At 67.8% G+C, this 57,671-nt stretch carries 42 protein-coding genes and 1 tRNA gene (1 of these 43 running past the window's edge); 28 read left to right on the forward strand and 15 right to left on the reverse strand.

Annotation, left to right across the window (positions count from 1 at the left end):
* Positions 1-59 precede the first annotated feature (59 nt).
* Positions 60-947: an alpha/beta fold hydrolase gene (locus tag AC2YHA_RS18600; RefSeq protein ID WP_487402824.1), complete on the forward strand. Its 888-nt coding sequence runs from the start codon at positions 60-62 to the stop codon at positions 945-947.
* Between the two features lie 161 nt (positions 948-1,108).
* On the opposite strand, the gene AC2YHA_RS18605 is transcribed toward AC2YHA_RS18600, so the two are convergent.
* Positions 1,109-2,209 carry a DUF2332 domain-containing protein gene (locus tag AC2YHA_RS18605; RefSeq protein ID WP_487402825.1) on the reverse strand — a complete coding sequence of 367 codons (1,101 nt, stop codon included), beginning with the start codon at positions 2,207-2,209 and terminating at the stop codon, positions 1,109-1,111.
* A gap of 53 nt (positions 2,210-2,262) precedes the next feature.
* On the opposite strand from AC2YHA_RS18605, the gene hisG reads away from it, so the two are divergent.
* The 4 genes from hisG to AC2YHA_RS18625 all read left to right on the forward strand — a co-directional run bounded on the left by hisG (position 2,263) and on the right by AC2YHA_RS18625 (position 5,031).
* Complete coding sequence (gene hisG, locus AC2YHA_RS18610; protein ID WP_487402826.1) at positions 2,263-2,922, forward strand: ATP phosphoribosyltransferase; 660 nt, start codon at positions 2,263-2,265, stop codon at positions 2,920-2,922.
* On the forward strand, positions 2,919-4,211 hold the full coding sequence (gene hisD / locus AC2YHA_RS18615; protein ID WP_487402827.1) for a histidinol dehydrogenase: 1,293 nt from the start codon (positions 2,919-2,921) through the stop codon (positions 4,209-4,211). The genes hisG and hisD overlap by 4 nt, the downstream gene beginning before the upstream one ends.
* 170 nt (positions 4,212-4,381) lie before the next feature.
* Entirely contained in the window at positions 4,382-4,852 is a 471-nt protein-coding gene (gene nusB / locus AC2YHA_RS18620) for a transcription antitermination factor NusB (protein ID WP_233783623.1), read from the forward strand.
* Between the two features lie 2 nt (positions 4,853-4,854).
* Positions 4,855-5,031: a DUF4169 family protein gene (locus AC2YHA_RS18625; RefSeq protein ID WP_487402828.1), complete on the forward strand. Its 177-nt coding sequence runs from the start codon at positions 4,855-4,857 to the stop codon at positions 5,029-5,031.
* 143 nt (positions 5,032-5,174) lie between these two features.
* On the opposite strand, the gene AC2YHA_RS18630 is transcribed toward AC2YHA_RS18625, so the two are convergent.
* On the reverse strand, positions 5,175-5,765 hold the full coding sequence (locus AC2YHA_RS18630; protein WP_487402829.1) for a DUF308 domain-containing protein: 591 nt from the start codon (positions 5,763-5,765) through the stop codon (positions 5,175-5,177).
* 55 nt (positions 5,766-5,820) lie between these two features.
* On the opposite strand from AC2YHA_RS18630, the gene AC2YHA_RS18635 reads away from it, so the two are divergent.
* From AC2YHA_RS18635 to AC2YHA_RS18645, 3 genes are all read left to right on the forward strand, one after another.
* Positions 5,821-6,441, forward strand: a complete 621-nt coding sequence (locus AC2YHA_RS18635; RefSeq protein WP_487402830.1) for a TetR/AcrR family transcriptional regulator — start codon at positions 5,821-5,823, stop codon at positions 6,439-6,441.
* A 226-nt stretch (positions 6,442-6,667) separates the two neighbouring features.
* Positions 6,668-7,537 (forward strand): thiamine-phosphate kinase, encoded by an 870-nt coding sequence (thiL, locus tag AC2YHA_RS18640; RefSeq protein ID WP_487402831.1) that lies wholly within the window; start codon positions 6,668-6,670, stop codon positions 7,535-7,537.
* Between the two features lie 113 nt (positions 7,538-7,650).
* Positions 7,651-9,816: a sodium-translocating pyrophosphatase gene (locus AC2YHA_RS18645; protein ID WP_487402832.1), complete on the forward strand. Its 2,166-nt coding sequence runs from the start codon at positions 7,651-7,653 to the stop codon at positions 9,814-9,816.
* Between the two features lie 81 nt (positions 9,817-9,897).
* Here the strand turns inward: AC2YHA_RS18645 and AC2YHA_RS18650 are convergent, their stop codons facing one another.
* Positions 9,898-10,182 (reverse strand): hypothetical protein, encoded by a 285-nt coding sequence (locus AC2YHA_RS18650; RefSeq protein WP_487402833.1) that lies wholly within the window; start codon positions 10,180-10,182, stop codon positions 9,898-9,900.
* A 291-nt stretch (positions 10,183-10,473) separates the two neighbouring features.
* On the opposite strand from AC2YHA_RS18650, the gene infA reads away from it, so the two are divergent.
* The 5 genes from infA to AC2YHA_RS18675 all read left to right on the forward strand — a co-directional run bounded on the left by infA (position 10,474) and on the right by AC2YHA_RS18675 (position 12,549).
* Positions 10,474-10,722: a translation initiation factor IF-1 gene (gene infA, locus AC2YHA_RS18655; protein WP_097063066.1), complete on the forward strand. Its 249-nt coding sequence runs from the start codon at positions 10,474-10,476 to the stop codon at positions 10,720-10,722.
* 26 nt (positions 10,723-10,748) lie between these two features.
* Positions 10,749-11,330 (forward strand): Maf family protein, encoded by a 582-nt coding sequence (locus AC2YHA_RS18660; RefSeq protein WP_487402885.1) that lies wholly within the window; start codon positions 10,749-10,751, stop codon positions 11,328-11,330.
* On the forward strand, positions 11,323-12,279 hold the full coding sequence (locus tag AC2YHA_RS18665; RefSeq protein WP_487402834.1) for a ribonuclease: 957 nt from the start codon (positions 11,323-11,325) through the stop codon (positions 12,277-12,279). The genes AC2YHA_RS18660 and AC2YHA_RS18665 overlap by 8 nt, the downstream gene beginning before the upstream one ends.
* On the forward strand, positions 12,257-12,442 hold the full coding sequence (locus tag AC2YHA_RS18670; protein ID WP_487402835.1) for a DNA gyrase inhibitor YacG: 186 nt from the start codon (positions 12,257-12,259) through the stop codon (positions 12,440-12,442). Before AC2YHA_RS18665 ends, AC2YHA_RS18670 begins: the two co-directional genes overlap by 23 nt.
* 31 nt (positions 12,443-12,473) lie before the next feature.
* Positions 12,474-12,549 (forward strand) — tRNA-Phe (locus AC2YHA_RS18675).
* Positions 12,550-12,724: 175 nt separating this feature from the next.
* Here the strand turns inward: AC2YHA_RS18675 and AC2YHA_RS18680 are convergent.
* The 9 genes from AC2YHA_RS18680 to AC2YHA_RS18720 all read right to left on the reverse strand — a co-directional run bounded on the left by AC2YHA_RS18680 (position 12,725) and on the right by AC2YHA_RS18720 (position 25,952).
* The gene (locus tag AC2YHA_RS18680; RefSeq protein ID WP_487402836.1) at positions 12,725-13,723 is read right to left on the reverse strand and encodes a 4-hydroxyproline epimerase; all 999 of its coding nucleotides are present in this window, start codon (positions 13,721-13,723) and stop codon (positions 12,725-12,727) included.
* Positions 13,724-13,732: 9 nt separating this feature from the next.
* The gene (locus AC2YHA_RS18685; RefSeq protein WP_233783633.1) at positions 13,733-14,662 is read right to left on the reverse strand and encodes a dihydrodipicolinate synthase family protein; all 930 of its coding nucleotides are present in this window, start codon (positions 14,660-14,662) and stop codon (positions 13,733-13,735) included.
* A 90-nt stretch (positions 14,663-14,752) separates the two neighbouring features.
* A complete protein-coding gene (locus AC2YHA_RS18690) occupies positions 14,753-15,154 on the reverse strand; it encodes a hypothetical protein (protein WP_487402837.1) in 402 nt (133 codons plus the stop codon).
* Between the two features lie 144 nt (positions 15,155-15,298).
* Positions 15,299-18,049 carry a TonB-dependent receptor gene (locus tag AC2YHA_RS18695; RefSeq protein ID WP_487402838.1) on the reverse strand — a complete coding sequence of 917 codons (2,751 nt, stop codon included), beginning with the start codon at positions 18,047-18,049 and terminating at the stop codon, positions 15,299-15,301.
* Between the two features lie 249 nt (positions 18,050-18,298).
* The gene (locus AC2YHA_RS18700) at positions 18,299-19,855 is read right to left on the reverse strand and encodes a family 43 glycosylhydrolase (protein ID WP_487402839.1); all 1,557 of its coding nucleotides are present in this window, start codon (positions 19,853-19,855) and stop codon (positions 18,299-18,301) included.
* The gene (locus AC2YHA_RS18705; protein ID WP_487402840.1) at positions 19,845-21,611 is read right to left on the reverse strand and encodes a DUF885 domain-containing protein; all 1,767 of its coding nucleotides are present in this window, start codon (positions 21,609-21,611) and stop codon (positions 19,845-19,847) included. The genes AC2YHA_RS18700 and AC2YHA_RS18705 overlap by 11 nt, the downstream gene beginning before the upstream one ends.
* A 20-nt stretch (positions 21,612-21,631) precedes the next feature.
* The gene (locus tag AC2YHA_RS18710; protein WP_487402841.1) at positions 21,632-22,654 is read right to left on the reverse strand and encodes an Ldh family oxidoreductase; all 1,023 of its coding nucleotides are present in this window, start codon (positions 22,652-22,654) and stop codon (positions 21,632-21,634) included.
* On the reverse strand, positions 22,651-25,023 hold the full coding sequence (locus tag AC2YHA_RS18715; RefSeq protein WP_487402842.1) for a beta-L-arabinofuranosidase domain-containing protein: 2,373 nt from the start codon (positions 25,021-25,023) through the stop codon (positions 22,651-22,653). The genes AC2YHA_RS18710 and AC2YHA_RS18715 overlap by 4 nt, the downstream gene beginning before the upstream one ends.
* A 182-nt stretch (positions 25,024-25,205) precedes the next feature.
* The gene (locus AC2YHA_RS18720; RefSeq protein WP_319937510.1) at positions 25,206-25,952 is read right to left on the reverse strand and encodes a FadR/GntR family transcriptional regulator; all 747 of its coding nucleotides are present in this window, start codon (positions 25,950-25,952) and stop codon (positions 25,206-25,208) included.
* Between the two features lie 208 nt (positions 25,953-26,160).
* Here AC2YHA_RS18720 and AC2YHA_RS18725 point away from each other — a divergent pair, with 208 nt between their 5' ends.
* From AC2YHA_RS18725 to AC2YHA_RS18735, 3 genes are read left to right on the forward strand one after another with little or no spacing between them, the layout of a single operon-like run.
* A complete protein-coding gene (locus tag AC2YHA_RS18725) occupies positions 26,161-28,488 on the forward strand; it encodes a S9 family peptidase (protein ID WP_487402843.1) in 2,328 nt (775 codons plus the stop codon).
* Between the two features lie 17 nt (positions 28,489-28,505).
* The gene (locus AC2YHA_RS18730) at positions 28,506-31,253 is read left to right on the forward strand and encodes a DUF5695 domain-containing protein (protein WP_487402844.1); all 2,748 of its coding nucleotides are present in this window, start codon (positions 28,506-28,508) and stop codon (positions 31,251-31,253) included.
* 2 nt (positions 31,254-31,255) lie between these two features.
* Complete coding sequence (locus tag AC2YHA_RS18735; protein WP_487402845.1) at positions 31,256-32,770, forward strand: peptide MFS transporter; 1,515 nt, start codon at positions 31,256-31,258, stop codon at positions 32,768-32,770.
* Here the strand turns inward: AC2YHA_RS18735 and AC2YHA_RS18740 are convergent.
* Together AC2YHA_RS18740 and AC2YHA_RS18745 are read right to left on the reverse strand one after the other, a co-directional pair.
* Positions 32,730-33,917, reverse strand: coding sequence for a M24 family metallopeptidase (locus AC2YHA_RS18740; RefSeq protein WP_487402886.1), 1,188 nt, complete (start codon positions 33,915-33,917; stop codon positions 32,730-32,732). The two genes, AC2YHA_RS18735 and AC2YHA_RS18740, sit on opposite strands and share 41 nt — an antisense overlap.
* An 11-nt stretch (positions 33,918-33,928) precedes the next feature.
* The gene (locus tag AC2YHA_RS18745; protein WP_487402846.1) at positions 33,929-35,164 is read right to left on the reverse strand and encodes an NAD(P)/FAD-dependent oxidoreductase; all 1,236 of its coding nucleotides are present in this window, start codon (positions 35,162-35,164) and stop codon (positions 33,929-33,931) included.
* 162 nt (positions 35,165-35,326) lie between these two features.
* Here AC2YHA_RS18745 and AC2YHA_RS18750 point away from each other — a divergent pair, with 162 nt between their 5' ends.
* The 4 genes from AC2YHA_RS18750 (at position 35,327) to AC2YHA_RS18765 (ending at position 40,785) form a co-directional block, all read left to right on the forward strand.
* The gene (locus AC2YHA_RS18750) at positions 35,327-35,983 is read left to right on the forward strand and encodes a GntR family transcriptional regulator (RefSeq protein WP_233783641.1); all 657 of its coding nucleotides are present in this window, start codon (positions 35,327-35,329) and stop codon (positions 35,981-35,983) included.
* 24 nt (positions 35,984-36,007) lie between these two features.
* On the forward strand, positions 36,008-37,426 hold the full coding sequence (locus tag AC2YHA_RS18755; RefSeq protein ID WP_233783642.1) for an amino acid permease: 1,419 nt from the start codon (positions 36,008-36,010) through the stop codon (positions 37,424-37,426).
* A gap of 33 nt (positions 37,427-37,459) precedes the next feature.
* Complete coding sequence (locus tag AC2YHA_RS18760; protein WP_487402847.1) at positions 37,460-38,974, forward strand: glycoside hydrolase family 27 protein; 1,515 nt, start codon at positions 37,460-37,462, stop codon at positions 38,972-38,974.
* A gap of 182 nt (positions 38,975-39,156) precedes the next feature.
* Complete coding sequence (locus AC2YHA_RS18765) at positions 39,157-40,785, forward strand: hypothetical protein (RefSeq protein ID WP_487402848.1); 1,629 nt, start codon at positions 39,157-39,159, stop codon at positions 40,783-40,785.
* A gap of 68 nt (positions 40,786-40,853) precedes the next feature.
* Here the strand turns inward: AC2YHA_RS18765 and AC2YHA_RS18770 are convergent, their stop codons facing one another.
* Positions 40,854-43,721 (reverse strand): TonB-dependent receptor domain-containing protein, encoded by a 2,868-nt coding sequence (locus AC2YHA_RS18770; RefSeq protein WP_487402849.1) that lies wholly within the window; start codon positions 43,719-43,721, stop codon positions 40,854-40,856.
* Between the two features lie 484 nt (positions 43,722-44,205).
* On the opposite strand from AC2YHA_RS18770, the gene AC2YHA_RS18775 reads away from it, so the two are divergent.
* The 8 genes from AC2YHA_RS18775 to AC2YHA_RS18810 all read left to right on the forward strand — a co-directional run.
* Positions 44,206-47,064, forward strand: coding sequence for a TonB-dependent receptor (locus tag AC2YHA_RS18775; RefSeq protein WP_487402850.1), 2,859 nt, complete (start codon positions 44,206-44,208; stop codon positions 47,062-47,064).
* A 121-nt stretch (positions 47,065-47,185) separates the two neighbouring features.
* Positions 47,186-48,400 carry an MGH1-like glycoside hydrolase domain-containing protein gene (locus AC2YHA_RS18780; RefSeq protein WP_487402851.1) on the forward strand — a complete coding sequence of 405 codons (1,215 nt, stop codon included), beginning with the start codon at positions 47,186-47,188 and terminating at the stop codon, positions 48,398-48,400.
* Positions 48,397-49,836, forward strand: coding sequence for a nucleoside hydrolase-like domain-containing protein (locus AC2YHA_RS18785; protein ID WP_487402852.1), 1,440 nt, complete (start codon positions 48,397-48,399; stop codon positions 49,834-49,836). The genes AC2YHA_RS18780 and AC2YHA_RS18785 overlap by 4 nt, the downstream gene beginning before the upstream one ends.
* 328 nt (positions 49,837-50,164) lie before the next feature.
* Complete coding sequence (locus AC2YHA_RS18790) at positions 50,165-50,908, forward strand: prolipoprotein diacylglyceryl transferase (RefSeq protein WP_487402887.1); 744 nt, start codon at positions 50,165-50,167, stop codon at positions 50,906-50,908.
* Entirely contained in the window at positions 50,853-52,298 is a 1,446-nt protein-coding gene (locus AC2YHA_RS18795; RefSeq protein ID WP_487402853.1) for a radical SAM protein, read from the forward strand. Before AC2YHA_RS18790 ends, AC2YHA_RS18795 begins: the two co-directional genes overlap by 56 nt.
* Positions 52,295-52,522, forward strand: a complete 228-nt coding sequence (locus tag AC2YHA_RS18800; RefSeq protein ID WP_233783651.1) for a hypothetical protein — start codon at positions 52,295-52,297, stop codon at positions 52,520-52,522. Before AC2YHA_RS18795 ends, AC2YHA_RS18800 begins: the two co-directional genes overlap by 4 nt.
* A 163-nt stretch (positions 52,523-52,685) precedes the next feature.
* Positions 52,686-54,827 (forward strand): autotransporter assembly complex protein TamA, encoded by a 2,142-nt coding sequence (locus tag AC2YHA_RS18805; protein WP_487402888.1) that lies wholly within the window; start codon positions 52,686-52,688, stop codon positions 54,825-54,827.
* Positions 54,827-57,671, forward strand: the 5' portion of a protein-coding gene (locus tag AC2YHA_RS18810; RefSeq protein WP_487402854.1) for a translocation/assembly module TamB domain-containing protein. Its footprint extends 1,367 nt past the window's final position; only the first 2,845 of its 4,212 coding nucleotides appear in the window; its start codon is at positions 54,827-54,829; the stop codon falls past the right edge of the window. The genes AC2YHA_RS18805 and AC2YHA_RS18810 overlap by 1 nt, the downstream gene beginning before the upstream one ends.

The following is a 57,671-nucleotide window of genomic DNA, read 5'->3' on the forward strand; positions in this document are numbered from 1 at the left end:
GCTTCAGCGACAATGGATTCCCGCCTTCGCGGGAATGACGAATCGAGTGGGAGAGAGTGATGACCGACCAGCTGCAGCGCATCGCCCTTCTCACCGGCGTCGAACTGGACGTGCAGGTCGCGGGCGACCCGGCGAATCCCGCGATCATCCTGCTCCACGGCTTCCCCGAATCGCATCGCACCTGGCGCCACCAGGTGCCGGCGCTGGCGGCGGATCATTTCGTCCTTGTTCCCGACCAGCGCGGCTTCGCCCGCTCCTCCAAGCCCGCGGGCGTCGAGAACTATACGCCCGACAAGCCGGTCGCCGACCTGATCGCCCTCGCCGACCATTTCGGGATCGAGCGCTTCACGCTGGCCGGCCATGACTGGGGCGGCGCGATCGCGTGGATGGCGGCGCTACAGAATCCGGGGCGGATCGCGCGGCTGATCATCGTCAACGCGCCGCATCCCTTCCTCTTCCAGAAGCTGATGTTCGACGACCCGGCCCAGCGCGAGGCGAGCCAGTATATCCGCGCCTTCCGCAACCCCGAGTTCGAGAGGCATATCGACGCGATCGGCCTGTCGGCGTTCTTCGACGGCAGCTTCATGCGCCACACCGACTTCGAGAAGGTCAGGCAAGAGAAGCCGGTCTACCTCGCGCAATGGGCCCAGCCCGGCGCGATGACGGCGATGCTCAACTGGTATCGCGCCAGCGCGATCCAGGTGCCGGCGATGGACGAGACGCCCGAACGCCCCGCCTTCCTCGATGCGCCCTTTCCGCCGATCCGGCAGCCGACGCTGGTGATCTGGGGCACCGGCGATAAGGCGCTGCTGCCGTCGAACCTCGACGGGCTCGACGCGCTGGTGCCGAAGCTGACGCTGGTGCGGGTGGACGCGGGGCATTTCGTGCCGTGGGAGGAGCCGGAGGCGGTGACGAGCGCGATGCGGGAATGGTTGGCGCAGCCCTGAAGCGGATCGGCATTCCAATCCTCCCCCGCCAGGGGGAGGTGGCACGCGAAGCGTGACGGAGGGGGAGGAAGCGAACCGATAATGAGTCGCCGCCCTCCCCCTCCACCGCCTTCGGCGGTTCCCCTCCCCCTGGCTGGGGAGGATTTAAGTATCGATCGGTCTCAAACGATCACCCGCGCCGCCGCCTCGAGCTGAATCTCCGGCTCGCGCCCGTCGGGCTTGCCCGGCTTGACCCACGCCGCATGGGCATGGGCGGTCGCCACCACCTCCCATTCGGCCGAGCCGGGCCAGCCGCGCACGCTCACCACCTGTTCGGCGAGCGCGCGGTCGGGCTCCATCGCCACCCAAGCGAGCGGCGTCTCCGCCGTCGCGCGGGCGCCCGCCGCCGTCATCGCGGCGCGGATACGCTCGGCGCTCGTCTCCGGGAGGTATTGCCACACCACCGAATGCATCAGCACGCGGGTCACGCCCGGCGCCTGCGGCTCGGCGAGCCGCGCCTCGACCCAATCCGCCGCGTCGCCGGCATCGAGCCGCACGCCGCGCTCGCGCACCATCGCGATCGCCTTGGCCAGCCGCTCCAGCCGTTCCGGCTTCTCCGCCCAGACATAGGCGGCGAGCCGCGCCTCGACCGCCGGGTCGGTGACGTCGAGCGGCGCGATGTCGCAGCCGCGCGTGCCTACGATCTCGATCGGCGGCAGGTCGGGCGCGGGGCCACGCCATTCGGGTGCGATCGTCACGGGCGAATCGGCCGGGCCGAGCACCGCCCCGCCCAGGTCGAAGCGATAGCGGTCGATCAGCAGGTTGAGGCCGCCGCTCGATCCGATCTCCAGCACCTCCAGCCTCGGCTCCCAACGCCGCGCGACCTCGATCAGCCCGACGATCAGCGCGCCCGAGCGGCCCGGCTCGTTGGTCTGGGGCGGGCCGTCGAGCCAGGGCAGCAGCGCTTGGTCGTGGCGGGCGAGCACGCGGTTGATCACCGCCGCGATCTGCTCCTGACCCTGGACCTCGCCAGCGAACACCGCTGCCAGCTCCTCGTCCGCCCCGGCACGGACCAGCGCGTGCAGTCCCCCGATCAGCCGGAGCGGCAGCGCGTCGCGCGTCGGCTCGCCTGCCCAGTCCAGCACCCGCCGGGCGGTAAGGCTGCCGCGCGTCAGCCCTTCGGCGATCGCCTCGCACATCGCCGCGTAGATCGGCGCGCCCATGCGATCGCAATAATATGCCTGGATCCGGAACGCCCCGCGATTGTTGGTCTCGTTCGCCATCGCCCGCTCCTTCAGTTGCGCCACCTGTAGCTCATGACTAAGGCCGACGCACGATGGCCGATCCGATCATCATCGCCGTGCCCAAGGGGCGTATCCTGGAGGAAGCCGTGCCGCTGCTGCAGCGGGTCGGCATCGATCCCGAGGATGCCTTCGCCGACGAGGAGTCGCGCGCGCTCCGCTTCCGGACCAGCCGCGACGACATCGACCTCATCCGCGTGCGCGCGTTCGACGTCGCGACCTTCGTCGCGCACGGCGCCGCCTCGCTCGGCATCGTCGGCTCCGACGTGCTCGAGGAATTCGCCTATTCGGAAATCTACGCGCCGGTCGACTTGCGGATAGGCCATTGCCGCCTGTCGGTCGCCGAGCCCGCGGCACTCGCCGCCCGGGACGACCCGCGCGGCTGGAGCCATATCCGGATCGCCACCAAATATCCCAACACCACCCGCCGCCATTTCGAGGCGCGCGGCGTCGGCGCCGAGTGCATCAAATTGAACGGCGCGATGGAGCTGGCGCCGGTGCTGGGGCTCGCGCCGCGCATCGTCGACCTGGTCTCCTCGGGCCGCACGCTCAAGGAGAACGGCCTGGTCGAGGTCGAGACGATCGCCGAGGTCACCAGCCGCCTGATCGTCAACCGCGCCGCGTTCAAGACCCGCGCAGAGGTCGTGCCACTGGTCGACGCTTTCCGCCGCGCGGTGGAGCCGGCGGCGGCATGATCCAGCTGTCCACCTCCGACCCGGGCTTTGCGCGGGCGTTCGACGCGCTGGTCAATGCCCGGCGCGAGGCCGACGCCGACGTCGCGCGCGACGTCCGCACGATCGTCACCTCTGTGCGCGACGAGGGCGATGCGGCGGTCGCCGCCTATACCAAGCGCTTCGACGGTCACGACCTCCATGAGACCGGCTGGCGCATCGAGCGTGCCGACATGCTGGCCGCCTGGGAAGGTCTCGCGCCGGACCTACGCGCCGCGCTCGAGCTCGCCGCCGAGCGCATCGCCGCCTATCACGCCAAGCAGGTGCCGGCCGACCGCGACGAGATCGACGCCAACGGCGTCCGGCTCGGCGCGCGCTGGCGGGCGGTGGAGGCGGCCGGCGTCTACGTCCCCGGCGGCCGCGCGGCCTATCCCTCCTCGGTGCTGATGAACGCGCTTCCCGCCAAGGCGGCCGGGGTCGAGCGGCTCGTCATGGTGACGCCCACGCCGAAGGGCGAGATCAACCCGCTGGTCCTCGCCGCCGCGCATCTCGCCGGGGTCGACGAGGCGTGGCGGATCGGCGGCGCGCAGGCGATCGCCGCGCTTGCCTATGGCACCGGGCGGATCGCGCCGGTCGACGTCATCACCGGCCCCGGCAACGCCTGGGTCGCCGAGGCCAAGCGCCAGCTCTACGGCGTGGTCGGCATCGACATGGTGGCGGGTCCGTCCGAGATCGTCGTCGTCGCGGACGGCAAGAACGATCCCGAATGGATCGCGGCGGATCTGCTCAGCCAGGCCGAGCATGACCCCACCAGCCAGTCGATCCTGTTCACCGACGATGCCGCGCTCGCCGCTGCGGTGGCGGATGCGGTCGACCTCCAGATCGGCCAGCTCGCAACGCGCGAGGTCGCCCGCGCGAGCTGGGACGCCAACGGCGCGATCATCGTCACCGCGAGCCTGGAGGAGGCGCTGCCGCTGGTCGACCGCCTCGCCCCCGAGCATCTCGAGCTCGCCTGCGACGATCCCGAGGCGCTGTTCGACCGCGTCCGCCACGCCGGATCGGTGTTCCTCGGCCGCCATACGCCCGAAGCGGTGGGCGATTACGTCGCCGGCCCCAATCACGTCCTCCCGACCGGCCGCCGCGCCCGCTTCGCCTCGGGCCTGTCGGTGCTCGATTTCATGAAGCGTACCAGCTTCCTCGCGTGCGATCCGGCTTCGCTGGCCGAGATCGGACCGGCGGCGGTGACGCTTGCCGAAGCCGAAGGGTTGCCGGCGCACGCCAAGTCGGTGGCGATGCGGCTCGTGGCCCGATAGCCTCTCCGTCACCCCGGCCTTGTGCCGGGGTCCACCGGGAGGCAGGCTATGCTGTCGCGCCTCTTGTTCCGATATTTGCGGCCTGGTGGATGCCGGAACAAGTCCGGCATGACGGAAGGGCGAACGGCGGCCTTCGACAAACCCCTCTTCCGCAGTTTATGGGCCGCACGATGACGACTCACGCCAATTCCCGAACCCGCGCGCGCAGCCAGGCGCGTGCCGCCGCGCGGCTCGCCGCGGTCCAGGCTCTCTACCAGCGCGAGATGGAGGCGACTCCGCTCGCGCAGCTGCTCCATGAGTTCCACCATCACCGGCTCGGCGCCACGATCGAGGACGTCGAATATGCCGACGCCGACGTCGATTTCTTCGACGATGTCGTGAAGGGCGTCGACGCGCGCGGCGAGGAGATCGACCGCCTCATCACCGCCAAGCTCTCGTCGGGCTGGAGCATCGACCGGCTCGACAAGCCGATGCGCGGCATCCTGCGTGCCGGCACCTATGAGCTCCTCGCACGCAACGACGTGCCGACCGCGGCGGTGATCAGCGAGTATCTCGACGTCGCCGACGCCTTCTACGACAAGCGCGAGAAGGGCTTCGTCAACGGCCTGCTCGATGCGGTGGCGAAGGACGTGCGCGGCTGAGGATGGGTGAGGTCGTCAACCTGGGCCGCGTCCGCAAAGCGAAGCGCCGCGCGGATGCCGAGGCGCACGCCGCTGCCAACCGCGTCGCCTTCGGCCGCACCAAGAGCGAGAAGGCAGCCGCCCGGCGCGAGGCCGAGCGGCGCGAGCGCGATCTCGACGGCGCCAAACGGGAAGACTGACGCTGCGAGTGGCCGGCTGGAGTCGGATTCGGCCAGTTTTGAATCCGTTCCCCGGCGAAGGCCGGGGCCCAGTCTCGAACCGCTCGCAACTGGGCCCCGGCCTTCGCCGGGGAACGGCTGCTGCAAGCCAGATGGATCAAACTCTAGCGGCTGAGACGGCCGCGGCGGACGGTGAGCCAGAGCGCCGAAACGAGGAAATAGAAGGCGCCGAACGCGGCGTAGGGTGCCACATCAGTGATGCCCAGTGTGGCGCTTCCGAGCGACCTCTTGATGAAGAAGCCGCCGGCCAGCGCCGACTGCGCGCCGCTCAAGACCATTGCCCATTGGGCACCATAGGACCGCCAGCGCCGCACGCCCGTGGCGAGCTGCAGAAGGCCGGCGAGGATCGCCCATAGGCCGAACACACCGACGACCACCCTCATGTCTCCGATCGCTACCGCCACCGCGATCGTCGTTGCTGCGCTCACCAGCACGTTCAGCGCCTGGGTACGATTCCGCTTCAATCCGCCGTTCCGTGCGGCGTCGATCAGATTGGCGGCCGCATCCCAAGCCGGATAGGCGATCAGCAGGACGGCGGCTGCCGTCGGCATCGCGCTGCCGAGCGAGAAGGCCGCAGCGACCCAGCCCGCCGCGACGAGAGCCCGTATCCAGTAATAGTTCCGCAGCCCGGCAGCACCCGCTGCAGGTGCGCTCGCTGTCAGGGAAACGGCATTGTGCTCGACGACTCGATTCATGAAAATTCTCCATCTACCTATCAGTAGGTAGGCGGTAGGACGATTGCCGTGCGCATTGCAAGCGATTACCTACCTATCGGAAGGTAGAAACATGGAACCAGCGCGATCCACGGCCGAGCAGATCGTCGATGAAGGTCGACGCCTCATCATGACGCGGGGATACAACGGCTTCAGCTATGCCGACGTCGCCGCCGCGATCGGCATCCGGAAGGCGAGCATCCACCACCACTTCGCGGCCAAGAGCGACCTGGCGAAGGCTGTCGTGGAACAGTCGCGCGCGGTGATCCGCGCACAGGTCGAGCAGTTGGCGAATGTTGAACCCGAAGCCGCCGCGCAGCTTCGTGCCTATGTGACCTATTGGGAGCGCTGCATCGCCGATGACTCGGCGCCGTTCTGCGTGGCCGCGATGCTCGCCGCCGAGCTGCCGAGCCTACCGGACGATCTCGTCGTCGTCGTCAGGGCGCATTTCGCCGAGCTGACGGGATGGTTGACGCGCATTCTGGCCCTGGGCGTCCGGCAGGGGAGCGTGTCGCTCATCCGGCCGCCTGCGGAGGAAGCGGATGCCTTCATGTCGGCTGTCTATGGGGCGATGCTGTCGGCCCGCGCGTTCGGCGATCCCGAACGGTTCGCGGTGATCACCGAGACGCTGCTGTCGCGCATTGTCCCACTTCACTAGGGCGGCCCCATTCAATCCTCCCCGCCAGGGGGAGGTGTCAGCTGTAGGCTGACGGAGGGGGAGGACGGCGACTCATTATCGACCGGCTTCCGCCCCCTCCGTCACGCTTCGCGTGCCACCTCCCCCTGGCGGGGGAGGATTGAATGTCGATCCATACCAGTAGAACCTGATTGCAGCGGATCACTCACGGCAGACGCCCCCGCCGAACCGGGCTATGTCGTTCGTCATGACCGAAGCCGAGTTCCTCGCCGCGCTGCGCACGCTCCCGCTCCATACCGGCGCGCTGGGTCTGGCTGACGATGCCGCACGCCTCGGCGAACTGGTCATCACCACCGACCTGATCGCCGAGGGCGTCCATTTCCTTCCCGCCGATCCGCCCGGCGACGTCGCCTGGAAGCTGGTGGCGGTGAACCTCTCCGATCTTGCCGCGAAAGGCGCCGTGCCGGAGGGCATCCTGCTCGGCTATCCCCTCGGCGACGAGGCTTGGGATCGCACCTTCCTCGCCGGTCTGGGCGCAGCGCTCGCCGCCTTCGCCTGCCCGCTGCTGGGCGGCGACACGGTGAAGGTCGCCGGCCCGCGCACCCTGGCACTGACCGCGATCGGCCGGGCCGCCGTTTCTCCGACCCGATCCGGAGCGCGGCCGGGCGATATGCTCTGGGTAACCGGCACGATCGGTGACGCCGGAATCGGTCTCGCCATTGCGCGGGGGACTGCAGGGCCGCCCGAGTTGCTCCAACGGTATCGGCGGCCCATTCCTCGCCTCGCCGAGGGCCCAGCGCTCGCGCCGCTCGTCACGGCGATGATGGACGTGTCGGACGGGCTGCTGATCGACGCTGCCCGCATGGCGGCTGCCAGCGGTTGCGCGGTCACGATCGATCTCGCGCACGTTCCGCTGTCGCCGCACCATCCCGGCGACCGCCTCGCCGCCGCCACCGCCGGCGACGATTACGAGCTGCTGTTCGCCCTCCCCGCCGGCACCGAGCCGCCCGTGCCCGCCACCCGTATCGGCGCCTTTGCCGCCGGACAGGGCCTCAGCCTCACCGATCGAGGCAGGCCGATCCCCCTCCCCTCACGCCTTGGGTACGAGCACCTCTGACGGCGCGCTTGCGCTCAGTCGGCCCGCGCCTATACCTTTCTCCTAACGCGCATCCGGCGTCAGACCGGGCAACCCAACGCGCGGCCTTTAGGAAGAGAAGGGGACGTTCGCTTATGACGATCGTTTACGGCGCTATCCTGTGCGGCTTGATTGCCGTGCTCTATGGCCTTTTCACCAGTAGCCAGGTCCTGCGCGCGCCCGCGGGCGACGCCAAGATGCAGGACATCGCCTCCGCCATCCAGGAGGGGGCCAAGGCCTATCTCGGCCGGCAGTACACCACCATCGCCATCGTCGGCGCGATCGTCGCGGTCGTCCTGTTCTTCACCCTCGGCATCCTGTCGACCGTCGCCTTCCTGATCGGCGCCGTGCTGTCGGGCGTCGCCGGCTATGTCGGCATGAACATCTCGGTGCGCGCCAACGTGCGCACCGCCGAGGCGGCGCGCGGCAGCCTGCAGGGCGGCCTCACCCTCGCCTTCCGCTCGGGCGCGATCACCGGGATGCTGGTGGCGGGGCTCGGCCTGCTCGCGATCGCCGGGCTGTTCTGGTACCTGATCGGGCCCGCTGGCCATGCGCCCAACGACCGGCCGATCATCGACGCGCTCACCGCGCTCGCGTTCGGCGCCTCGCTGATCTCGATCTTCGCGCGTCTCGGCGGCGGCATCTTCACCAAGGCGGCCGACGTCGGCGCCGACCTGGTCGGCAAGGTCGAGGCCGGCATTCCCGAGGACGATCCCCGCAACCCCGCCGTGATCGCGGACAACGTCGGCGACAATGTCGGTGACTGCGCGGGCATGGCCGCCGACCTGTTCGAGACTTATGTCGTGACCCTCGGCCTGACCATGGTGTCGATCGCGCTACTGGTGAAGGCGGGCTCGGCCGAGCTGCTCGCGCTGATGAGCCTGCCGCTGATCGTCGGCGGCGTGTGCATCATCACCTCGATCATCGGCACCTATGCGGTCCGGCTCGGCAACGGCTCGATCATGGGGGCGCTCTACAAGGGCTTCTGGACGACGGTGATCCTGGCGGTGCCGGCGATCTACCTCGTCACCAGCTATACGCTCGGCGACATGCATGCCGTTATCGGCGGCGCCGGCTTCCTCGATCCCGCCAGCGAGGGGCTCACCACCGAGGCGGCGCTCGGGCTGGAAGCAGCCGGTCCGAGCTTCACCGGCATGGACCTGTTCTGGTGCATGATGATCGGCCTCGGCGTCACCGGCCTGCTCGTCTGGATCACCGAATATTACACCGGCACCAACTATCGCCCGGTCAAGTCGATCGCCAAGGCGTCGGTCACCGGCCACGGCACCAACGTCATCCAGGGCCTCGCCGTCAGCCTCGAATCGACCGCGCTGCCGACGCTGGTGATCGTCGTCGCGGTGGTCGCGACCTATCAGCTCGCCGGCATCATCGGTGTCGCCTTCGCCGCGACCTCGCTGCTGGCGCTCGCCGGCATGGTGGTGGCGCTCGACGCCTATGGCCCGGTCACCGACAACGCCGGCGGCATCGCCGAGATGGCCGGCCTGCCCGACGAGGTGCGCCACAAGACCGACGCGCTCGACGCGGTCGGCAACACCACCAAGGCGGTGACCAAGGGCTATGCGATCGGCTCCGCCGCGCTGGCGGCGCTGGTGCTGTTCGGCGCCTATACGACCGACCTCAAGGAGTTCTTCCCGGACATCACGGTGGACTTCTCGCTGTCGAACCCGTTCGTCATCGTCGGACTGCTGCTCGGGGCGCTGCTGCCCTATCTGTTCGGCGCCTTCGGCATGACCGCGGTCGGCCGCGCCGCCGGATCGGTAGTGGAGGACGTGCGCGAGCAGTTCCGCTCGAACGCCGGCATCATGGAGGGCACCAGCCGTCCCAACTATGCCCGTACCGTCGACATCGTCACCCGCGCCGCGATCAAGGAGATGATCGTGCCGTCGCTGCTGCCGGTGCTGAGCCCGATCCTGGTCTATTTCCTGATCACCGCGGTCGCCGGCCAGGGCCAGGGCTTCGCGGCGCTCGGTGCAATGCTGCTCGGCGTGATCGTGTCCGGCCTGTTCGTCGCCATCTCGATGACCTCGGGCGGCGGCGCGTGGGACAATGCCAAGAAGTACATCGAGGACGGCAATTATGGCGGCAAGGGCTCCGACGCGCACAAGGCGGCGGTGACCGGCGACACGGTGGGTGATCCCTACAAGGACACCGCGGGCCCGGCGGTCAATCCGATGATCAAGATCACCAACATCGTCGCGCTGCTGCTGCTCGCGGCGCTGGCGGCCCACGCCGCGGGCTGATCCGCTCCGGCGATGCGAAAGCCCGCCCGGAGCGATCCGGGCGGGCCTTTTCATTGGGACGATTGAAGGCCGACGGCGACGTCAGTTCGCCGCGACCTTCGCTGCATCCGCACGCGCCGAGAACTTCACGCCCTCGGCCGCCCAGGCCTCGCGGGTCTTGCAGGTGCGCGGCTTCATGATCGAGCCGGTCGTGACCTCCTTCGCGATCAGGCAGATCTTGTCGCCCTGGGTCTTCACGTCGAATTTGGAGGATACCGACTCCTCCTTGTCGCGCGCCATCGCCGGCGCGGCCGCCGCGGCGATGCAGAGGGTGGCGGCGATCCCGGCGGCGAAGGCAGCGCCGAACGGACGAAGTGAAACGGACATGGAAACCTCCTCGAACTGAACGCTCGGGCTCGTCGCCCGCGTCCAACGAGGTGCATCCCCCGTGCCAAGTGCCTCCACTTACACAAATTCAATCACTTAACCGAATGAGCCAAGCAATTTCGGCCAAGCCTTGGCGCCGATCGCCGGTTTCTCGCATCCGGACCTGAACGGAAACGGACGCATGCTGTCCGGACGCGGACAGTCCACCTTGCCGCCAAGTCCTTTCACCGCTTTCCTTTTTGCCGTTCAGGGAGTAAGGGGCGCCACCCGTTTGCACCCAAGAGGTTTTGTTTGGCCAAGGAAGAACTGCTCGAAATGCGCGGCCAGGTGGTCGAGCTTCTGCCCAATGCGATGTTCCGCGTGCGGCTGGAGAATGATCACGAGATCCTCGGCCACACCGCCGGCAAGATGCGCAAGAACCGCATCCGCGTGCTCGTCGGCGACGAAGTGCTGGTCGAGCTCACTCCCTATGACCTGACCAAGGGCCGCATCACCTATCGCTTCATGCCCGGCCGCGGCGGGCCCGGGCCCCAGAGCTGACTAGGGTCGCAGAGCTGACCCGCATCCTGAGCGAACCGCCCGCACTCGTTCTCGCCTCCACTTCGCCGCGCCGGCTCGAGCTGCTCGCGCGGCTCGGCATCGCGCCGGCCCGGCTCGCCGCGCCCGACATCGACGAGACGCCGCTCAAGGGCGAGCTGCCCAAACGCTATGTCCTGCGCCTCGCCGAGGCCAAGGCCCGCGCGGTCGAACGCACGCCGGACGAGATCGTCCTCGCCGGCGACACCACCGTCGCCGTCGGCCGGCGCATCCTGGAGAAGCCGCGCGACGAAGCGGACCTCCGCCGGATGCTCGGCCTGCTCTCCGGCCGGCGCCACGCCTGTTTCTCGGCTGTCTGTGTGATCGACCGTGAGGACCGCGCGCGGCTGCGCGTCTCGCAGACCGTCGTCGCCTTCAAGCGCCTCAGCGACGCCGAGATCGACTGGTACGTCGCCAGCGGCGAAGGCATGGGCAAGGCGGGCGGCTATGCCATCCAGGGCCGCGCCGAGGCGTTCGTGCGCTTCCTGTCCGGCAGCCATTCGGGCGTGGTCGGCCTGCCCGTCTATGAGACGCGCGCGCTGCTCAGTGCCGCGGGCTATCCGCTTGGCTGAGTGGCTGGTCGAGGCCGGCATCGGCGAAACCCGCGCCGTGCTGGTCGAGGGCGATCGCATCCTGGAAGCACGGATCATTCCCGACGGCGAGCTGATCGCCGGGACGGTGGTGGAGGCGCGCCTCGTCGCCCGTATCCCTGAGCGGGGTCAGGGCATCGTCGCCTGGGACGGGCATGAGGCGCTGGTGTCGCCCCTCCCCGCCGGCGTCACCGAGGGGGCGCTCACCCGCGTCGAGATCGTCCGGCCGGCCATCCCCGAGCCCGGCAAGCCCAAGCGCGCCCGCGCCCGCCCCAGCGATGCCGAGCCCGCACCGGCACCGTCGCTCGACGGGCGCGCGCTGCGGCACACGGACCCCGACCTGCTCGAGGCGGCCGGATGGTCGGAGCTGCTCGAGGAGGCCGCCACGGGCGTGGTCGCGTTTCCCGGCGGCGAGCTCCGCATCGCGCTGACACCGGCGATGACGCTGATCGACGTCGATGGCACGCTCGCGCCGGCGCTGCTTGCGGTCGCCGGCGCGCGAGCCGCGGCCGAAGCGATCCGCCGCCTCGACATCACCGGCTCGATCGGCATCGACCTTCCGGGCGGGGCCGACAGGGCCGTGCGCCACGCCGCAGCGGAGGCGATCGACGCCGCACTGCCGCAGCCGTTCGAGCGCACCGCCGTCAACGGCTTCGGCTTCGTCCAGATCGTCCGACCGCGCCGGCGCCGTTCGCTTCCCGAAATCTACGCGATGGAGCCGGCGCTCGCCCATGCCCGTGCGTTCCTCCGCCGCGCCGAGCGCACATCCGGCGCCGGCGCGCGGACGCTCACGGCGCACCCGGCGGTGATCGCCGCGATCACTCCCGGCTGGCGGGAGGAGCTGGCCCGCCGCCTCGGCACCGAAATCGTCTTGCGCGAGGACGCGTCGCTCACCATGTCCGGCGGGCATGTCCAGGCCCAATTCGCATGATCTCTGCCCGCTGTGCGGCAAGCCGACCGATCCCGGGCTCGCGCCCTTCTGCAGCCAGGGCTGCCGCGACCGCGACCTGCTGAACTGGCTCGGCGAAGGCTATCGCCTGCCCGGCCCGCCCGCCGATCCGGCAGGGCTAGACAGCCCCGAAAGCCGCGACTAAAGGCGACGCTCCTTCGCGGCACGCCGTGAATGCCCAGGTAGCTCAGTTGGTAGAGCATGCGACTGAAAATCGCAGTGTCGGTGGTTCGATCCCGCCCCTGGGCACCATATTTCTGCGATTGGACTGCCCGTTCGTCCCGAGCGAAGTCGAGGGACAGTCGGCGACGTGAAGCGTCCCTCGACTTCGCTCGGGACGAACGGTGAAAATGGTGATTCAGCCAGGCACGGAAGCGGCCACCCGCGCGACTTTACGCGCGGGCGGGGCACTCCCGCATCCGCGACTTCATTTTACCTGGAAGCCGGCCCAGAACGGGTCCGCGCGGTCGATCCAGATCGTGTTGAAGCCGGTGGCGATGGCCGAGCCTTCGATCGAAGGGATAATCGCGGGCTGATCGCCCAGCGTCACCGCCTGCTCGACGCGACCGACGAAGCGGCTGCCGATATAGCTTTCATGGACGAACCGGTCGCCCACCGCGAGCCGCCCCGACGCCGCCAGATGCGCCAGCCGTGCCGAGGTGCCGGTGCCGCAGGGGCTGCGGTCGATCGCCTTGTCGCCGTAGAAGACGGCGTTGCGGCCGTCGGCGCCCTCGCCCTTCGGCCGGTCGGCCCAGAGGATATGGCTGACCCCGCGGATCGTCGGGTCGAGCGGATGGACCGGCTCGAACGTCTCGCGGATGGCGGCGCGGATGCGGCCGCTCAAGTCGACGAGCCTTGACGCGCCCATGTCGTCGAGCCCGGTATAGGCGCCCTGCGGCTCGATGATCGCGTAATAGTTGCCGCCATAGGCGACGTCGATCGACAGCGGGCCGATCCCCTCCACGTCCACCACGATGCCCCGCGCCGCGACATAGGCCGGGACGTTGGTGATCCGCACCGATGTCACCTTCTCGCCGACGGTTTCATAGGCGATGTCGATGACGCCGGCGGGTACCTCGATGCGGAGCTTTCCCGGCGTCGCCGGCTGGATGAGCCCATGCTCGAGCCCGAAGGTGACGATGCCGATCGTGCCGTGGCCGCACATCGGCAAGCAACCGCTGGTCTCGATGAACAGGATGCCGATGTCGTTTTCGGCCTGGGTCGGCGGATAGAGGAACCCGCCCGACATCATGTCGTGCCCGCGCGGCTCGAAGCACAGGCCGGTGCGGATCCAGTCGAAGCGGGCCAGGAAATCCTGCCGCCGTTTCGACATCGAGCCGCCCTTCAGCAGCGGCGCCCCGCCCGCCACCAGGCGGACGGGGTTGCCGGCGGTGTGGCCGTCGATGCAGAAGAAGGTGTGGCGCATCGTCGTGCGTCAGGCCGCCGCTTCCGCCGCCACGGCCGCGGCGGACAGGTCCGGCCGCGTCGCCGCCGCCTTCTCGACCATGGCGATCACCTGCGCGCGGCGCTCGCCCTGCAGCACCAGGCGCGGCGGCAGCACGCGCTCGGACCCGCGGCCCATCACCTGCTCGGCCAGCTTGATCGACTGGACCAGGTCGTGCTCGGCATCGAGATGCAGCAGCGGCATGAACCAGCGGTAGATTTCCAGCGCCTTGGCATGGTCGCCGCGCTCGAAGGCGGCGACGAGCTCGACTGATTCCTTCGGGAAGGCGTTGGTGAGGCCCGACACCCAGCCCTGCGCGCCGAGGTACAGGCTCTCCAGCGCGACGTCGTCGAGGCCGGCGAACAGCGTGTAGCGGTCGCCGAACGCGTTGCGGAAATCGGTGAAGCGGCGGGTGTCCGGCGCCGATTCCTTGACCGCGACGATGTTCTTCACGTCGATCAGCGCGGTCAGCACTTCGGCACCGATCACCGTGCGATAGGCCGGCGGGTTGCTGTAGAGCATGATCGGCAGGCCGGTCTGATCGGCCACGCCCTTGAAATGCGCGACCAGCTCGTGCGGCTTGGGCACATAGACCATCGGCGGCAGCAGCATCAGGCCGTCGGCGCCAGCCTTCTCGGCCGCCTGCGCGTAGCGGACGGCGCGGCGCGTGTCATACTCCGACACGCCGGTGATCACGGGAACGCGCCCCGCCACCACCTCGACGATCGCGGACAGTACCGACACCTTTTCGGCATATTCCAGGGAATTGTTCTCGCCGACCGTGCCCAGCGCGATCACCCCGGTCACGCCGTCGCGGATCAGATCGTCGACGACGCGCTGCGTGTCGGCGAGATCGATCGACAGATCCTCGCGCAGCTGCGTGGTGACTGCCGGAAATACGCCCTTCCAACCAATTGCCATGATGTTCTACCTGCGTTCTTGTTTATCAAATATCGTATACGATATTACCGACGCATGCACAAGGGGGCTTCCGCACCGCAGCAATGATTTTTACCGCACAGGATGTGGTGGAATCGGATCGTCCAGGTCACCGGCGAAGGGCCGCAGGTGATCGATCACGCAGCGCGGACCGGGAATCTGGGTCGGCGTCGTCCGCGATTGGACCTTGTCCCCTTCGCAATAGCCGGCCCCGGTGGTCTCGATCGCGACGATCGAGAAGCGGTTGAGGCCAGGACACTCACCGCCCTTGAACACCGCGATATAGGATTGCCGGCGGTCGGGCTGGCCGCGGAAGTAGAGGCGGCCGTCGTCCCGCACGACCGGCGCCGCGACCAAGCCCTGGGGCACACAGCGCCTGGCTCGCGCCGCGTCCTCCCGTGCCGCAGCCGGGCCGACGGCAAGCAGCAGCGATAGGATCAGGGCCGTATTCCTCAGTATGGATTCCCGGGACATGGATTACCTCCCAAAGAAAATGATCGGTCCCCAAGATCGCCGATATGGATGGTAGGACGATATGCGTAGCCTTCAAACGAAAAGAGCCACGGCGTCTTGCGCCATGGCTCCTTTCATCATGCCGTCGCCGTGCCGGCGATCGCATCAGAACCGGAAACGGACACTGCCTTGCACCGTCCGCGCCAGGGTACGGACACCCAGCGGCAGCAGATTCTGCTGACCGAAATAGCGGTAGACATCGTTGCCGAGCAGGTTCGTCCCTTCGAGGGAAAAGGTCATGAACTTGACGGGAGTGTAGTTGATCGCCGCGTCGAGCCGATAGGTATCGTCGTTGTACCAGGAATATTCCGGATTGTCGGTCCACACCCACAGGCGATAAGGGGAACGATAATTGAACGCGACGCGGGTACTGAACTTCGGTGTATCATAATAAAGAGCAGCGTTAGCCGTCCACTTCGATGTGTCGACCGAATCGAACGCGCCCGGAAAATCCTCGGGATAAGGATATTCGACACGGGCCCGGATGATGCGGGTGACATTCAGGCTGGCACCGAAGTTCTTCCAGAACCCCGGCAAGAAATCGAAGAAGCTTTGAACCGCGGCCTCCGCACCGATGAATTCGCCGTCGCCGGCGTTACGCTGTTGGGCGACGGTGCCGCTGCGGCCGGGCAGGCCATAAGCGGCAAGATCGTCCACGATTTCAGCGCTATAATAGGTCCAGTTGGTGACCTTCTTGTAATATCCCGCCAGCGACGCTGATCCGGCGCGACCGAAATAATGTTCCAGGCTGCCGTCGATCGCCCATTCCTTCTGCGCCTTCAGGTCGGGATTGCCGGCATCGACGCGCGGGTTCGCGGCATTGGGATCGACGAAATAGAAGGGACGAAGATCGTAGAAGCTCGGCCGCGAGACATTGGTGGTGTAGGACAGGCGGAGCTGGGTCTTGGAATCGAAGTGCAGCGTGCTCGTGACGCTGGGCAGATAATCCATGAAATTGCCGCGGCCGGTCGCCTGCTCGATGATCAGCGCATTTTCCGGCGCCGGGGAGATGCGATAGTTGAAACTGTTCGACACGCCCCAGGTATTGACCGCGCGCAGACCGATGACGCCGTCGATCGGGAAGCCGACATCCAGTCCGTAGTTGAGCTGCGCGTAGGCGGCGAAGGTGTTTTCGGTCGACCGGAACGTCTGCCCCTGGTCGCTCGGCGGCAGTTCACTCGCGAAACGCTCCGCGTTCCCCGGATCGGTCGCCTGGATATATTCGCGGACCGCGGCGATGTTGGCGAGCAGCACCGGGCCGGGAATGCGATACCATTGCGGCGATCCGTCGAGGTCCGGACCGATCATCGCCGCCTGATCGCCCCCCGGCAGAGCCGTGAGCGGAGCGGCCATGCCATTGACGCGCGGAAAACCGTCGCGATAGCCGTAGTAACGATCGACCTTGCGCCGGTTGTAACGGACACCGGCCTGCAGCGAACGCAGGAAGCTGTTATCGCTCAGCGTCAGCGTCAGGTCGGCCTGGGTCGCGAACTCCTTGTTCTTGGAGTCGCCGGCATTGTCCTGGAAGCGATCGACGCCGTAGACCGACACTTGGTTGAGATCGACGCCGTTGAGGGTGATCGACGGGATCGGCCGAGAATAATTGTTCGAGACGAAGTCGATCGTCGCCGAGGCCAGATTCTGCGGGCGCAGGATCTGCTGGACGAAATAATAGCTGTCGTTGCTCCAGTTATATTGCGCCCCGAAGTGGAGCTGCGCCCGGTCGCCCTTCCAGTTCGCCTCGAAGTTCGTGGTGTAGAGGTTGGATTCGAGCGAGTTGTAGGTGCCTTCGATATAGGCCCGGACGCCGTTGGGATCGGCGATGGTCAGCTTGCTGATCGTCTGCCCGTCGGGCATCAGCTCGATGCCGCTGAACCGCGTGTTCCATTCGCGATTGAGCGTCCACATCTTGTCGATCGAACGCTTCTCCCGTGAACCGAGGTAGCCACCTTCCAACACGAACTCCAGCTTGTCCGAAGGTTTCCACTGGAGGACGACGTTGACCGAGGGGCGCGTGACATGCCCGCTCTCCAGCCCATATTGGGTGCGATAGGGGATGACGATGTTCCGCAGGTTGGCGGGAAGATTGTATAGGGGACTGTTCGGATCCGCCTCGCAGCAGACGGTATCCGGCGATTCGCTCTCGACGTAGTTTTCCCGGTAGAAGGTCTTGGTCCACGATCCGTTGACCAGGAAGCCCAGTTCGCCGATCCCGGTCTCGAAGCGGTCTCCGACAAGAAGGCTGCCGTAGGGACTGACCTTTTTCGCGAATTCGTCATAGGCGCCACGTGCGCTGCCCGCGATCGTCCATCCCTTCTTGAGGTCCAGCGGGCGCCGCAGCTCGACATTGACGGTTCCGGCAACGCCGCCTTCCACCTGATCGGCCGTGCGCGTCTTGTAGACCTCGACGGATTTCAGCAGCTCGGCGGGAATATCGGCGAGGTTGAGCGAGCGCTCCGTCCCCAGGTTGGTGTTGTTGCCGTTGATCGTCGTCTGCACCTGGCTGAGGCCGCGGATGGTGACGCTCTGCCCCTGCCCGCGCTCGCGATCGATCTGCACGCCGGTCACGCGTGAGAGCGCCTCGGGTACATTGTTGTCCGGCAACTTGCCGGCGTCTTCCGCGACGACGGAATCGACGATCTGCTTGGCGTTCTTCTTCTTGGTCGAAGCCGCCTCGACGCTGCCGCGGACGCCGATCACGAGGATGTCCGACGCGTTCCCTTCCTGGTCGGACGGCAGCGTAGCAGTCTGGTCTGATGAATCGGAGGCCACTTGCGCCAATGCCATCGACGAGATCGAGGCGAGCGCGAAGACCGGCAGCGCGGTCGACATCCTGAGCAGCGTAAGTGACTTCATCCCCAAACCCCCCTTTTGTTTTCCGGGTCAAACGCCCTACTTTATATCGTATACAAACTATATTATTCTGAGGGAGTCAACACGGTTGTCACGGAGGGGAAACAAGTGGAGGTGGCGGCTCCGCCCGGTTCGGACAAAGCGGACACGTGCTCCTGCGAAGGCAGGAGCGTTGGATCGCGGGCACATCGCTCGCGGCCTGGCTCCTGCCTTCGCAGGAGCACTCTGCTTCTATCTGAAGGGGGGTAGAAGCTAGCCGCAGGATGCGGGCGGCTGCTTCCCTTGCTCTCGTATCATCGGCTCGCGAGCGGCGGGCGCCAGCACTTCCCATTCCTGGACCGCGAGGGCGGCGTTGGTCTTGCCGTCGCTCGAAGCGGTCATGACCGCGCGCAGGCAGCGCGTCCTGAGCGGAGGGAAAGTCACCGTCTGGAACGCGCCCGGCGTGGTGCCATAGGCGCCGACCCCCCGCACCGGCTTCCAGCCGCGGTCCCAATATTCGAGGTGCCAGTGCGCCGGCGGCGCCACTCCGATCCCCGATCCCGCCGGCTGGTCGTTCCAGAACCAGATGCGCGACCCGTCGATCGTCACCGGCCGGTTCCAGCGATATTCGATCCACTGGCTGCGGGGATTGTTCGCGGTCCAGCTGCCCCACATGTCGGGCGGCAGCGGCGCGGCCTTGGTGATGCCGTCGTTCAGCGCCTTGATCCAGAACTGCACCGGCACCGGATCGTTGGACGCCGTCGCAAAGGCGGCGCGGGCGATGTTGCGGGTGACGCCAAGCGGCGGCCGCGGGCGCAGCGTGGGCACCACCAGGCGGATCGCGGCGGGCGTCACGCTGTCGTCCCACTCCATCCGGTCGAGCGCGACGCTGCGCCGGAAATGGCCGCCGCCCTTCGCGTCGGCGGTGTGGTAGGCGAGATACCACTGGCCCTTGTATTCCACCGCCCCGGCATGGGAGGTGGTCGAGGACACCGGCTTCAGCACGACGCCGCGATAGGTCCACGGCCCCATCGGCGACGGCGCGGTGCCGTAGGCGATGCAGGCGTGATAGAGTGCCGGCGTGCAGTCGGACGCCGGTCCCGCGCGGTTGCTGGCGTAGAGCATGTAGTAGACGCCCTTGCGCTTCATGACCCACGGCGCCTCGAAGAAACCGGTCAGGCCCTCGATGACCTGCTCGGGGCCCTTGGGGGTGATCATGTCGCGTTCGAGCTCGATGCCGCGCAGCCGGCCGAAGGTGCCCCAGTAGAGATAGACCCGGCCATCGTCGTCGATCAACACGGTGGGATCGATATTCTGGATGTCGTTGCGCACGGGTACGCGCTGCGAGACGATCGGGCCGGAGGGATGCGCGTCGCGCCACGGCCCGGCAGGGTTGTCGGCGACGGCGACGCCGATCGCGAAACGGTCCGGCGCGTCGCTGTCCTTCTCCAGCACCGGCGCGTAGAGATAATAGCGCCGGTCCGGCCCCTGCACGATCTGCCCGGCATAGGCACGGCCGGTCTCCGCCCAGGCGAACACCTGCTCCGGCCGCGCGACGGCGGGATAGTGCAGCCACTTGCCCGACGCCGGGTCGTCGGTCCTGAGCAGCTGCCATTCGTTCATGATGAAGTCGTTGACGTCCGGCGGCGCCTCGTCGCGTCCGGCGAGAATCCACAGCGCGCCGTCCGCGACGAACGGCGCGGGATCGGTCGAATAATAGTCGCCGTCGGCCAGGATCGGGTTGCCCGGCACGACGATCGCGCGCGGCTCCTGCGCCGCACCGGCGGCCGCCATCCCCGCGAGCAGAAGCGGCGCCAGCCTATTCCTCATCGGGATAGGGGCCCTTTCCGCCGTCGGCGATCAGCCGGTCGACGCGCTGGTCGATCACCGGCAGCGGCACCCCGCCCAGCTCGAGCACGGCATCATGGAAGGCGCGGATGTTGAACTTGGGCCCCAGCGCCTTCTCCGCCTTGCGGCGCGCGTCGAGGAAGGCGAGCTCGCCCATGTAATAGGAGAGCGCCTGCCCCGGCCAGGCGATGTAGCGGTCGACCTCGGTCTCGATCTCGTGGTCGGCGAGCGCGGTGTTGTCGTGGAGATACCGCTGCGCCTGCTCGCGCGTCCAGCCCATCGCGTGGATGCCGGTGTCCACCACCAGCCGCGACGCCCGCCATGCCTGGTAGCTCAGCATGCCGAAACGGTCGTAGGGCGTCTCGTACATGCCCATGTCCTCGCCCAGCGCCTCGCAATAGAGCGCCCAGCCCTCGCCATAAGCCGACACGTAAGTGTCGCGGCGGAACGCCGGCAGGTCCTTGTTCTCGGCGGCCAGCGGCATCTGCATCGCGTGGCCCGGCGCGCTCTCGTGCAGCGTCAGCGCGACCTGGGAATAGAGCGGCCGCGCCGGCAGGTTGTAGGTGTTGACGAGGTAGATGCCCGGCCCGCCGCGCCCGCCAGTGTAGAAGGGCGCGATGTCGTCGGGCACCGGCCGGATCGCGAAGCGGCTGCGCGGCAGGCGGCCGAAGAACTGCGACGCCTTGCCGTCGAAAGTCTTGGCGATCCACGCCGCACGGTAGAGCAGCTCCTGCGGCGTCTTGGCATAGAAGCGCGGATCGGTGCGCAGGAAGGTGAGGAACGCCGGCAGGTCGCCCTTGAAATCGACCTGTTTCATGACCTCGGCCATCCGGCTGCGGATGCGCGCCATTTCGGCCAGGCCGATCCGATGGATCTCCTCCGGGCTCTTGTCGAGCGTCACGAACTCGCGGATCTTCGAGCGGTAGTAGGCTTGGCCGTCGGGCAGGTCGTAGGCGGCAAGCGTCGTGCGCGCGCCGGGGATATATTCGGTCCTGAGGAACGCCAGCAGCTTCGCATGGGCGGGCGCCACCGCCTGGGTGATCGCCTCGCGCGCCTCGCCGCGTAGCGCCGCCTGGGTTGCGGCAGGGATGGTCGGCGGCAGCGTCTTGAACGGCGCGTAGAAGGGGGATTCCTCCGCACTCTTCGCGTTCGCCACCAGCGCGACGCCGGCATCGCGGCCCTTCAGCGTCACCTGCGGCACGGTGAAGCCGCGCTTGAGGCCCGCGCGCATGTTGGCGATCTGCTGGTCGAAATAGCGGGGAATCTCGCGCAGCATCGCGATGTAGCGCCGGGCGTCCTCCTCGGTGCGGAAGGTGTCGCGTGCGCCTTCGGCCAGTTCCCCCCAGAAGCTGGAGTCGGCGTTCAGCGGCTTCTCGTACTCGCGGTAGCGCTGGGCGGCGAGCAGGGCGTCGATCTGTGCCTTGTAGACCGCGAAGTTGACGCGGTTGGCCGGGGAGAGCCGGTCCACGTCGACCCCTGCGAGCTGCTTCTCCACCGCCTCCCAGCGCGCGAGTCGGGCGGCCTGCGCCTCCGGGCCGACGTCGGGGAGCGACGGTTGCTTGTCCTTGGGGCCGTCCTCGCTCGGCCCGGATTGCTTGAGGCGCCAGTCATATTCGGCGGTGTAGATCGCCTTGAACGTCTCGTCGGCGGATTGCGCGGCCGGTTTCTGGGCAGGCGCCGGAGCGGTCCAGATTGCGATTGCTACACCGGCAAGCAGCCAGCGACCCGATATCGTCACGCTCCGTCCCTTTCCTCAATCTAAGCCTTCAGCAACGCCGATATGTCCCGGTGAAGCTGCGCCGGAATCCGCACACCCTCCGTCTCCGACCGGACCCGCGCGGCATAGCGGCGCGCCGACGGCAGGCGCGCGCCCTGCCCCTCGATCGCCTCGAACATCGCCTCGGCGCGGCGCAGGTGGCCCTCCAGGCCCGCGCCCAGGAAACCCGAGGGATCGATCGCGATCACCAGTTCGCCGCCGATCGGCGATCCCATCCGCCCCTGGTCGGCAGCGATCGATTCCGCGCTGGTCATGTCACCGATCAGCGGCCCGGCGATCAGCTCGACCATCGCCGCCAGCGCCGATCCCTTGTGCCCGCCGAAGGTCCGCATCGCGCCGTTCAGCACCGCGACGGGATCGGTCGACGGATTGCCGGCCGCGTCATAGCCCCAGTCGGGCGGGATCGGCTTGCCGGCGCGGCGATGGAGCTCGATCTCGCCGCGCGCGACCGCGCTGGTGGCGAAGTCGAACACGAACGGCGGCTTGCCCGGCCGCGGCCAGCCGAAGGCGATCGGATTGGTGCCGAACACCGGTTTCGTCCCGCCCTCCGGCGCGACCCAGGCGTGGCTGGGGGTGAAGGCGAGCGCGGCGAGGCCCTCCCCCGCCAGCGCCTCGACCTCCGGCCACAACGCGGCGAAATGGACGACGTTGTTGAGCGCCAGCGCGGCGATGCCGAACCGCCGCGCCTTCTCGACCAGCAGCGGCTTGCCCTGCTCGAACGGCAGCTGGGCGAAGCCGCCGCCGCCGTCGACGCGGACCAGCGCCACGGCTGGCTCCGACAGCACCGGGACCGCATCCGGCACGACAACACCCTTCGCGATCGAGTTGGCCGCAACCAGCAGGCGGTAGAGCCCGTGCGATGCGCAGCCGTCGCGTTCGCCGGCGGCCATGGTGCGCGCGACGGCGGCCGCATGGCCGGGCGCGAGGCCCTGCCGCTCCAGCACCGATCGCGCCAGCGCCTCCGCCTCGCCGAGCGTCAGCGTGACATCGCCGTCTCCGCTCACACCGCCGACCCCGCCTTGGCGGTGAACAGGCGCACGCCGAACACCGGGCCGACTGTGCTGCGATCGTGCGGCACGAACTTCACGCGGACGCTGCTCTTGCCCTTGGTCAGCGCCTCGGGGATCGGATATTCGACGTCGAAGAACTTGCCGGGCCGATCGTTGGCCAGCGCCTGGGTGGCGAGCTTCACGCCGTCGACCAGGATGTCGAAGCTGCGCTGGCGCTCGTCGCCCCAATAGGTCGCCTGGAGGAGCAGCGGACCCGGCTTCACTTTCATGGCGAACTCGAAATAGCCGCCGGAGCGGGCATCGCGGCCGTTCCGCCCGCGGTAGGAGACCGGATAGGAGATCTCCGACGTCAGCCCATGGTCGCGCTCGGGCTGCATCTCGCCGAGGTGCATGATGTCCACCGATCGGGCGGCGATGTCCTTCTGCCGCGCCTGCTCGGCCAGGAAAGCCGCCTCCTCGGTCTTCCACGCCGCTTCGGAGAAGCGCTTGAAGTAGACCGCGCTGCGCCGCTCGTACTGGCTGTAGAACGGCACGAAGGCGAGGTCCTCCGGCCGGATGATGCCCCGCGTCCGGTAGCGCGGCCGGCTCGACACGATCGGGGTGAAGGCGGCGAGCGGGTTCTCGCCCACCATCGCCGGCTCGACGCCGGTCCAGTCCTTCTCGATGGGGCCGAGATCGGCCGCCATCACGAGCGGCCCGCGCAGCACCGCCACGGTGTCGTCGGCGCCCGGCGCGGATTCGAGGCGCAGCTCGAGCGGCAGGCGGAGCGTGACCACGTCCCCCTTCTTCCAGCGGCGCGTGATGACGGCATAGCCGTTCGCCGGGGTGGCGTGGACGCTCTCCCCGTTGACGGCGATCGTCGCGCGGCCGCCGGCCCAGCCGGGGATGCGCAGCGCCAGCGCGAACCGTCCCTGGCGCACCGCGTTCAGCGTCAGGCGGACGTCGGGCTCGAACGGATATTCGGTCTCCAGCGACAGCGCGACGCCCTTTGCCTTCCACTGGGCGTCGGCGGGGATGTAGAGGTTCACGAACAGCGTGTCGCCGCCATCCCAGAAGATCGAATCGCCGTGCTTGGCATGGCTTTCCATCCCCGACCCGACGCAGCACCAGAAAGCGTCCTCGTCGGGCTGCGAATAGCCGCGCGCGGCGCCGCTCATCAGCGGGGTCATGTAGGTGAAGCCGGCGTTGGCCGGGTTCTGCGCCGACATCACATGATTGAGGTGCGCACGCTCGTAATAGTCGAACAGCGCGCCGTCAGGCTGCCAGGAATAGAGGTGCCGCGTCAGTTTGAGCATGTTGTAGGTGTTGCAATGCTCGCAGGTCTGCTCGGTCAGATGCAGCGCTGTCGAATCCGGCTCGAAGAAATATTCGCGGTCGGCGTTGCCGCCGATCACGTAGCTGTGATGCTGCGTCACCCGCTCCCAGAAGAAGCGCGCGGCACGGGCGGGCGCTTCGTTACCGGTCAGTTCGTGGATGCGCGCCAGGCCGATCAGTTTGGGGACCTGCGTGTTGGCGTGGAAGTTGGCGAGCTTGTCCTCGCCGGCGGCCAGCGGATCGAGCACCTTGCGGTCGTAGAGGCGCTCGGCGACCTTCAGCCAGCGCGGGTCGCCGGTGCGGGCGTGGAGCTCGGCATAGCTTTCGTTGAGACCGCCGTATTCGCAGCCGAGCAGCTGCTGCATCTGCGCATCGTCGAGTGCGGCGAACACTGTCTCGAAATAGCTGCCGAGGCCGGTCACCACCTCCAGCGCCTTGGCATTGCCCCAGGCGCCGTGGACGTCGAGCAGGCCGGCGAAGATCTTGTGGACCGTATAGAGCGGCGACCAGGAGCCGTTGAGGTCGAAGCCGCCCGACTTGATCTCGCCGCGCATCACCTCGGGGAAGATTTCCTCGCCGTCGACGATCTTGCCGTCCTTGGTCTTGCGGCCCAGCGCGCCGACATAGCCGTCGCTGCGCTTCGCCTGGCACAGCGCCAGCTCGTCGACGATATAGTCGGCGCGGCGGCGGCATTCGGCGTCGCCGGTCTGCTGCCAGGCGAGCACCAGCGCGGTCATGTAATGGCCGAGCGTGTGCCCGGCGATCGTGTCGGACTCCCAGCCGCCGTAGATCGGCGCCTTGGGCTCCAGCCCCGCATATTTGCGGAAATTGTGTAGCAGCCGGTCGGGGTTCAGCGAATGGAGATAGGCGGTGTTGACCTCGACCGCGGTCGCATAGTCCGAGGGGCGCAGGCGCACGTCGGTCAGCGGCAGCGGCTTCGCGCGCGGCGGAATCCCTGGCGCCAGCATCGCCGCCACGGCGGACGTGGAGACATTGCAGACAGCCAGCGCGGCAACGCCCGCCATCCACTCGCGGCGACTGGCTTTCATCGCGTCAATAACTCCTATCGAATATCGTATACCATACGATAGGCCGGCTGTCCCGGCTGTCAATCCCGAACTCACTGTCCCTCTCTCATTGGGAGAGGGAAGGAGCCGCGAAGCGGCGGGAGGGTGAGGGTGACTGTGGTGAGTGAGGTCACCCTCACCCTCCCAAGGGGAGAGGGATAGCCTTACCTCCGCAACACCACCTGCATGTCGGCGAGCGCAAGCTCGATCAGGACGCGCATCGCCTTCTGCGCTTGGCGCGCATTGCGGGCGGCGATCTCCTCGAACAGCTTGCGGTGTTCCGGCATCGGATCGCGAGGCGTCTGCTGCACGCGCTGCTTGATCGTCGTGGTCCAGGCGATCGCCGCCATGATCGAGCTGGACAGCGCATGGATCATTTCGTTGTGGGTCGCTTCCATCAACAACCCATGAAACCGCTGATCGGCCGCGCGCCCCTTCTCGGTCGCAAGCGTCTGGTGCTCCATCGTGTCGAGGGCGTTGGCCATGTCGACGAGCTGGTCGTCGCTCCGGCGCAGCGCCGCCATCTCCGCCGCTTGCGGCTCCACCACCATGCGCAGCTCGAACAGGTCGCGCAGGAACTCCTCCGAGGGCCCGGACTGGATCTGCCATCCCAGGACGTCGGGGTCGAGCAGGCTCCACCGGCGCCGTTCGCTGACCCGGGTGCCCGCCTTCGGCCGGCTGGTCACCAGCCCCTTGGCGGTCAGGATCTGGAAGGCTTCGCGCAGGACCGATCGCGAGACCCCGAGTTGTTCCGCATGTTCGACCTCCGCCGGATAGACATGGCCGACCGGGACGGTGCCGTCGACGATCTGGGTCGCGAGCAGCTGCGCCACCGCTTGGTGGAGTCGCCCCTTTGCCAGGGGCGCCTGCTCGCCGGTCAGGGCACCATTTCGTCCGATCATCCGCTTCATCCAGCTACCTTTTCTCGACCATCCCTTATCACAGGGCACCGGAGCGGGCCTGGATAAAAGACGGATCATATATCGTATATTATCATTGACGCACCATGTCGCGCGCGTCATGAGATGCCGTCCTCATCGCATGACAGGGTGGCCGGCAACCGTGGGCAATCGCCAGTTTTCCGCAAAGACATCGGTCGGCCTGCTGGCCCTTGCCTGGATGGCGACCCTCCATTCGCCAGCTTTTGCCGAGGGCCGTCCCGCAGACCGCCCGGTGGTCGCGGCGATGCCGCCGGCGCCCAGTATCGCCGAACGCTATGCCCAGGCGGACAGCTTCATGGGCAATCGGCTGGCCGAGCTGATCGACAACGCCGATGTCGCACCGCGTTTCGTCGGCGACGGCATCGGGCTGCTGATCCGCACGGGCAACCCGCGGAGCCAGAGCTACGACTATATCGATCTTGCCACCGCCGCGCGCCGGCAAGTCGCGACCACGGCGCAGCTCCTCGCGGCTCTCACGAAGGCAGGCAGGCCGGCAAGTGCCGACGATGCCAAGATCGGCGACGTCGATTTCGATCCGGCGGCGGGCGTCGTCCGGTTTCGCGCGCTCGGCGACCGCTGGCGGCTCGGCGCGGACGGGCGTGCCGAAAGGGCCGAGGACGAGAAGCAAGACGATCATGTCCTGCCTTCTCCCAACGGCAAGGTGCGGATCGTCGCCCGCGACTTCAATCTGATCGCGGTCGACGCCAAGACCGGCCGCGAGGTCCCGCTGACCACCGACGGCACGCGCGAGCAGCCCTATGGCCGCTCGATCCCGGAGCTCTCCGACATCCTGCGCGATGGGACCGAGGAGCCGGCGATGCCGGTGTCGGCAGAGTGGTCGCCCGACGGCCGCTACCTGTTGACCTGGCGGCTCGACACACGCGGGGTGAAGAAACTGTCGATCACGCAGCAGAACCCGCCCGGCAGCTTCTATCCGCGCAGCTTCTCCTACATCTACCCGCTCGCCGGCGCCGAGACGCTGCCGCAGGCGACGCGCGTCGTCATCGACGTCGAGCGAGCGATGCGCAAGCGCAAGGCGAAGGTCGTCCCGCTCGCCATTCCCAGCGAATCCCTCCTCTATCCCGCGCCGCCCGACATGGGCTGGGAGAACGGCAAGCCGCGCATCCTCTGGACCGAGCGCGGCTATGGTCAGCAGGCGGTCTACCTCGCCGATCCCGAGACCGGCGCAGCGCATATCGTCGCACACGAGGCGATGAAACCGCTCGTCACGGTTACCTCCAGCATGATCATGCCGGCGCCGGAGCTTGGCGGCGAACTCGCCATCTCGGAACGGTCCGGCTGGGCTCAGCTCTACCTCGTCCGCCCGGACGCGCCCGACGGCGGCGTGCCGCTGACCCGCGGCGAATGGGAGGTGCTGTCGGTCGACCATGTCGCCAAGGACGGCTCCTCGCTGATCGTCACCGGCGTCGGCCGCGAGGCGGCGCGCAATCCCTATTGGCGCGCGCTCTATCGCGTGCCGCTCGACGGCAGCGCTCCCATCGAGCTGACGCCCGAGCCGCTCGACCACGACGCCCAGGTCTCGCCCGACGGCAAATGGATCGTCGACCAGATGTCGAGCCCGACCTCGGCCAACCGCGCGGTGCTGCGCGATGGCACGACCGGACGGATCGTGATGGAGCTGGCCAAGGGCGACGACAGCCGCCTGCGCGCCGCCGGCTATACGCCGCCCGAGCCGTTCAAGGGTCTCGCTGCCGACGGCCGCACGCCGATCTACGGCATGATCTACCGCCCGGCGCGCTTCGATCCGAACCGCCGCTATCCGATCATCGACAATGTCTACACCGGGCCGACCACCACCAACGTGCCCGCCACCTGGGGGCAGGCGCTGACGGTCAGCGGCAACAGCGTGGCGCAGATCGGCGCGGTGGTCGTCATGATCGACGGCACCGGCACGTCGCGGCGCGGCCAGGCCTTTCGCCTGCCGGCGTACCGGAACCTCGGCGAGGTCGGGCTCGACGACCATATCGCGCTCATCCGCCAGATGGCGGCGCGCTATCCCTATATGGATGCGAGCCGCGTCGGCGTGTACGGCGGATCGGCGGGCGGCTACGACACCGCGCGCTTCCTGCTCAGGCGCCCGGCCTTCTTCAAGGTCGGCGTCGCCTCCTCGGGCAACCATGACCTGCGGCTCGACAAGAGCTGGTGGCCGGAAGTCTCGATGGGCTATGCCGACGAGGCGACGTGGGAGCGCAATTCCAACATGTCCGTCGCCGGCAACCTGATGGGCAAGCTGCTGCTGATCCACGGCGACATCGACGACAACGTACCGGTTACGGAGAGCTTCCGCCTCGCCAAGGCGCTGATGGACGCCGGCCGCGACGTCGACATGGTGGTGCTGCCCAACACCACCCACCGCGTCTACCAGCCCTTCTTCTGGAAGAAGCTGCGCGACTATTTCACGCTGAACCTGCTCGGCGAGGCGCCGCCGCCGCTCGGCGCGCCACAGCAGACCGCCTCCGCCGACGCCGCTCCGGCCGCGAAATGACTTCCGCGAGGATCAGGATGAAGCCCTTCTTGCACGCCCTCCCGCTCGTCGCGCTGATCGCCGCGGCGGTGCCCGCGACGACCCCGTTGTTCGCCCAGGCCGAGAAGGCACCGGCGAAGAAGGTCTTCCCGCCGATCGCGAAGACCGCATTCCGCACGCCGTCGTTCGACCTGGCGCTGCGCACCGACACCCAGACGCTGGCGCAGCTTTCGCCGCGCGGGGAGGCCGCATTCGATTTCGTACCTGCCGGCCGCGAAGCCGAGCGCGCCGGCGACGGTTATGTTCACATCGGCGACATCCATATCCGCCTGAAAAGCGGGGGCGGCGCGTGGCAGGACTATTCCTCCGCCCATGCGCGCAAGGCCATCGCCAGGCTGGCCGCACGCGGTGAGGTACTCGCCGCCGCCGACATCACCGCGTCCATGGGAGCCGGCATCCCGCTGCGCGTCGAACGTCGGTGGGTGAACGACCGGGGCGTTCTTGCTCTGCGCTTCACGCTCACCAACGCCAGCAACGCACCGGTGGAGGTCGGCGGGCTCGGCCTGCCGATGGTGTTCGACAACATCATCCTCGACCGCGACCTCGACCAGGCGCACGCGCAGGCGAGCTTCGTCGACCCCTATATCGGCCGCGACGCCGGCTATCTGCAGGTCACCCGCCTCAACGGCCATGGCCCGGCGCTGCTGGTGCTGCCCGAGAAGGGCACGCCGCTCGAAGCCTATCGCCCGATCCTGGAGGCCAAAGCCGCGCCGCCGGGCGACATCTTCACCGACCGCAGCCCGCGCGGCCAGGTGTCGGAGGGCTTCTACGACTGGACGATCGCCAGCAAGGGCTTCGCCGAGAAGGAATGGGCCAAGGCCGGCCAGCAGTGGAACGAGCCGACCAGCTTCACCCTGGCGCCGGGCGAGCGCCGCACCATCGGCCTGCGCTTCGTGACGTCACCCAGCATCCGCGCGATCGAGGACACGCTGGTCGCCAACAAGCGCCCGGTCGCGATCGGCATCCCCGGCTATGTCGTGCCGACCGACCAGCAGGCCAGCCTGTTCCTGAAGGCACCGAGCGCAGTCGCGACGATCGAGTCCTTCCCCGCCGGCGCCCTGACTGCGACACCTGCGGAGAGCGGATCGGATTGGGCCCGCTACACCGTCCGCGCCAGCGGCTGGGGCCAGGCGCGGCTGACCGTCACCTATGCCGACGGCGAGAAGCAGACTGTCAGCTACTACATTACCAAGCCGCTGGAGCAGGTGATGGCCGACATCGGCCGCTTCACCGCGACGAAACAATGGTTCGAGGGCAAGGGCGATCCCTTCCACCGCTCACCCGCGATCCTCACCTACGATCGTGAGGCCGACAAGATCCTAACGCAGGATTCGCGCGCCTGGGTCGCGGGCATGAGCGATGAAGGCGGCGCCGGCAGCTGGGTCGCCGCCGCGATCAAGCAGCTCGACAATCCCGATCCCGAAGAGGTCGCCAAGCTCGAGCGGCTGGTCAACGAAACCGTACTCGGCCAACTCCAGGTCGCCGAAGGTCCGCATGCCGGCGGAGTCAGGAAGAGCCTGTTCTACTACGATCCCAAGGAATTCCCGGACTATTACGATCCAAGCATCAACTGGAAGGGCTGGACCGCCTGGCCGAAGAAGGAAGCCGAGGACCTCGGCCGCTCCTACAATTATCCCCATGTCGCGATCGGCCATTGGGTGCTCTATCGCCTGGCGCGCGACAACCGAGGGCTGGTGAAGCAGCACGACTGGCGCTTCTACCTCGACTGGGCGTACCGCACGTCGGTCGCGATGATGCGCGATGCGCCCTACTACGCCCAGTTCGGCCAGATGGAGGGCGACGTCTTCCTCGACATCCTCAAGGATCTGAAGCGCGAGGGGATGACCGCCGAGGCGGCGGAGATGGAGCGGCTGATGAAGGGCCGCGCCGACCATTGGCGCGCGCTCAAATATCCCTTCGGCAGCGAGATGGCGTGGGATTCGACCGGCCAGCCGGAGGTCTACGCCTGGATGCGCCATTTCGGATACCAGCCGCAGGCCGACGTCACCCGCGAGGTGATCCTCGGCTACGACCCGACGATCCCGAGCTGGGGCTACAACGGCAATGCCCGCCGCTACTGGGACTTCCTCTACGGCGGCAAGGTCTCGCGCATCGAGCGGCAGATCCACCATTACGGCTCCGCGCTCAACGCGGTCCCGCTGTTCGACGCCTATCGCCAGAACCCGGCCGACCTCCACCTGCTGCGCGTCGCCTACGGCGGCATGATGGGCGGCATCACCAACATCGACCAACAGGGTTTCGGATCGGCCGCTTTCCACGCCTGGCCCGACATGATGCGCTGGGATGCGATCACCGGTGACTATGGCATGGGCTTCTATGGCCATGCCATCGCATCGGCGACCTATGTGGTGAAGGACCCGGCCTTCGGCTGGCTCGGCTTCGGCGGCGACCTGACGAGCGAGGGCGCGATCGTCCGCATCGTGCCGAAGGATGGCGCGCGCCGGCGGCTGTTCATCGCCCCCGCCGGGCTGTGGATCACGCTGGAGGCCGGACGCATCGCCGATGCTGCCTACGACAGCGCTTCGGGCAAGGTGACGCTGACCCTCGATCCCGCGACGGCGATCGCGCCGGCCGCGCGGCTGCTGTTCGAGACCACCACGGCGAGCGGGCGTCCCTATGCGCTCGACGGCGGCACCGCCGATCGCGGCGGCTATGCGATCCCGCTCGGCGCCGCGGCGACCACCGTTACCCTGGCGCCGCGCTGAGCGTGGCGGACGCGCCGGACACATTGTGGGGCCATCCCAAGGGCCTCTACGTCCTGTTCTTCACGGAGATGTGGGAGCGCTTTTCCTTCTACGGGATGCGGGCGCTGCTCATCTTCTACCTGACCAAGCATTTCCTGTTCTCCGGCGAGCAGTCGGGCCTGTTCTACGGCGCCTATATCGCGCTCGTCTTTCTCTCTCCCATGATCGGCGGCTATCTCGCCGACCGCTGGCTGGGGCAGCGCAAGGCGGTGATGTTCGGCGGCATCGTGATCGCCGCCGGCCATATCGTGCTGGGGGCCGAGGATATCCTGAACGGCTCGCCGTCGGCGCTGCCCGCATTCTGGCTGGGGCTCGCCCTCATCGTCGTCGGCACCGGGTTTCTGAAGGCCAATATCTCGGCGCTGGTGGGGCAGCTCTATGCCCAGCACGACCCGCGGCGGGATTCGGCCTACACCTTGTTCTACATGGGCATCAACATCGGCGGCGCCGTCGGCCCCATCGTCTGCGGCCTCCTCGGCGAGATACTCGGCTGGAGCTACGGCTTCGGCGCTGCCGCGATCGGCATGATCCTCGGCCTGATCGTCTTCGCCCGCGGCAAGCGTTACCTGCTCGGCCGCGGCGAGCCGCCCGATCCGGCGCATCTCGCCCGGCCGATCCTCGGCGTCAGCCGGGAGTGGCTGATCTATGCGAGCGCGCTGCCGCTGACGCTGCTGAGCTGGGCGCTGCTGGTGTCGCCACGGGCGACGGGCGTGCTGCTGGCGGCCGGCGGCGGCCTGATCGGGCTCGCCCTCGTCTATATCGCGGTCGCGCGGCTGGAGGGCGAGGAGCGGCGCAAGCTGCTCTATGCATTGCTGCTGCTCGTCATCCAGCCGGTCTTCTGGGGCCTCTACGAGCAGAGCGGATCGTCGCTCAGCCTCTTCATCGACAATCATGTGGACCGGGTCATCCTCGGCTTCGTGGTGCCGGCGTCGGTGTTCCAGTCGCTGCCGCCGCTGGGCGTCTGCCTGCTCGCCGTCCCCTTCGCCGCGCTGTGGCTGCGCCTGGCCAGGTTCGGCAGGACGCCGGCGCCGCTCAGCAATTTCGGCTTCGCGATCATCATGGTCGGTGCCGGCTTCGTGGTGATGGCCGCCGCGCAGCTGCTCGTCCCCGGCGATCAGAAGGTGCCGCTGCTGTTCATCCTGCTGCTCTTCCTCTGCCACGCCACCGGCGAGATGTGCCTGTCGCCGGTCGGGCTGTCCGCCATGTCGAGCTTCGCGCCGAGGCACATGCTGAGCTTCCTGATGGGCGCCTGGTTCCTGGCGACGGCGGCGGGCAATTTCAGCGCCGGGGTGATCGCGTCGGTGATCGAGGCGATGGGCGGACGGCACGGCGGCGCCGACCGGGCGGTCGTGCTCGACGCCTATCTCAGGATCGGGCTGGTCGCCGTGGCGATCGGCGGCACCGTGCTTGTCGCCAGCATTCTCGTCGGGCGGGTCCTCAAGGGAACGGCCGATCGATCGCCGCTTGCGGCTGGGTGAACCACTGCGCACCAGTTTCGGTGACGTGGAAATGATCCTCCAGCCGGATGCCGAACCGCCCCGGCACCACGATCATCGGCTCGTTGGAGAAGCACATGCCCGGCTGCAGCACCGTCCGGTCGCCGCGCACCAGATAGGCGGGCTCGTGGATCGACAGGCCGATGCCGTGGCCGGTGCGGTGCGGCAAGCCGGGCAGCCGATAGTCCGGCCCCAGCCCCGCCCGCACCAGCACCGCGCGCGCCGCGGCGTCCACGCTCTCGCACGGCTCGCCCGGCCGCACCGCGTCGAACGCCGCCTGCTGCGCCTCCTTCTCGATCGCCCAGATGTCGCGCGCCTCCTGCGACACGGCGCCGAAGGCATAGGTGCGGGTGATGTCGGAGTGATAGCCCTCGATCGTGCAGCCGGTGTCGACCAGCACCAGTTGCCCCTCCTCCAACGCGCGGTCGCCGGGCAGGCCGTGGGGATAGGCGGTCGCCTCGCCGAACTGGACGATGCAGAAGCTCGATCCGCCGGCGCCCAGCCGCCGGTGCGCCTCGTCGATGAAGCGCGTCACCTCGCTTGCGCGGATGCCCGGCCGCAGGATGCGCGCGGTGGCCGCCTGGACCGCCAGCGTCATCGACTTGGCCTGCTGCATCAGCGCCAGCTCCGCCGCGGATTTCACCATGCGGCAGCCGCTGATGACCGACGTCGCGTCGAGCAACCGTGCGGGTGTGGCGCCCCGCAGCCGCTCGGCGAAATGGAACGGCAGCTCCGGGTCGAGGGCGAGCGTCCCGACACCTGCCTCCGCCAATGCATCCGCGACCAGGCGGATCGGATTCTCATCCTCCTGCCAGGACCGGATGTCGGCGGCGATGGCGAGGTCGGCTTCGAGTGTCCCGATCTCGAAATGCGGACAGACGATGATCGGCCGCCGCCCCGGCAGCAGCAGCGTCGCGACCAGCCGTTCGCTCTGCCCCCAGGGCACGCCCGTGAAATAGCGCAGCGAGGCGCCGGCGTTCACCAGCAGCGCGTCGGCGCCGGCATCGGCGGTCAGCGCCGCCGCACGCGCGATCCGCGCGTCCCGCTCCGCTGCCGCGATGGGCGCGGCACGGTCAGCCCAGGGGCGCAGGCGCTCCAGTTCGGTCTCCGCGGTCGATCCACCAATGATTGTCCGTCTCCTCAGGCAAAGCGCTTTATGTCGAACGCGCCGATCGGCAACGCCGGCTGCTCCCCCGCCACCAGCGCCGTCATCAGCCGCGCGGTGACCGGCGCCAGCGTCAGTCCCAGATGCTGGTGGCCGAAGGCATAGTAGAGATTGGGCGCGAGCGCCGACCGGCCGATCGCCGGCAGATAGTCGGGCAGCGTGGGCCGGCATCCCATCCAGCGCCGGAACGGCCCCGCGATCGGCAGGCCGAGCTCGGCGACGTGGCGTTCCAGCCGGTCCCATTTGCGCGGGTCAGCCGGCGCGTCGATGCGGCTCAGCTCGACGAAGCCGGCCGCCTGCACGCAATCCCGGTATCGCGTGACGATCATCGACCGCTCCTCGAACACCACCGGGGGCATCGCTTCCGGCCATGGCCCGGCGTCGGCCCGGACATGATAGCCGCGCTCGGCGATCATCGGCACCTTGTGGCCGATCGCCTCCATCAGGCCGCGCGAGCGGACCCCGGCGCAGACGACGATCCGGTCGACGTCCAGGCAGGACAGCTCGGCCCGATCGCCCGCCCGCACGATCGAAGTTCTTTCGCGCGCGATCTTCCCCCCTCGTGCGGCGAAGGCGGCTTCGAGCGCCGCGCGAAGCTGATCCAGGTCAGCAATCTGGCCGCTGCCCGAAAAGCGGATCGCGCCCGCGATCGGCCTCGCGCACAGACCCGAGAGCCTCGCGATCTCCGCCTCGCTCGCCGGCTGCACAGTCGCCGTGCCGATATCTGCCGCGCGCCAGGAAGCCTCGCCCGTCCGGGCCGCCGCGCCGTCATGCCACAGCACATAATGGCCGTCCCGCTTCAGCAATCCGAGCGCGCCGATGTCCGCCGCCATGGCTTCCCAGTCGGACATCGCCGGTTCCAGCAGCGAGCGCAGGGCGTCGCATCCGCTGCGAAACCGCGACGGCGTCGCAGCAGCGAGCAGGCGCAGACCGAACGGCAGCCAGGCGGCGGCCGACCTCGCCGGAAAGCTCAACGGACCGCTGCGCAGGAACAGCTTGCCCGGCAGCGCCCGGATCATCGCAGGCGACGCCAGCGGCGCCACCTGCTCCACCGCGATATGGCCGGCGTTGCCCCATGACGCGGCGCTCGCTCGGCTATCGTCATCGACGATCACCACCGAATGCCCCGCATCGAGCAGCCGGATGCCCGTGCACAGGCCGACCACGCCGCCGCCGATTATTCCCGTATGCCCCACAAAACCCCGTTGCATCGATCTTCTGATATCGTATACGTTATATGTGTTCACTGCCCCAGCACAAGGCATTCACCTCTTCGTGAGCAAGCTTGCTGTCCGAAATCCCATTATCTACCGTATATCGTATGTAAGCGATCGTCATGATCGCGCTGCCTCATCCGGTACGGAGATGAACAGGTGACCATCGTTGTCCGCACGCTCGCCGAACGTGTTTTCGAGGTGATCCGGGAACGGATCGTCGCCGGGAAGCTGCCCGTCAAGGAACCCGTGCGGCAGGACGCGCTCGCGGCGGAGCTGGGCGTCAGCAAGATCCCGCTGCGCGAGGCGCTCGCCCGGCTGGAGCACGAAGGATTGCTCACCAGCCAGGCCAATCGCGGCTGGTTCGTGCGCGCCATGTCATCCGACGAGGCGGAGGAGATCTACCAGTTGCGCCTCGCGATCGAGCCGACGGCGGCCGCCTTCGCCTGCAGCCAGGCGACCGACGACGACCGGCAAGCCGCGGTCAAGGCGTTCGAGGCGCTCGACGCCGCCGCCCATGACAATCTGAACGACGTTGCCATGCGCAACCGCGAGTTCCACGTCTCGCTGGTGCGGCCGGGCGGGCGCATATTGACGACGCAGCTGGTCGAGCGGCTGGAGGTGCTCGCCGAGCGCTATGTGCTGGCGCATCTCGAGCCGGCCGGGCGCGGCGACCGTGCCCATCTGGAGCATCGCGGCCTGCTCGACGCCTGGGTGGCGGGCGACGCGAAGCTGCTCCACAAGCTGCTGACGCAACACATCGCCAATACGCTCGAAGACCTGCGCGCGCATTTCGCCGCCAGCCACACGCAATAGCCATAAGACAGATCAGGGGGCCAGATGCTCGGACCGCGAAAACCCATCGAGACGCTGATCAACCGCGCATCCGGGCATAGCCTCGCCAAGACCCTCAGCTGGCCGCATCTGATCGCGCTGGGCGTCGGCGCCATCGTCGGCACCGGCATCTACACGCTGACCGGCGTCGGCGCCGAGCGCGCCGGCCCCGCCGTCATCCTGGCGTTCGCCATCGCCGGCGCGGTCTGCGCCTGCGCCGCGCTCGCCTATGCCGAGATGGCGACGCTGATCCCGGCCGCGGGCAGCGCCTATACCTTCAGCTACGCCGCGATGGGCGAGACGATCGCCTGGATCGTCGGCTGGAGCCTGATCCTCGAATATTCCCTCGCCTGCTCCACCGTCGCGGTCGGGTGGTCGGGCTATCTGGTCGGCTGGATCCAGTCGGCGGGCATCCACCTGCCGCAGATGCTGCTGGTCGGCCCTCACGGCGGCGGCATCGTCAATCTGCCCGCGGTGCTTGTTGCGCTCGCCGTCATGGGCCTGCTGATCGCCGGCACGCGCGAGAGCGCCACGCTCAACATCGTCCTCGTCATCATCAAGCTGGTCGCGCTGTCGATCTTCGTCGCGCTCGCGCTGCCCGCCTTCCAGTCGGGCAATCTCGAGCCTTTCATGCCCTATGGCTTCGCCAGCACCCAGATCGGCGGCGAGACGCGCGGGGTGATGGCGGCGGCGGCGATCGTGTTCTTCGCCTTCTACGGCTTCGACGCGGTGGCGACGTCGGCGGAGGAAGCGAAGAATCCTGGCCGCGATCTCACCATCGGCATCATCGGATCGATGCTGGTCTGCACGGCGATCTACATGGCCGTCGCGATCGCGGCGGTCGGCGCCCTGCCTTTCCTCCAGCTCGCCAACTCGCCCGAACCGCTGGCGCTGGTGCTGCGCCAGCTCGGCCATCCGGGCGCCGCGCATCTGATCGCACTGGCGGCGGTGATCGCTCTCCCCTCTGTCATCCTGGTGATGATGTACGGGCAGAGCCGCGTGTTCTTCGTCATGGCCCGCGACGGCCTGCTGCCGAAGAGCCTGGCGGCGGTCAGCCCACGCACCGGCGCGCCGACGCGCATCACCCTGGTGACCGGCCTCTCGATCGCGCTGGTCGCCGGCATCTTCCGCCTCGACGAGATCGCGGAGCTGGCCAATGCCGGCACGCTGGTCGCCTTCATCTCGGTCGGCGCCTGCCTGATGATCCTGCGCCGCCGCTCGCCCGAGCTGCCGCGCCTGTTCCGCTGCCCGCAGCCCTATGTAGTGGGGACGCTGACCATCCTCGGCTGCGCCTATCTGCTGTTCAGCCTGCCCGGCACCACGCTGGTCCGCTTCGGCGCGTGGAACGTCATCGGCCTGCTGCTCTACGCCCTCTACGGCCGCCGCAGGAGCGATGCCGCGCGGCAGGCCGCGGCCGCCGCCTGACCTCATCCCCACCCCTTCCAAAGGAGATCAGCGATGACGCGCGCCCTGTTCGCCGCCACCGCCCTCGCGGCCATTATGCTCGCGCCCGCCGCGGCGTCCGCCCGCACCGCCTTCGACGGCGTCTGGCTGTTCGACAAGGCGCCGCCGATGCCCGGCGTCACGATGATGGAAGTGACGAGCCGCGGCACCAGGATCGAAGGCCGCGTCACCACCCTCTGGTATGGTCCGATCACGATGATCGACCCGCGCGTCGAGGACGGGCGACTGATCTTCGACGCGCGCAACATCAACGACCGCGACCATCCGTTCCGCCGCTGGAGCGTCAGCCTCGACAAGGGTCAGGTGCGCTTGCAGGGGCAGATCTGGGCAACCGAAGTCGACACCGCCGGCTATCGCGGCACCGCAAAGGCGGCGAAGGCGCGTGCGTTCAGGTTCGCGCCGCTGCCGCCACTCGGCGTGCCGATCGTCAGCCGGCTGGCCGCAACGCCGCCGATGGGCTGGAGCAGCTGGAACAGGTTCGCCGAGCATATCGACGACAAGACGGTGCGCGCCATGGCCGACGCAATGGTGTCGAGCGGGCTCCGCGACGCCGGCTATCGCTACGTCAACATCGACGACGGCTGGCAGGGCAAGCGCGACGCGGGCGGCGTGCTCCAGCCCAACGACAAGTTCCCCGACATGAAGGGGCTGACCGCCTATGTCCATGCCAGGGGCCTCAAGATCGGCATCTATTCCTCGCCGGGGCCCCGGACCTGCGCCGGCTACGAGGGCAGCTACGGTCATGTCGCCCAGGACGCGAGGACCTTCGCCGACTGGGGCTTCGATTATCTCAAATACGACCTGTGCTCCGGAGAATGGTTCTATCCCAACGCCGACACGGTGAAGCGCAGCTACCGCGAGATGGGCGCGGCGCTGCAGGCGACCGGCCGGGACATCGTCTTCTCGCTGTGCGAATATGGCCGCTTCGAGGTCGGCAGCTGGGGCCGCGACGTCGGGGGCCAGCTGTGGCGCACCACCGGTGACATCACCGATGATTACGAGACCATGGCGAAGATCGGGTTCGAGAGGAACGGCGATCCCGATCACGCTGGCCCGCACGGCTGGAACGACGCCGACATGCTCGAGATCGGCAACGGCGGGATGAGCATCGATGAATATCGCACGCACATGACCTTGTGGGCGATGTCCGCCTCGCCGCTGATGATGGGCCATGACCTGCGCAAGACCACGCCGGAGATGCTGGCGCTGTTGACCAACCGCCACGTCATCGCCGTCGACCAGGACCCGCGCGGCATCCAGGGCAAGGCGGTGCGCAAGGACGGCCGGATCGAGGTCTGGGCCAAGCCGCTCTCCGACGGCCGCGTCGCGCTGGCATTGTTCAACCGCGGCACCGATGAGGCATCCTTCGCGCTGACGGCGGCCGACGCCGGGCTGCGGTCGATCAGCGAGGTGCAGGACCTGTGGTCAGGCGCCACCGCCGCCGGCCTGCCGGAGAGCTACACCGTGCCGGCGCACGGCGCGGTCATGGTGGCCGTCAGGGGCGGATGATCCGGCGTCAGTGCTCCTGCGAAGGCAGGAGCCTTGGCCGCAAGCGACACTCCCGATAATCCAGGGCTCCTGCCTTCGCAGGAGCACGATCCCATCACCGGACGCGGGAAGCCGATCGACCCGCTTGTCCGATCGATACTCCTCCCCTACCAACGCGTGGGGTCTGTTTGGGGGGACAGAATATGGGGGGCAGGATTGCGCTGCTCGCGCTCGGCACGCTCGTCGCGGTGCCGGCGCAGGCATCATCGGACAAGCGTGATTTCGAGGCGTGCGACGGGCGCATTCATCCGGGACGCCAGGATGACGGGATGCGCGGCGAGGCGGGGACCGGGCGCTTCACCAGCTTGTTCCAGCGCAAGGGCGATATCGGCGCTTGTACCCGCGCCCTGGCAAGCCCGCGATTGCTGCCGACGCAGACGCTCAGGCGGGCCCATCTGCTGCGCGCGAGGGCTTCGGCCTATCTCGGCATAGGCGACATCACCAAGGCCGTCGCCGACATCGACGCGGCTGAAGCGGCGACCGCCAACCTCGCCAACGACCGCTTCTATCAGCGCAGCATGGCGGTTTCGCTCAAGCTGCTCCGCGCACTGGCCCTCGCCCAGTCGGACGATATGCCGGGCGCGGTCAGGCTAGCACGCGAAGCGGGCGCAGCGCGTCCCTATTCGCTGCAGATCCAGCGCGCGGCGGCCACGATCGTCCAGGCCGCCCGCCCGATGCGCGACGCCTCACCCTCGCCATGGCTGTCCGCGGCCCGCCTGGATCCTCAGGCGGAGGCGACGGCGATCAGCAAGGAAGCCGAGATCGGTAATTTCGCGGGCGTGCTTGCTTTGCGCCCGAACGTCACGGTCAACTGGCCCGGCGAGCCACTCAAACCGATCGGCCTCGTCGCGCCCGATTCAGACACGGTGCGGCTGCTTTCGGCCATGCTGATCACGCTCCACACCGCCTATGCCCGTGCGGCGACGGGCGATGCCGCGGGTGCGCGCCGCGACCTCGCCGAGGTGCGCAAACATATGGCTGCGGCGCGTCCCGCGCCGGTCGAAGGAGCCCTCGCCCAACTGGCATCCCAGCCGACCACCATGCTCGATCGCTACGTCGAGACCCGCAGCCGCCAGATCGAGGCGCGCATCGCGGTAGCGGAAGCGCGGTCCGCCGACGCGATCGGCGCGCTGGTGGGGGCGCAGCTGCCGTACGACGCGGCGACGATCGAGCTGCTGACCGCGCTTCGGGCGGCGGTTCCCGTAAAGGATGCGGGGCTGGTGCCCGATGTCGCGCCTTTCGAGAAGCAACTGCGCGAGAACCGCCTCAAGGAGCTGGCGGGAATCGCCCCGAGCACGCTGATCGCGCCCGAGACGCCGCGTGCGGTCATCGACTATGAACGCGCGCGGCCCAATATCCTGGGCGCGCTGGTCGGCGGCGCGCTGAGTATGGGAACCAGCCTGCTCGGAGGAATCGGCCGCACCGACGGGTTCCGCACGATCGCGAACCCGGACGGAACCACCAAGGTGGAGTTCATCGGCAACACGCCGTCTGCGGCCCTCGTCCAGGAGATGACGCTGCTGCGTGCGGCCGAGGTGACGCGCGCGGCGGGAAAGCCGGCCTTCGTGATCGTCGAGCGGAAGGATTTCTCCCGGCGCATGACGACGACGCAATATGGAGTCGAGATCAGCAGCCGGCCGACGGGCTTCAAGACCGAGCTCACCATTCGCTACGTCGATGCCGGCGCAGAACAGCAACGCGCGCTGGATGCCGTGGCGATCATCGATGCGCTGGGGCCGCTCTATTATGAGGAAAAGCAGACGACCAGCTGACGGACAAACAATAAGCCCCTCCTCTGAAGGGAGGGGCTTAAAAGCTGAGTATCGGCCCGTCCTCGTCCTCAGAAGTTGACCGTAGCCCCGAAGAACACCGTCCGGCCGAGCGGATCATAGACGCCCGGATAGGTGTTGCCGTTGCCGAACGCCGACAGGATGCCCGCGGCGATCGCCGGCGGATCCTTGTCGAGCAGGTTGTTCACGCCCATGCGCAGCTGCAGCTGCTTGCCGACCGCCTGGGTCACCGACAGGTCGAAATAGTTATAGGCTTCGATCCGCTTGTTGATCACGCTCGGCGTGCCGGTGAGGAAGGGATTGTCCGACAGGCTCGACAGCTTGGTCGATCCCAGGTGGCGCCACGACAGCGACAGCGTGGTGTCGCCCCGCGCCATCCAGGTGAAGCGCGCGACATGGCGCCATTCGGGCGAAGGCTGGCCGCAGGTATAGCCGTAGAGACCCTTGCAGTCGTAAGTGCCGAGCCCCGGCAGCGGCTCCGCCACCTGCTCGGCCAGCCAGGTGCCGATCACGTTGACGTTGAACTTGCCCAGCGATCCAATGCCGAACGTATAGTCCCCGATCACGTCGATGCCGGAGGTCTGGAGATAGCCGGTGTTGAGCGTGGTCGAGACGATGTAGCCGTTCTGGCCGAAGATCGCGCCCGAACGCGGATCGCGGTTGAACAGGCTGCAGTAGAAGGGATCGCCGGTCGCGACGCACTGGCTGATGATCAGCGACGGGTCGATCGAGCTGATATAGTCCTTTACCTTGATGCGGTAATAGTCGACCGACAGCGAGAACCCCTTCAGCGCGCGCGGCGACAGCACGAAGCCGGCGGTCCAGGTATCGGCGGTCTCGGGCTTCACGAAGCGGTTGCCGCCGCCCTGCGCCGAGCAGGTGTCGGCCGGGCATTCGACGATATGACCATATTGGGCCGCCGTGACCCCGGTCAGCGCGCAGGTCGACGCCGACGCCGATGGGCTCGATCCGGCGCAGGGGTCCTGCGCCGCGACGTTGCCGACCGACTGCGACGCGAACAGCTCCGCGACGTTCGGCGCACGGATCGCGTGATTATAGCTGGCGCGCAGGCGCAGGTCCTCGATCGGCTGCCAGCTCAGCTCGCCCTTGTAGGTCCAGACGTTGTAGCTCGACTTGAATCCGGTCGAGTTCTGCTTGTTGTCGTAGGAGGAATAACGCACGCCGCCGTTGATGGTCAGCGAACGGAAGAAGGGCTTGTCCTCGATGATCGGGATCTCGATCTCGCCATAGCCTTCGACCACGCTGATGATGCCGTCGGCGTTGGTCGCGCCGCCCTGCTGCGCGATCTCGTCGGCGGTGAACTTCAGCGTTTCACGGCGCTGCTCGGCGCCGACTGCGATCGAGATGCCGCGGCTCGCCCAGGGGCTGGTGATACCAAGCTGGCCAAGGTCGCCGCTCAGAGTGCCCGAGAAGGCCCGCAGCGAGTTGCGCGACGCGGTGTTGCTCGGGGTGAACATATAGCTCCCCTGCTCCGCCGTGACGCCGCCAGCCTGGAACACGTTGACCGGGATACAGTCCGGATCGGTGCCGTCGACCACCGAACGGCAGGTCGGCGTGCCGCCCACGCTGACCACGTCCAACGCGCGCTGCGCCTTCACCGCGTCGACGTTGTTGAGATACCGCTCCTTGTAGCGCACCAGCGAGTAGAGATAGTTCAGGTCATAGCTGAACCCGCTGCCGAGATCGCCGCGCACGCCCGCGGTGTAGCGATAGTCGGTGTGGCGCAGGTCGTCGCGCCGCGGTGCGATCGTCATGCGATAGCCGACCAACGCATCGGCGGTCTGGCTCGTGCCGGCCTTGGCCCCGCACAGCGTCTGCAGCTGGCTCGCGCTCGCCAGCGGATTGTTGCACGAGATCGCGAAGGGCGAGCCGAGGAAGATCGCCGAGGGCGCCGCTTGCGAGAAGGTGTGATCGCGCATGTACATGAAGCTGCCGTAGACCTCGGCCGCCTTGCTCAGCTCGAACTTCGCGAATGCCCCGGCGGTGTAACGCTCGTCCGAGCGCTGGAAGTAATTGTCGGGGGCGTAATTATAGGCGTAGCTATTGTCGTAGGGCACGAAGGTCTGCGTGCCGTCGCGGTTGTTGGTCAGCGTCTGGCCCTGGAAGGCGCCCTCCAGCGGCACGAAGGTGCCGTAGGGCGTATTGCTCGATCCGCCGCAGAACAGCGTATTCTCGTCCGCCGCCTGGAGCGCGCAGGACGAGACGTCGCGGCTCGACTGCTTGACCGGGCTGAAATGGCGGTAGCCGCCGTAGACGGTGACGTTGCCGCGGCCGTCGGCGAAGTTCTTGCCGGCCGAGATGGTGACGTCCTGCTTGCCGCCGTCCGCCACCGATTTGGGGGCAAGGGCATATCCCTTCTCGCTCAGCAGACTGCGCACCGCGCGATTGTCGTTGTCGTGCTGGGCGAAGCCGACCTGTGCGTCGACGCGCACGCCGTCGAGATTGTCCTTCAGCACGAAGTTCACGACGCCCGACAGCGCGTCGGAGCCGTAGACCGCCGAGGCGCCGCCGGTCATCACGTCGACGCGCTCGACCAGGCTGCCCGGCACGAAATTGAGGTCGATCGCCTGCTGCGGCAGCATCCGCTGGCCGTTGACCAGCACCAGCACGCGATTGGAGCCGAGGTTGCGCAGGTTGATGTTCGACGTGCCGTCAGATCCGTTGGAGACGTTCTCGTTGGCGTCGGCGGTGAACTGCGGCAGCCGGTTCAGCACCCCTTCGACCGTCGTCGCGCCCTGATATTTGAACTCCTCCTGCCCGATCACCGTCTGGGGGCTGTTGCTCTCCAGATCGGGGCGCTTGATGCGCGTGCCGGTGACGACGATTTCCTCGGACGCCCCCGCATCCGCCTCTTGCGCCGCCTGGGCGTAAGCCATGGTCGGCAGCAAGGCCGCCACCGCAGCTGTCCAATAAAATCTTGTCCGACGATGCCGCATTATGAGGTCCTCCCTTTCGGTCGGACCGATCATCGCGCTCTATGGCTCAAAAGTCAAATATAGTATACGAAATATTATATCTTAACGGCTCAGACGATAAGGTTGCGCGGCGAATGCGACTGTCGGAGGCGGATAGCGCCCGCATCTGACGCCGCCTCCCCCACAGGATACATCCCAGCTCAAATGCGCCCCACCACGTCGAGTTAGCGCAACCATTAGCGGTTGACTCGACGTTTTTTGCCGTCCTACGATGGCGTTATCAGCTGCTGATAATACCAGTTTTGGCAGGAGTGATAGAATGGCGGATCGCCGAAACGGCGACCGCCTGTCGAGGGGAGGTATGTTTGCGAGCGTTACCGCCCCTCCGACTCGAGCGTCGGCGCCAGCTTCACGGAAACAGGCGTCGCTAGGCCGTCCGAATGGCCGGCAATGGAGGGGAGGAAACATGGCACGCCGTATATCGTCGCACAGCTTGGCCGGTGCATCGCTCGGCGCGATGCTGCTCGCGAACCTCGTTTCGCCAGCTCATGCCCAAACAGCACCTGCTGAAGGGGAAGCACAGGCCCAGGTCGGCGATGGCTCCCAGCCCGGCGACATCATCGTCACCGGCTTCCGCAGCAGCCTCCAGCGCGCGCTCGACATCAAGCGCGAGAGCGCCGGCGTGGTCGACTCGATCGTCGCCGAGGACATCGCCAAATTCCCGGACAACAACCTCGCGGAGTCGATCCAGCGTGTCCCCGGCATCGCCATCTCGCGCGATCAGGGCCAGGGCCGCTCGATCTCGGTGCGCGGGCTCGGCGGCGACTTCACCTCGACCCGCATCAACGGCATGGAGAGCCAGGCGACGACCGACGGCTACAACGGCGCCAACCGGTCGCGCGGCTTCGACTTCAACGTCTTCGCGTCCGAGTTGTTCAGCCAGATCGACGTCCGCAAGACGGCCGCGGCCGACCTGCCCGAGGGATCGCTCGGCGCCACCGTCGACCTGACGACCGCGCGGCCGCTGTCGTTCAGGAAGACGACGGTCACCCTGTCCGCCCAGGGCGGCTACAACGACCAGGCCAAGAAGGTCGACCCGCGCCTCGCCGCGGTGTTCGCGACGCAGACGGCGGACGGCACGCTCGGCTTCCTCGTATCGGGGGCCTATTCCCGCCAATCGGGCAATTTCCAGCAGAGCAATTCGGGCGACTGGAACCAGGGCATCGGCGACGGCGGTTTCTGCAATCCGGTCGCGAGGCCAGCGGCGTGCGCGGGCACCAACCTGGCCGTTTACAACCAGCTCCAGGACCCCAAGGTCTACAACCCTCGCTTCCCGCGCTACGTGCAGGGCGTCGGCAGGACCGAGCGGCTGGGCTTCACCGGCAGCGTCCAGTGGAAGCCGAGCGACCGCACCAACCTCGTCCTCGACGTGCTCTATTCGAAGTTCGACGTGAAGCGCGACGATTGGGCGCTCGAGCCGATCGGCCTGAGCCGCGCCGCGTCGCAGGGCGGCAAGCCCGAGACGATCGTCCGCGACGGCATCATCGATTCGAACAACTCGCTGATCTATGCGCTACTCGACAACGTCGACCTCAGATCCGAGCACAACCGCGACAATTTCACCACCGAGTTCGTGCAGGCGACGCTGGCGCTCGAGCAGAAGCTCGGTGACCGGCTCACGCTGAAGGCGCTGGCGGGCCATTCGCGGTCGGACTTCGACAATTTCGTGGATATCTCGACCCAGATCGACTCGTTCAACGTCGACAATTTCTCCTACGATCTGCGGCCGAACGGCCAGAATGCGCCGCGGATCGACTGGGGGATCGACGTAACCAATCCCGCCAACTGGTATTTCGGGCCGCGCGTGACCCAGCCGGGCGGCACCGGCGCGACCGGGCCGGAGATCCGCCTGCGGCCGAACTATATCCAGAACCGCAACACCACCGCGCGCGCCGACCTGACGTTCGAGGCGGCGGACGACCTCAAGCTGACAGCCGGCGCCGAGTACAAGAAGTACAAGTTCGCCTCGCAATCGCTGCGCTATCTGCTGGGCGAGGCGGATTGGCCGGCGATCCCCGCCGGCTCCAGCATCCAGGATCTGACCGAGCAGTTCTGCGGCTTCGAGGCGTTCGACATGCCCGCCGGCAACACCAAATGCTGGACGACGCCCAACATCTCCGCCTTCGCCGACACCTACGACATCTTCTCCAACACCGGTCGCGCCCAGCTCTCCAACACGGTGTCCGCGGCACGCGGGGACAACCGGTCGGTGCAGGAGCAGGACTGGTCCTTCTACGGCATGGCCAGCTTCGACAGCGAGCTGCTGGGGATGCGCGTGCGCGGCAACCTCGGCGGACGCTTCACGATCACGAGGCAGCGGTCCAACTTCCTGACGACGGTGCCCGTGTCGGTCGATCCCAGCGGGGTGGTGCCGACGGAGGTCAACCGCACCTATCGCAACTTCCTGCCGTCCGCGAACCTCGCGTTCGAGCCGAGCGACAGCCTCGTCGTCCGGCTGGCGGCGGCCCGCACCATCTCGCGCCCGCCGCTCGGCAGCCTGGCCGGCGCCACCACCGTCAACGTCTCCGGCGGATCGCGCACCGTGACCACGGGCAATCCGTACCTGAAGCCGTTCAAGTCGGACAATCTCGACGCCTCGATCGAATGGTACCCGAGCCGGGGCTCGATCGTCTCAGTGGGCGCCTTCTACAAGAAGATCAGCACCTACATCCAATCGAACACGATTACCGCGCCCTATTCGACGACGGGGCTGCCGGCCGAGCTTCTCGCCGGCACCAACGTCACGCCCGACACCGATTTCGTCATCACCAACGTCACCAACACGCCGGGCGGTCCGCTCAAGGGGGTCGAGCTCAACCTCCAGCAGCAGTTCACCTTCCTGCCCGGGCTGCTCAGCGGCTTCGGCGTGCTCGCCAACTACACCTATGTCGATTCCGACATCAAATATCGCGCCGGGGCGGCACTGGTCACCGCGACGCTGCTCAATCTGTCCAAGAACTCGATCAACGGTACGCTCTATTACGAGAAGGGCGGCTTCCAGGCGCGCGGGTCGGTCAACTACCGCGACCAGTATCTGACGGGCGTTCCGGCCGCCTTCAATCAGGACGTGGCTGGGACGCGCGGCGCGACCTACGTCGACGCCTCGGCCTCGTACGACATTACCGAGAACCTGACGATCAGCGTGGATGCACTTAACCTGACCAACCAGGCCGATATCCAATACAGCGACTCCGTCGCACGGCGTTGGGTGAACTACCGGCTGAACGGGCGCCAGTTCTACGCCGGCGTGCGTGTGAAGTTCTAGGGTGATGAGCGGCATCTCCCGGCGACAGGCGATCGGATCGGCGCTCGCCGCGGCGGCGCTCACGAGGTCCCGGACCGTGAGCGCCTCACCGAAGAGTGCGCGGCGTGCCGAGGCGCAGCCGTTGGTTGACTATCTTCGCGCCAATGGTCCCAAGCTGCTGCGTCCGGCGCAGGGGTTCTTCCGCCATCCTTCGATCGCCCCCACCCTTCCCGCCCGGCAATATTCGGCGGAGCTGTGGGACTGGGACACGCTGTGGACGGTGCGCGGTCTGTTCGCGCTTGCCGAGGTCACCGGCGATGCGACGCTGAAGCGGCAGGTGGCGGACCACGCCAAGGGGAGCCTGCTCAACTTCCTCGACAACCAGCAGCCCGACGGACGGCTGCCGATCGTAATGGCGTCGGCCGACCGGGATGCGAACCGCTTTCCGTTCGCGACGCGCGACCGGAACCAGGCGAAGCCGGTCATGGCGCAGCTTGCGCTGCTGATCGCCGACCGTATCGGCGACGCCGGCTGGTGCGACCCCATATTCGACAAGCTCGCCCGGTTCCACGACAGCTGGCGCGCGCACAACGAAGCCGGCCCGGGCCTGCTGGTGTGGAGCAACGACGTCGCGATCGGCAACGACAATGATCCCACCACCTTCGGCCGGCCGCCCTTCTCGTCGGCGAACCTCCTGCTGAACTGCCTCTTCTACCAGGACCTGCGCGCCCTGGCGGAGCTGGCGGCGAGGCTGAATCGCCCGGCGGAGGAGCGCGCGGCCCTGGCCAAGCGGATCGAACGGCTCGGCGCGGCGATCCTCCGCGAATGCTGGGATCCGCGCGACGCCTTCTTCTACACGGTCGACGTCCAGTGCGTCGATCGTCGCGCGGCGCTCATCACCAATGTCGCTCCCGGCATGGACATGTCGTGGTCGACCCTGCCGCTGCGGCTGCAGGTGTTCACGGGCTTCCTGCCGCTCTGGTGCGGCCTCGCGACCGCCGAGCAGGCCAGGGCCATGATCGAGCGGAACTATCTCGCCGACGATCGGCTGCGCGCGGAGCATGGCGTACGCACGCTGTCGAACCGCGAGCGGATGTACACGCTCGCCTTCTCCAGCAATCCCAGCAACTGGCTCGGGCCGGTCTGGATCATCTCCAATTATTTCGTGTGGAAGGCGCTGTCGGCCTATGGCTATCGGCGGGAGGCGGACGACCTCGCCGACAAGACCGTATCGCTGCTGGTGGCGTCGCTCGCGGCGGACGGCAGCCTGAACGAATATTATCACCCGGACACCGGCAGGCCGCTCAGTCACAAGGGATTCATGGATTGGAACCTGCTCGCGCTGGAAATGCTGTGACCCGTTGGCGCCGGATCGCGATCGCGGTTCTGGCGGCGGTCGTCGCCGTTCCGCAGGCCGCCTGGGCAGAGGCTTGCGGCACCGCTCAGGAGGCACCGTCGAAGCGGCGGCTGTTCGTCCTCACCGACATCGGCGGCGACCCCGACGACCGCATGTCGATGGTCCGGCTGATGACCTACGCCAACCAGTTCGACATCGAAGGGCTGGTCGCGACCAGGAACAGCCGCGGCGTCTTCCCCGAGCTGATCGGCGACATCGTCACCGCCTATGGCAAGGTACGCGACAATCTCGAGTTGCACGAGCCCGGCTTTCCCACGGCTGGCGAGCTGCGTACGAGGATCGCGCAGGGCCCGCTGACCGACGGGATCAAGGGCGTGGGGCCGGGCATGGACTCGTCCGGATCGGACCTGCTGATCCGCGCGGTCGACCGTGCCGACGATCGCCCGCTCTGGGTGACGGTCTGGGGCGGGCCGAGCGTGCTCGCCCAGGCGTTGTGGAAGGTGCGGCAGACGCGGTCGAAGGCCGAACTCGCCAGCTTCGTCGCCAAGCTCAGGGTCTATGCCATCTCCGACCAGGACGACAGCGGCCCCTGGATCCGGCGCGAGTTCCCGGGCCTGTTCTACATCGTCAATCCCGGCAACACCTTCCACCACTCGACCTGGATCGGGATCAGCGGCGACAAGTTCCACGGCCGGTTCGCCGGCGGCGACTATTCGCTGGTCACCAACGAGTGGATCGACCGCAACATCCGCGGCAAGGGGCCGCTCAGCGACGAATATCCCAACTGGAAGTTCCAGATGGAGGGCGACACGCCGTCGTTCCTGTTCCTCGTCAACAACGGCCTCAACGATCCCGATCACCCGAATTGGGGCGGGTGGGGAGGCCGCTACGAGCTCTACACGCCGCCCATGCGCAAGTGGTTCCTGGCGCCCGAGACGCGGCCGATCTGGACCGACGCCAGCGACGAGGTGCTGGGCCATGACGGCGAATGGCACGACGACCAGTACGCCACGGTATGGCGCTGGCGCGCGGCCTTCCAGAACGATTTCGTCGCGCGCATGGACTGGACCATCAAGCCCTGCCGCCGGGCCAACCACCCGCCGGTGCCTAAGCTCGACATGCCCGCATCCATCACCGCGAAGCCGGGCCAGCGCGTCGACCTGAGCGCGGCGGGATCGAGCGATCCCGATGGCGACGCCCTCTCCTACGACTGGTTCGTGTACGAGGAGGCGGGCACACGCAGCATGTCGAACAACGTCTCGGGCGTGAAGCTCCCGGTCAACGACGCCGACCAGCCGAAGGCGTGGCTGACGGTCAAGACCGATCGCGTGGTGCCGCCCGGCACCGGCACGATCCACGTCATCCTCGCCGTCACCGACCACGGCACGCCGCGCCTGACACGATACAAGCGCGTGATCATCGACGTCGTCGATTGAGGCGGGTTCGGCGCCTGGAGTGGAATGAGATCGATTGGAAGCGACGGTCACCCTCACCCTTCCCACCGCCTTCGGCGGCGGGCCCCTTCCCTCTCCCAACGGGAGAGGGAGGGAGCGGCGAAGCCGCGGAAGCGTGAGGGTGACAAGCGGTTCCGTTTGAATTCATCCTGAACAAGACAGGCCCTAGTGTCGGATTCAGGCAGTTTGAATCCGTTCCCCGGCGAAGGCCGGGGCCCAGTCTCGGGCTGCTTGCAGCTGGGCCCCGGCCTTCGCCGGGGTACAGGTCTGCTTCAACTCAGATGGATCGAGCCCTAAACATGTGACCGATATGGTATCGACGGGCGTGCTTCACGTTCCCGCAGCTCCCTGGCTCCACTATGTCGGCGACCTGACGGCATGGCTTGCCGCGTTTCTCGGTGCGCGATGGGTGTATCGCCACCGCCGCGCCAGCGTCGAGCGGCTCTCGCGGCAGTCCGTGCCGAGTTACTTCGTCAGCCTCGCGGCAGGCGCTGCGCTCGGCGCCTGGCTGTTGGGCTCGCTCAACACGCTTCGAGACTCGCGGCCGGTGCTGTCGCATTCGATCGCCGGCGCGCTGGCGGGCGCGATCGTCGCGGTCGAGATCTGGAAGTGGCTGCGCGGCGTGCGGGAATCGACCGGCGGGCCGTTCGTGATCCCACTGACGATCGGGATCGTCGTGGGGCGATGGGGATGCCTCTTCGCCGGTCTGGACGACCAGACCTATGGCATCCCGACCGATCTGCCCTGGGGCGTAGACCTGGGAGACGGCATCTCGCGTCATCCCGTCCAGATCTACGAATCGCTCGCGATGGCCGGTTTCCTCGTCGTCTATTGGCGAGCGCTCGCAAAGCATCGCCCGTGGGCGGAGCGGCACGGGTTCCACGCGTTCGTGCTCGCCTATGCGGCGCAGCGGTTTGCGTGGGAATTCCTCAAGCCCTATCCACCACTGGTCGGCCCGTTCAACGTCTTCCACCTCGTGATGATCGGACTCAGCGCCTATGCCCTCATCTGGATCGCTCGCGGCCGCCACCGTCCAGCCGTCGCCGGAGCGTAAGGCAGCGCCCTACATCTTCCACGGACAGACGACGAGCCTGTGCGAGACCTGCCTGGAGATCGTCCCCGCGAAGGTCATCATCGAGGACGGTTGTGTCTACTATCTCAAGCGCTGCCGGTCGCATGGCGTCCAGAAAACGCTGATCAGCGACGACCTGGCCTATTGGCGCGCGCAGAAGGACTGGCTCAAGCCGGGGGACCGCCCCTTGCGCGCGCAGACCAGGACCGAAGCCGGTTGTCCGTTCGATTGCGGCCTCTGCCCCGATCACGAGCAGCACAGCTGCCTCGCGATCGTCGAGGTGAACTCCGCCTGCAACCTCGCCTGCCCGGTCTGCTTTGCCGATGCCGAGGACATGCACGGCGGCCATCTGCCGCTCGAGGTGATCGAGTCGATGCTCGATGCGCTCGTCGAGAGCGAGGGCGAGCCCGATCTCGTCCAGCTTTCGGGCGGCGAGCCGACGCTGCACCCGCAATTCTTCGAGATCCTGGACGCGGTGAAGCGCCGGCCGATCCGCCACGTCATGATCAACACCAACGGCGTCAGGATCGCCCAGGACGAGGCGTTCGTGACCCGCCTGGCCGGCTACGCTCCCCGGCTGGAGGTCTATCTCCAGTTCGACAGCATGGACGACGGCGCGCTGCTCAACCTGCGCGGCGCCAGGCTGTCGCGCATCCGCCGGGCGGCGCTCGAGGCGCTCGAGCGCGTCGGGCTGTCGACGACGCTGGTCGCGGTGGTGAAGCGCGGCGTGAATGACGGCGAGATCGCCGCCATCGTCAATCACGCGCTCGAATGGTCGTGCGTGCGCGGCGTGACGTTCCAGCCGGTGCAGGATGCCGGCCGCAACCAAGGCTTCGACGCCAAGGCCAATCGGATGCTGCTCACGCAGATCCGGCGGGAGGTGGTGAAGGCCGGCGTCTTCGCGGCCGAGGACATGATCCCGCTGCCCTGCAATCCCGACCAGATCTGCATCGGCTATGGCCTGCGCGACGGCCGCACCGTCACGCCGATCACCTCGCTCCTGCCGCGCGAACTGATCCTGCAGGGGCCGAACACGATCAGCTACGAAGCCTATCCGGCGCTCCGCCAGGCCATGGTCGACCTGCTCAGCCTCGCCACCACGCAATGCAATACGGAGGAGAAGCTGGCGGAGGTCCTGTGCTGCCTGCCCAACGCGCTGGTGCCCGAGACTCTCGGCTATGCGAGCAGCTTCCGTGTGGTCATCCTGCAGTTCCTGGACCGCTACAATTTCGACCTGGCTACCGTGAAGCGCAGTTGCGTGCATTTCGTGACGCCCGATCGGCAGATCATTCCGTTCGATACCTACAACAGCTTCTACCGTCCGGGGGCGGAAGGGGAATCGGTGCTCGCACGAGCGAGGGGGGAAGGATGAAACGACTGTTCGGCGGACTGCTCCTGGCAGCGGGAATCCTGATCATGGCGTGCAGCGGGCTGTGCTCGCTGGTGGTCGTCGTCAGCGGCTTCGAGGTGGCGATACGCGAGCCCTCCGCGATCCTCCTGCCCCTGATCATCGGCGGCGTTCCCTTCGCCATCGGCTTCGGTGCGTTCACGTGGGGACGATGGCTATTGCGACAACCTGATGACGAGGAGATTTGATCGGCTATTGTCGCGCGTTTCTGCGAAATCGACCTCATCTCTCTGGAGCGGCACTAAATTCGATCCGGGTCGTTTCGGTTCATGACAAGAAGGGCGCGCCTGAACGGATGTGCCCTCAGGCGGAGGCACAAGGGGCGTGCGACCAGGTTCGATCGCGATCTTTCTGGGACTGGCGATCGGTCTGACAGCGCCGTCCGGTGTCGCACGGGCTCAGATCGCGCCTGCACCGGCGACGACGCCCGAGCCTCAGCCGCAGAATCAACCGCCGCCCGACGGGGCCATCGTCCCCGACGACCAGTTCGAGAAATCGATTCCGCCGCTGTCCGGCGACATCAATGCTCCCCTGGAACCGTTGCCGGCCACGCCTTCGGCGCCCCCCGCGCAGGCCGGAGTCGAGCCCGCCCCCGATGATCTGACGCCGGTCCCGCTACCGTCCGAGAGCGAGCTCGCGCAGCCGCTGCCGCCGCTGTCCGGCTTCGACGTGACCCCGGTCACCATCGCCGGGGTCGACGATCAGCCCGCCGCCGCGATCCGCTACGACACGCGCGTGGTCGGGCTCGATGCGGTGGGGCTCGACGATGAGTTCAATGCGCTGTCCGCGCTGCGCAAGGACGACGACGCGCCCAACGCGGCGATGGTCAACGCCCGTGCCAGGGAGGACGAGGGGCTCGCCGTCCGCCTGATGACCTCGCGCGGCTATTATGACGCGACCGCCACCTCCATGATCGAGCAGGTGCCGAACCAGCCCGGCCGCGTCCGCGCGACGATCACCGCGGTGCCGGGCCGGCGCTATTCGCTTGGGTCGATCGCGATCAAGGCGGCGCCGACCGTGCCGCCCGGGCTGATCGACAAGGAGCTGCCGCTCAAGGTCGGCGATCCGATCGAGGCGGAGCGGATCGAGGGAGCGGAGGCCAATGTCGCGCTCAAGCTGCCGCAGCAGGGCTATCCCTTCGCCGAGGTCGGCCAGCGCGACATCCTGCTCGACGAGGCCACGCTGACGGGCGACTATACGCTGCCAGTGGACACCGGACCGCGCGGCAGCTTCGGCGGCTTCGTCACGCGCGGCGATCCGGTGTTCGACGCCGATCACATCGCGGTGCTCGCGCGCTTCAAGCCCGGCGAGCTCTACGACAGCCGCAAGGTCGACGACCTCCGCCAGGCGCTGGTCGCGACCAGCCTGTTCTCGAGCGTCGGCGTGTCGCCGCGCAAGACCGGCCGGCCCGGCCCCGACGGCACCGAGCAGGTCGATCTGATGGTGCGGCAGAACAAGGGACCGCAGCGCACGCTCGCCGGCACGGTCGGCTACGGCACCGGCCAGGGCTTCCGCGCCGAGGCGAGCTGGACGCACCGCAACCTGTTCCCGCCCGAAGGCGCGCTGATCATCTCCGGCGTCGCCGGCACGCAGGAGCAGGGCCTGTCGGCAACCTTCCGCCGTTCGAACGCCGGCAAGCGCGACCGCACCTTCTCGCTGACCGCCGCGCTGAACCATAGCAACTACGACGCCTTCAGCGCCTATACCGGCACGCTGTCGGCGCGGATCAGCCGCGATTCGACGCCGATCTGGCAGAAGCGCTGGACCTATTTCTATGGCGTCGAATTGGTCGGCACCAACGAGAGCGTCTACGACTTCGATCTCAACGATCGCGTGCGCCGCACCTATGGCATCGCGGCGCTGCCGGCATTCCTCGGCTATGATACTTCGGACAATCTGCTGAACCCGACGCGCGGCTTCCGCGTGAAGCTGAACGTCAGCCCGGAGACGTCGGTGCAGGGAGCGGTGCGCCCCTATGTCCGCGCGATGCTAGAAGGCACCACCTATTACCCGATCAGCGACAGCCTGGTCATCGCCGGCCGTGCGCGGGCGGGGGCGATCGCGGGAACGGCGCGGGACAATCTGCCGCCGTCGCGGCGCTATTATGCCGGCGGCGGCGGGTCGGTGCGTGGTTTCGGCTTCCAGGAGCTCGGCCCGCGGACGACCGAGCCAAATCCCGACTATGACCCGACCGATCCGGACGAGAAGGATTCGCCTACCATCCACCGGCCGGTCGGCGGCCGCAGCTTGAACGAATTCTCGATCGAGGCGCGTTATCGCTTCGGCAATTTCGGCATCGTGCCGTTCGTCGACGCGGGTCAGGTCTATGAGAGCGAGCTGCCCAAGATGTCCGACATCCGCTTCGGCGTCGGCATCGGCGCGCGCTATTATACCAACTTCGGCCCGTTCCGCCTCGACGTCGCGACGCCGATCAACCGCAAGCCGGGCGAATCGAAGATCGCGCTCTACATCTCGATCGGGCAGGCGTTCTGATGGCCGAAGAAGAAACGCCCCCGCCGCCCGCCGCCGAGACCGCGGTGGCACGTCGGCCGCTGTGGCAGCGGGTCGCGCTGTGGATCGGCGTCGGATTCGTCGGCCTGGTCGTGCTCGCCGGGCTGCTGGTGCTCGGGCTCGATACCCAGCCGGGCCGGCGCTTCGTCGCCGACCGCATCGCCGGCTACACCATGGCGAACGGGCTCAACCTGCGCGTGGGGCGGATCGACGGCTCGCTCTACGGCGCGATGGTGCTGCGCGACGTCAAGGTGCAGGACCAGCACGGCACCTTCGCCACCTCGCCGCGGATCGCGGTCGACTGGCGGCCGTTCGCCTTCATCCGGAGTCATGTCGACGTCCGCTCGCTGACCAGCCCGCTCGTCACCGTCACGCGCCTGCCCGAGCTCAAGCCGGTGCCGAGCGAGCCCAATGCGCCGATCCTGCCCGACATCGACATCGACGTGAACCGGCTGGCGATCCGGCGCATCGACCTCGCGCCCGCGGTGAGCGGACAGCGCCGGCTGCTGAGCCTGAACGGCAGCGCCCATATCGCCGACCGGCGCGCGCAGGTGGTGGCCAATGCCGCGACGATCGGCGGCGGCGACCGGCTCGCGCTCAACCTCGATGCGGTGCCCGACGCCGACCGGCTCGCCATCGACCTCAAGCTGAACGCGCCGAAGGGCGGCCTGGTCGCGACGATGGCGAAGCTCGAGGCGCCGCTCACCGCGACTGTCGACGGCAAGGGCAGCTGGAAGGCCTGGAACGGCCGCGCGGTCGCCGATCTCGGCACCGGCCGGCTCGCCGATCTTACGATCGAAGCGCGGAACGGCACGTTCAAGGTGCGCGGGCCGACGCGGCCGGGCCTCTACCTCAAGGGGCCGGTCGAGCGGCTGACCGCACCGCAGCTCGGCGTCGCGCTCGACGCGACGCTCGACGATCGCAAGGCCGATACGAAGCTGCAGCTGCGCTCGAGCGCGCTGGCAGTGGCGGCCGAAGGAATGCTCGATCTCGGCAGGAGCCGGTTCGGCAACGTCCGGGCCGAGGCGCAGCTGCTCACGCCGGGCGCGATCGCGCCCAACCTCAACGGCCGCTCGGTGCGCGCCGCAGTCGCGCTCGACGGGCCGTTCGCGCGGCCGGTGGTCGACTACAAGGTCCAGGCGGCAGCGCTCGGCTTCGGATCGATGGGCGTCGAGGGGCTCTATGCCGAGGGCAAGGCGCGGGTCGATGCGGACCGCATCCTGATCCCGATCGCTGCGCGGGCGACCCGCGTGACCGGGCTCAACGCCGCGGCGGGCGGATTGCTCACCAACGTCCGCGTCAACGGCGATCTCGCGATCAACGGCGGCACCGAGATCCTCTCCGACAATCTGCGCGTGCGCTCGGACAAGATCGACGCCACCGCGATCGTCGCCGCCGACATGGCCAAGGGCCGCTACGCCGGCGCGCTCAAGGGGCGCGTCAACGATTATCGCATCGACGGCGTCGGTATCGTCAACGTCGAGACCGACGCCAGACTCTATTCGCCGGCGTCGGGCGGCTTCGGCATCCGCGGCCGCGTGGCGGCGCGGACGGCGCGCATCTTCAACGACGGGCTGCGCGAGTTCCTGGGCGGCAATGCCTACAGCCGCGCCGACGTCGACTATACGCCGCAGGGGATCATCGCCTTTTCGGGGCTCCGGGTGAATGCGCCGGGGTTCAAGGTGACGAACGGCTCCGGCCGTTACGATCCCGCGGGGCCGATCCTGGTCAACGCCGATGCCTGGTCGCGGCAGTACGGACCGCTGTTCGCGCGGGTGAACGGCACGCTGGCGGCGCCGGTGGTCAACCTGCGTGCGCCGCGGCCGGGAGTCGGGATCGGCCTGGTCGATCTCAACGCCACGATCCGCGGACAGGGCGCACGCTATGCCGTCGTCGCGACCGGCGGCACCGACTATGGCCCGTTCAACGCCAATCTCCTGCTCGCCACGTCGCCGCGCCTGACCGCCGATGTCCGCGACACCCGCTTTGCCGGCATCCTGTTCAACGGCCGCGTCCAGCAGACCGCCGCGGGGCCCTTCGCCGGCAGCCTGCGCTTCGCCGGGTCGGGCGTGAACGGCACGCTCGGGCTTGGGGCGGAGGGCAAGTATCAGCGGGCCGACGTCGATGCGCGCGCCTATAACGCGGTGATCCCCGGCACCGCCGGACTCACCATCGGGCGGGCGATCATCACCGGCAACGCGGTGATGTATCCGGACAAGCCGGCCATCGTCGGCGACGCGCAGATCGCCACGCTCAAGATGGGCGACTTCATGCTGAAGGCCGCCCGCGCGAAGGTCGACTATCGCGGCGGCAGCGGCACCGCCCAGGCCTTCGCCGAGGGCTCGTCCGGCGTCCCGTTCCGGATCGGCGCCAACGCGCGCTTCTCGCCGAAGCTGTGGCTGGCGGCGCTGCAGGGGCAGGCGAACGGCATCAACTTCCGCACCGCCGCGCCGGCGCGCGTCGAGCCGCATGAGGGCGAGTACCGGCTGCTGCCGACGCGGATCGACTTCGACCAAGGGTCGGTGCGTCTGGCCGGCACCTATGGCCGCGGCCTTGCGCTGCAGTCGCGGCTCGACCGGCTCGACCTAGCCGTGGTCAATGCCTTCGTGCCCAATCTCGGCATCGGCGGCGCCGCGACGGGCAGCGTCACCTTCACCCAGGCGGCCGGCGCCAGCGTGCCGCACGCCGACGCACGCATCACCGTCACCAACTTCACCCGCTCGAGCCTCGCCTCGGTGTCGACGCCGGTGAACATCGACTTCCTCGGCCGCCTCGACGCCGAGGGGGGCGAGGCGCGCGCGCTGATCAAGCGCGGCACCACCACCG

The sequence above is a fragment of the Sphingomonas sp. SRI_018 genome (assembly GCF_057586275.1).

Excerpts from the sequence above, each read along its gene's own strand:
- AC2YHA_RS18600 (WP_487402824.1), top strand. The coding sequence starts at position 60 with ATGACCGACCAGCTGCAGCGCATCGCCCTTCTCACCGGCGTCGAACTG.
- AC2YHA_RS18725 (WP_487402843.1), top strand. The coding sequence starts at position 26,161 with ATGGCGACCCTCCATTCGCCAGCTTTTGCCGAGGGCCGTCCCGCAGAC.
- AC2YHA_RS18700 (WP_487402839.1), bottom strand. The coding sequence starts at position 19,855 with ATGAGGAATAGGCTGGCGCCGCTTCTGCTCGCGGGGATGGCGGCCGCC.
- AC2YHA_RS18790 (WP_487402887.1), top strand. The coding sequence starts at position 50,165 with ATGGTATCGACGGGCGTGCTTCACGTTCCCGCAGCTCCCTGGCTCCAC.
- AC2YHA_RS18605 (WP_487402825.1), bottom strand. The coding sequence starts at position 2,209 with ATGGCGAACGAGACCAACAATCGCGGGGCGTTCCGGATCCAGGCATAT.
- AC2YHA_RS18775 (WP_487402850.1), top strand. The coding sequence starts at position 44,206 with ATGGCACGCCGTATATCGTCGCACAGCTTGGCCGGTGCATCGCTCGGC.
- AC2YHA_RS18650 (WP_487402833.1), bottom strand. The coding sequence starts at position 10,182 with ATGTCCGTTTCACTTCGTCCGTTCGGCGCTGCCTTCGCCGCCGGGATC.
- AC2YHA_RS18680 (WP_487402836.1), bottom strand. The coding sequence starts at position 13,723 with ATGCGCCACACCTTCTTCTGCATCGACGGCCACACCGCCGGCAACCCC.
- AC2YHA_RS18795 (WP_487402853.1), top strand. The coding sequence starts at position 50,853 with ATGCCCTCATCTGGATCGCTCGCGGCCGCCACCGTCCAGCCGTCGCCG.
- AC2YHA_RS18695 (WP_487402838.1), bottom strand. The coding sequence starts at position 18,049 with ATGAAGTCACTTACGCTGCTCAGGATGTCGACCGCGCTGCCGGTCTTC.
- AC2YHA_RS18745 (WP_487402846.1), bottom strand. The coding sequence starts at position 35,164 with ATGCAACGGGGTTTTGTGGGGCATACGGGAATAATCGGCGGCGGCGTG.
- AC2YHA_RS18690 (WP_487402837.1), bottom strand. The coding sequence starts at position 15,154 with ATGTCCCGGGAATCCATACTGAGGAATACGGCCCTGATCCTATCGCTG.
- hisG (WP_487402826.1), top strand. The coding sequence starts at position 2,263 with ATGGCCGATCCGATCATCATCGCCGTGCCCAAGGGGCGTATCCTGGAG.
- nusB (WP_233783623.1), top strand. The coding sequence starts at position 4,382 with ATGACGACTCACGCCAATTCCCGAACCCGCGCGCGCAGCCAGGCGCGT.
- hisD (WP_487402827.1), top strand. The coding sequence starts at position 2,919 with ATGATCCAGCTGTCCACCTCCGACCCGGGCTTTGCGCGGGCGTTCGAC.
- AC2YHA_RS18645 (WP_487402832.1), top strand. The coding sequence starts at position 7,651 with ATGACGATCGTTTACGGCGCTATCCTGTGCGGCTTGATTGCCGTGCTC.
- AC2YHA_RS18730 (WP_487402844.1), top strand. The coding sequence starts at position 28,506 with ATGAAGCCCTTCTTGCACGCCCTCCCGCTCGTCGCGCTGATCGCCGCG.
- AC2YHA_RS18630 (WP_487402829.1), bottom strand. The coding sequence starts at position 5,765 with ATGAATCGAGTCGTCGAGCACAATGCCGTTTCCCTGACAGCGAGCGCA.
- AC2YHA_RS18625 (WP_487402828.1), top strand. The coding sequence starts at position 4,855 with ATGGGTGAGGTCGTCAACCTGGGCCGCGTCCGCAAAGCGAAGCGCCGC.
- AC2YHA_RS18685 (WP_233783633.1), bottom strand. The coding sequence starts at position 14,662 with ATGGCAATTGGTTGGAAGGGCGTATTTCCGGCAGTCACCACGCAGCTG.
- AC2YHA_RS18800 (WP_233783651.1), top strand. The coding sequence starts at position 52,295 with ATGAAACGACTGTTCGGCGGACTGCTCCTGGCAGCGGGAATCCTGATC.
- AC2YHA_RS18720 (WP_319937510.1), bottom strand. The coding sequence starts at position 25,952 with ATGAAGCGGATGATCGGACGAAATGGTGCCCTGACCGGCGAGCAGGCG.
- AC2YHA_RS18670 (WP_487402835.1), top strand. The coding sequence starts at position 12,257 with ATGTCCAGGCCCAATTCGCATGATCTCTGCCCGCTGTGCGGCAAGCCG.
- AC2YHA_RS18755 (WP_233783642.1), top strand. The coding sequence starts at position 36,008 with ATGCTCGGACCGCGAAAACCCATCGAGACGCTGATCAACCGCGCATCC.
- AC2YHA_RS18765 (WP_487402848.1), top strand. The coding sequence starts at position 39,157 with ATGGGGGGCAGGATTGCGCTGCTCGCGCTCGGCACGCTCGTCGCGGTG.
- thiL (WP_487402831.1), top strand. The coding sequence starts at position 6,668 with ATGACCGAAGCCGAGTTCCTCGCCGCGCTGCGCACGCTCCCGCTCCAT.
- AC2YHA_RS18715 (WP_487402842.1), bottom strand. The coding sequence starts at position 25,023 with ATGAAAGCCAGTCGCCGCGAGTGGATGGCGGGCGTTGCCGCGCTGGCT.
- AC2YHA_RS18760 (WP_487402847.1), top strand. The coding sequence starts at position 37,460 with ATGACGCGCGCCCTGTTCGCCGCCACCGCCCTCGCGGCCATTATGCTC.